We start from the raw sequence: 57,387 nt of genomic DNA, 5'->3' as shown, positions 1-57,387 counted from the left end.
AAGACAGAAGGCAATATCATGACAGCAGATCAACTTAAGGAGCTGCAGGACCGCCTGGCTGGTTTGCGGAGGTATCTTTGACGTCGATAGACGGCTACTCGAAATCGAAGACAAAGAACAGCAAACTATGAATCCCAATTTTTGGGATGACCCCAAGCGGGCTGAAGCGATTCAGAAAGAAATCAAAAGCCACAAAAAGTGGGTGGCGGCTTTTCAGGAGCTAGAGACTACAATCGAAGACCTGGAAGTCGTCTATGAATTTTTAAAGGAAGGGGAGGGGACAGAAGCCGAAGTGGACGACCGCTTCGCCAACGCTACAGCTGCGCTGGAAGACTTGGAGTTCCGGTCTACCCTAAACAAACAAAAAGACGAGCTGAGCGCCATCCTGGAAATCAACGCAGGGGCCGGCGGTACAGAGGCCAACGACTGGGCGGAAATGCTGCAGCGCATGTACATCATGTGGGCCGAGCGCAAAGGATACAAAATCTCCGAGCTCAACCGGCAAGATGGAGATGTCGCCGGCATCAAGTCTTGTGCATTGGAGATTGATGGCGATTTTGCCTATGGCCTGTTGAAAGGGGAGAACGGCGTACACCGGCTGGTAAGGATCAGCCCTTACAACTCACAGGGCAAGCGCATGACCTCCTTCGCATCCGTTTTTGTGCACCCTATGATCGATGACCGCATCGAAGTAGAGGTCAATCCTGCAGACTTGGACTGGGACACCTTCAGATCGAGCGGTGCCGGAGGGCAGCACGTCAATAAAACGGAGTCAGCCGTGCGGGTGCGCCACCTGCCTAGCGGGATTGTGGTCGAGTGTCAGCAGGAACGATCTCAGCACATGAACCGGGAGAAAGCCCTGCAGATGCTCAAAAGCCGCCTGTACGAACGGGAGCTTGAACGTCAGATGGCAGAAAAAGATAAGGTAGAAGCTGGTAAGATGAAGAACGAGTGGGGCGCGCAAATCCGTTCCTATGTGCTTGACGACCGCAGGGTCAAAGATCATCGGACCAATTATCAGACCTCGCAGACAGACGCCGTGCTCGACGGCGACCTGGACGAATTCCTTAAGGCGTTCTTGATGAATGGCCCCGTAGAGGGGAAAGCATAAGCGCTCCAAACATGCGCTAAGCTTCGCTTTGGGGGTGCTCGTGCAGGGCACCCCCAATTTTCGCTCCGCTCTGCCCGCTATATGTGCTGTTCTCACTCGTTCAAACAATACGCAGTGCTCAAGCTCGCGTTATTAAGGGAAAAAGATGCAGCCAAAGCGTTCAACAATAGTATTCAGAATTTTGCAGTGGTCTGCGGCAGCCGTGCTGTTGGGCCGCGCTTGGCAGCATTTGTACTGGGATGCCCCCTACCGGACGCTCTTTTGGGATCAAGAATGGATGGAAGGCCCTGTGCGCTGGCTTTTGGGCGTAGATTGGGCCACTTACGCGACCTCGCCGGCTACTGACCTTTTCGTGCAGTGGGCCGTATGGGGCACTGGGCTATTCTATTTGCTGGGCGCGTTGTCGGCAGCCTTTATCCATAAAGCTGGGGCAGCAGGCCGGTCTGTTTTGTACCTGAGCAGCATCAGCTTGTTATTTTTGGCTGGGCTGTACTGCAAAGAGAAGTTCTTTTTTGCCGGCCAATTTTTTGAGTACACCTTGCAGTTCGCTTCACCAGCCTTATTGGCATGGGCGGCTGCCCGCACAGCACGTTTGGAGGAGGCCCCGATACGTTGGGCGCTGGCTATCGGTATTGCCCTGACTTTTACCTGTCACGGGCTGTACGCCTTCGGGTACTACCCCCGGCCCGGGCAGTTTGTGTTCATGACCATGAGCATTTTGGGGGTAGACGACAATACCGCGGTGCAGTTTTTAATCGTTGCAGGCGCGCTGGATTTTGTGTTGAGCGCTTTCATCTTCCTGCCTGCGAAATGGGCCCGCCCTTTTGTTGGCTATGCAGTGTTGTGGGGCTTGGCTACGACATTGGCCCGGCCGCTAGCTTATGCACAGGTAGCGGCTTGGGATACGGTCTTATTGCAATGGCTGCACGAAGCGGTTATGCGGGCGCCACATTTCCTCCTCCCCCTTGCGCTGTTGTTAATCGTCGGACAGCAATCGCCGAGCTTGCCCCGTCCTTTGCAATTGGCGTTGCGGCCTGACCGGGCCTAGCGCTTTTCGATAGCCCCTAATGAGAATGGAGCCAACCTGATTGCCGTTTTTTTTTTGTCCTGCCCCTGCTGCACAATGTGATGGGGCCTGCCCCTGCCTCGCGGCAGGTGCCGCTATGCTCCGGGGCTCGCTATCCGCTCGGCCCTAACGGGCTTGACACCCCTGCGCAGCGCTAGTCCGGTGCCACCCTGAAGCCCTAGTGTCTCAACCCACAAATCCTTGACACCCCAAGTTTCGTTCTTTTCCGCCTACTCTTCGTTAAAGAACCACCCCTTTAGCTCGGGCTAAAGGAGCGAACCTTCGCCTTGGTTAGCCGGGAAATAACTTCAGCTTAAGTATCAGAGATTTATGACTTAAGGCACTAGTATTTGCCCTTCAATGATGAGGATGCTATTTTGACGTGCTCCGCCTCAGCAAAACAGCCACATTTTCACCTTGCCTGCCGCATAAGCCCGAGCTCCTGACCGGGAGGGCTAAGCACAGCAGCACCTATCTGCTGCCGCCTGTTTTCCCGGAAGGGGCCGCCTTCTGCTCTGGAGCCTCCGGCTTTTCGCTTTTGGGGGCTTCTTCGCCCAAATCCTCATAAATCTTCTTGTTGAACTCAGCACTGAGCACCGCCTCGTCCATCCGCACCTGGCCCAGCATTTCCTCCGGGCTGATCAGGCTGTCATCAAACGAAAAGATGGCGAAATCCGTATCCGGCAAAAAGCGGCGGTAGCTCATCTCGTAAGCCGTGTAGCCTGAGGCCCATTCTTCCGGGTCGGTGCCGCCTTGCAGCTCTACCAACAGCTGATTGGGGATGAGGTAGTCTGGCTGTTGGGCAGCTGCGGGCTCCTTCAGTATCCAGCCATCAGTCAGTGCCAACTGGTCTAGTTGAGTTTCCAGCCATTTCACAGCATTCGGGCGTATCTCCTTGCCTGCTACGGTCTTTTGGCGGCCATTTTCGTGGTAGGTGATGGACACGCTTTGCATATCCGGGATGTGCCCCCGGTAGGTATCCCTATATTGCCAAAGGTTGGCACGCTTGAACTCGCTCAGGAGCTTTTCCATCTCGCCTTTTTCCAGCTTGCGCACATAGGTGCCCAGGCGCTCTGTATGCATTTCCCCCTTATAGCTGGCGATGCCATTGTCGTAAACCGTCAGCGTAAATACCGGGCACCTGCCGTAACAAGGGCCTTTAGACATAGAAATGACAGGCGCTAACTTGCTCAGGCTGACGCTGGCTGGCGACCCGCAGCCCTGAAATGCCAAGGCGAGCGCCATTACTGCCAAGAAGGCCATCAATTTCCCGGGGGGGAGGAAGTGTTGATTTCGCATTAGGATGTAGTTTGGTTAAATGGACAGAGGAATGGCTGCAGGCTGCGCATGGGATTACCGGGCAATAATAAGCTTTTTGAAGAGCATTTTATTCCTATACGATATTTTTATATAACAAATGCCAGCGCTGGCAGGCACTGTTTCTGTGCCCAGCCTTGCTGTGCCACGGCCTCTTTGCCGATGAAGTAAACGGCCGTCAGGGGCGAAAATTGTAATGGCCCACGGCTGATCATCCGGAAAGCTGATTGTACAGCCTGCTGTTGAAGGGTTAGGGTAAACTTGGACACCTGCTGTCCAATTTTCTTCTTGCGTGCTTACCGGGCTGCAATCGGCACCTAGCAGCCCCGGCCGGAAAGCAGCGGCCGAAGCATGCATTTGGCTGGTTTGGCCAGGAGTGAAGAGCGCCAGGCAGGCATCGTCTGTAAAATTCATAAAATTGAGGTAGAGGTCTGCTGTCCCACAGGAGCTTAGGGGGAAGGGGGGGCAGAGCCCTTGGTAAGTATCGGCCTGTAGGGGCGTGTCCACAATGCCGTCATCCTCGTTACAGTCAAAATTATTGGCACCGGGGCCCCAGAGGTGCCTGAGGCCTAGGTAATGCCCCACTTCATGGGTACAGGTCTTGCCCAAGTGATAGGGGGGGGCTACCGTCCCCAAGCGGCCAAAATATTGGGGGGGGATAAACACGCCGTCTTCCAGTGGCTTGTCTGCTGCTTCCCAAGGGAAGGTGGCGCTGCCCAGGGTGCCGTCCCCTCTGCCAGAAACCCAGATATTGAGCACCTGCTCTGGCATGATAGCGTCCTGCCCGCCCAGCTCAGCATAGCAAACCCTCCTTTTCCCGTTTTGGAAAACAGAGGCAATGCCTTCAACAGAGGTATAAGTCCGGGTAATGCCAACCAGGCAAAATTGAATTTGGCTATCGTGGACCAACGGCTGGAAAAACGAAGGGACATCGAAATCTGCTGCAGCCTGCCCGCTGAAGTCTTCATTGAGCACTTCAATCTGGGAATGGATTTGAGCATCGCTGATGTTCTCCTCGGGGGAGTGCCATACCACATGCACTACGACGGGGAGCAGCAGCTCATCTGCTGGCCCCCGGGCTGGCAAAGGATGGGGCAGATGGGCATCTGCCATACAGCGGGCCTGCCCGGCTGCTGTATTGAGGGCAAAAGCCATCCCAATGGCCCCGAGCAGCAAGGCCAGGGGGGCTTTACTCATTGCTCAGGAATTCGTACACTTCATCCAGCTTTGGGGAGATCACAATTTCAGTACGCCGGTTCTGTGCTTTTCCGCTTGCCGTCTGATTGGATGCTACAGGCACGTGCTCGCCCCGGCCCGCAGCGGTAAGCCTTTCGGCCTGAACGCCGTTCTGGGTCAGGATCTGGGTAACGGCTACGGCCCGCTCTGTGCTCAATTTCCAGTTGGCCAGGGCGCCACCGTCGGCATCGGTATGGCCTTCTACGAGGATGTCAATGTCTGGGTTGTTCTTCAGTGCATTGGCTAGTTGGCGGAGGGCCTCCTGCCCCGCTTGGTCAATCCGGGTGCTGCCGCTGGGGAACAAAAGGTCAGCGCTCAGAGAAAGGTACAGTTTGCCGCCCCGCTGTTCCACAGAAAGCCCACGGTTGGAAAACTGATCGACCAAGTCGTTCAGGCTATTGCGGACATTGGCCATGTTGTCGCCTTTTTCGCCCAGCATTTGCTCCAGCTCTGTAATGCGGGCTTCTTTCTGCCGCAAACTGCCTTGCATGCCGGAATAGTCGTACTCCATTGCCGTGAGGCGGTTGGCTTTCTGGTAAAGCTCATATTCGAGCCCTTCGAGCTTCTCCTGGCTCTGGTCCAGGTAGTTCTGTTGGCTGGAGAGCTGCTTCTGCAGATTGGTCTTTTCGTAGGCGGTGGTTTCATCAAGTTCATTGCGCTCTTGCGCCAGCTGGTTGATCTGTTCTACGGCATTTTGGTAGCTGCGGTAAAGGCTTTGGTTGGTCACCACGTACTCCTCCAGCTCTAGGCGGGTGTTCCTCACCTCTATTTCCAGTTGCCGTTTTTCCTCCGCCAGTTTGTTGTATTCGTTTTGGAGTGAATCTACTGCTTGTGCCTCCTGCTCGTAATAGGCTTTGAGGTCTTCCATTTCCTGGAATTCCTTTTTGGTTACACAGCTGGTAAGGGCCACTGCGGGCAATAGGAAAGACAGAAGGTATCGCTTGATCATTGGTGTTAGGATTTTTTGTGGGGCAACAAGCTTTGAATCCGAATGGACAAAGCCCTGCACAAGGTAATAAGTTATTCCTATTTGCGAAAGCAGCAGGGGCTCGCGCGGTCGGCAATTTCGGCAAGGATTCCTACCTTTGGGCAAAAAGTATATGAACCGGATTTTCTTTTGGGCCCTGTTGTTGAACCTAAGTGTGATGTCTTGCCAAGCTGAGCCCTCTGGAGAGGGGAAAAGCGGGGCAGAGGAAAAAGCTGCGCCCGTTGCTGAGGCGCCGGCAGTGGATGAAAACACCCCGGCTGTAGAGTCTTCAGCGTTTTACACCCCGCCTATCAGCAATGCTGTCCTCCAACTGGCTTTCGCCGAAACGGTGGCCAAGGCCGGCGGTACGGTATGTGTAGACCTGAAAGCTACACAGTTCACCCGCCTGCTTTCCATGCAATACACGGTAGCCTGGGACCCCGCAGTGCTTAAGCTCAAAGAGGTGGCCAACTTTGGCCTCCCTTACCTCAGTGGGCAAAATTTTGGCGCAACACGGGCAGCAGAGGGCGTCATGCCTGTAGTCTGGATCGACAATGCCCTAAAAGGGACGACTATCCCCGATGGCAGTACATTGTATGCTGTTTGTTTTGAGGTGATCGGCAAAGCCGGCCAGGTCAGCCCTTTGCAGATTGTAGACAGCCCTACCGCGATAGAAGTGGTCAACCTCGATGAAGAGCTCGTGAGCTTGCAGCCACAGGCCGGGCAGGTAAGCGTAGAATAGCTGCGCATTGAGCGCAAAAGAGGGGGCAAGGCTTTCGCGCTGCCCCCTCTTTTACCCTAAGGCTTCCTAACCCATCTTGAACGAGAGGCTGGCCTAGCACATCTAGGGCTTGGGGTTGTTGTACTCAATGGTGTTGAGGTCTACCACAAAGCCTTTGATTTTGTGTTTCTTTTGGAGGTTCTTGCGGTAATTGCTGGCTGCAGCTTCCGACTCGAATGGGCCGAGCATGATTTTATAGATGGGGATCGTACCGGCATCCTCTATGCTGATGAGGACGTTGTCGAACCACTTGCCCTGCAGGTCTGCTACTTGCTTAAAGACGTTTTCGTAGTTGGTCAGGGACGCCACCTGCACAGCAAAGCCTGTTTGCCCGGGCTGCTCGATAGAAACCTTGTACAAGCCATACTTCTGGTATTCCTTGCCGACAAGCTTGGGGGCGGGGGCTTCCCCTTTGTCTTGGGTATCCGCCGCTATTGCTGTCGCCTTTTTGGCAGGTTTAGCCACTTCAGCGGTAGCTGCTGCTTGGTTTTTAGCGGCAACAGTGGGCTCTTTAGTTTTTTGGCTTTTGTTGGCTACTTCAGTTTTTGGGGCACTGCCCACAATCTCTACTTTGACCTCCGTCAGCCCGTCCCGGATCAGCCCTATTTTTTCGGCGGCAGCCCGGGAAAGGTCAATGATACGCCCCCTTTTGTATGGCCCCTTATCGGTCACTTTTACTACCACAGAGCGGTTGTCATCGAGGCGGGTGACCTTGAGCATGGTGCCGAAAGGGTGCTGCCGGTGTGCGGCAGTCAGCTGTTTTTTGTCGTACTTGACGCCATAAGCGGTCTCATTGCCGTGGAAGCTGTCGTGGTAATAAGAGGCTACGCCAAATTCCTCCTGTGCCAATAGGGTAGAGGCAGTCAGTAGCAGGGCCAGGGTCAAAAATCGGATGGGAAATTTCATATCACTTGCTGTTTTTAGGCAGCCGCCGAGCCGTTAGGGGCAAGGGGCTCCATGAAGAAATGAATGCGCAGTTCAAGAACGAATCTTTTAACAGTGTCATTTCAAATATAGCACAAAATTGTATTCCGGAGGGCGTGTCTGTGCCCTTGTGTGGCATCAAGAGGTACAGCGGCCTGATTTACAGGCCGGATACTTCCGGTCCGGCTAAACTATTCGAAGGCTAAATTTGTACTTTTGTACGGTTAAAGCGGAGCGATGACAAGCGCTCTGCCAAATGTGAAGAATTTACAAACATGAGTAAGCACGGAAGAGTATTGGTGGCCATGAGCGGAGGGATCGACAGCACGGTCACCGCTATGATGATGCACGACATGGGGTATGAGGTGGTAGGCATTACCATGAAAACTTGGGACTACGCCAACTCCGGAGGGTCGAAAAAGGAAACGGGCTGTTGCAGCCTCGATTCCATCAACGATGCCCGGGAGGTAGCCGTGAAGGTCGGTTTCCATCACTTTATCATAGATATCCGGGAGGAGTTCGGTGATTATGTCATCGATAATTTTGTGGACGAATACCTGGCGGGGCGTACCCCCAACCCTTGTGTGCTCTGCAATACGCACATCAAATGGAACGCCCTGCTGAAACGGGCTGATGCGCTCGACTGCGAATTCATAGCCACGGGGCATTACGCCCTCATCAATCAGGGCGGTGGTCGGCATTACATCAGCAAAGCCAAGGATGAGCACAAAGATCAGTCTTACGTGCTTTGGGGGCTCAGTCAGGAATGCCTACAGCGCAGCCGTTTCCCGCTCGGCCCTTACACCAAGCCTGAAGTCCGTCAAATGGCTGCAGACTGGGGGTATACGGAGCTGTCTAAGAAGGCTGAGAGCTATGAAATCTGTTTTGTGCCGGACAATGACTATCGTGGGTTCCTCAAGCGCCGGGTAGATGGCCTGGAGGAGCGGGTCAGCGGTGGGCAATTTGTCAATACGAGCGGGGAGGTCATCGGCACTCACAAAGGTTATCCTTTTTATACGATTGGCCAGCGCAAAGGGCTAGGCGTAGCCTTTGGGCAACCGATGTTCGTGACCGAAATCAAGCCGGAAACGAATACGGTGGTGCTGGGCACTCAAGACGAGCTCATCCGCAATGGCATGCAGGTGGGGCAGGTCAACCACATGAAGTACGAGCGCATTCCCGATGGGCTCGAAGCGGTGACCCGCATCCGCTATAAGGACCAAGGGGCGATGAGCCAGCTTACGAACATGGGCAATAATGTACAGGTCGACTTTTATGCTAATGTGCAGGGGGTCGCGCCCGGGCAGTCAGCTGTTTTTTATGAAGGCGACGATGTGGTGGGTGGTGGTATCATCCACGGCAGCTTCATGGACGGGCTCCGGCAAAACTAACACATAGGTATGTTGCGCCACTTCTTTTTGTTTTTGCCCTTGTGTACCCTGCTCTGTTGCGAAAGCTTGCGGGAAACGGAGGCTGTCAGCCCTGACCTTGGCCTCAGTTATTTCCCGTTGGCAACGGGCAATGTTTGGGAATATCGGGTTGATTCCATTGTGTGGTTCCCGGGGCAGGGGCAGGCCAACCGGGACAGCACCTCGACTTTTATACGGGAAGTGGTGGCCGACTCGCTCGAAAGCCCTTCTGGAGAGGTCCTTTACCGGGTGGAGCGCTACCAAAGAGCAGCAGATACTTTGCCCTGGGCGCCTATTTCTTCTTTTTTGCTTTCACAAAATGAGCAACAAGCCTTGCGCACCGAAGGCAACCTCAGGATGCTGGAACTCACCTTCCCGCCTCGGCCAGGTGCCCGCTGGCCCTTCCATCTCTACTTCGATGAGTATACCTTAGTGGATGTAGCAGGGGAGGCGCTGCCTTTGTTCGTGGGGCTGGAACTACAGGTTGTAGATGATCAACGGGCTTATGCACTGCCAGATACGGTGCTGCAGGAGGTAGTCGCAGTGGAGGAGGCCGCCTTGGACGTATCCGACCGGGAGCTGAGGCAGTACCGGGCTCAATATGCAAGAGGGATCGGGCTGGTACAGCGGGAAGTGGCTATGCTTTTCAGCACTTGCGTAACTTGCTGCGATACCGATGGCAACAATACCTATGATATCAACGATGATGTAGATTGCGGGGCATTGCCCTGGCCGGAGCGCGCAGAGCGTGGGTTTACGTTCCGGCAGCAGTTGTTAAAATTCGAGCAATGAGCCAGGGAGGAACAGAGTTTGTAAAGGTCGGCCGGTTTGGGAAGACCCACGGGCACGAAGGTGGGATACGGGTACAGGTAGCGGAAGCTTACGAGCAAGCACTGCTCAATGCGACCGTGCTTTTTGCTACCGTTGGGGGCCACCCTGCGCCCTTTTTCCTAGAGAAGACGCTGCTCTCGAACCCTTTGGTCCTTAAGTTTGAAGACATAGGGAAAAAAGAAGAAGCCCAGCCACTGATCGGGCAGGACATCCTGATGCGGAGTACAGATCTCGAACTAGAGGAGGCCGAAGATTTCCACCTGCTGGAAGGGTTCATACTGGATGAAGCAAGCACTGGCGAAATTGGGCCCATCATCAGGATAGAGGAGTACCCGCAGCAGATTATGGCCACGGTCAGGTATGGGGAGCGCGAAGTCCTTGTCCCGCTGCATGAAGCTTTCATCGAAGCCATTGACCCAGAAGGTAAGCGGGTGCTTATGGACCTGCCCGAAGGCTTGCTTGAGCTATAGCTTCTTGGGCGTAGGCCAAAATGTCGCTGGCGATTATGTTTTTCGGGCTTTAGCTTGGCATTGGCCTAGTGCCTCAAGCCATAAATCCTTGCCACCCCAAGTTTCGTTCTTTTCCGCCTACTCTTCGTTAAAGAACCGCTCCTTTAGCTCGGGCTAAAGGAGCGAACCTTAGCCTTGATTAGCCGGAAAATAACTTCAACTTAAGTATCAGAGGTTTATGACTTAAGGCACTAGCGCTGCGCAGGGGTGGCAAGCCCGACAGGGCCGAGCGGATAGCGAGCCCCGGAGCATAGCGGCACCTGCCCGCTGGCAGGGGCAGGCCCCATATTAACGGCAAAAAACGGGAATCTGGTTTGCGCCCTATAGCTTTACCACCTTGGTGCTCCATAGGGCTTTCCCTTCTTCCAAGAATTTGACATAGTACACCCCGCTTGGCAGCTGCTGCAGGTTGATTTGCGTCGTGTTCTCCCCCCGGTTTAAGTTTTGGTCTTGTTCAAATACCGGTCGCCCACGGACATCAAACACCCCGATCCGTGTTTTACCTTTGTAGTTGCTCTTTACCCTGACCGCGCAGATGTGCTGCCCAGGGGGCTGTAGGAGCTCAAATTGAAGCACAGGGCGCAGCAGGCGGGTTGTACACGGCGGGCTCATCTCTACTCCGCCCTCTGTGTCCAACAGTTTAACCCGGTAGCGGAGCTCCTCTTCTGGGAAAACATCTTGGTCAAGGAAGAGGTAGGAAGCGGCTTCCTTGCCTTTGCCAATGGGGGCAAGGCTTTTGATTTTTTGGTAGGGCCCTCCATTGATCGACCGCTCTACTTCATACCCTAGTACTTTGCGCTCGTACGCAACCTCCCAAGTCAGCTCTACCCGGTTGGTGTAAGGCTCCGTAGTCAGTTTTACCCTGCTGGGCACTACCTTGGGCGTACGCCCTTGTACCCAAATGCCATAGGATTTGGGCGGCACCTGTATGTGTACCCGCTCGTAGGTGCCGTTTGCGCTGTCTGCCGGCTCGATGGTAAGCCGGGGAGCGAGGGCGAGCCCTGTCACGTCCTCAAAAAAATCTCCTGGCTGGGCATGTGCCGCATTGATGTGCTGCCAGAGGTCCAAAGTATCTGCCCCAAAATTGATAGCGACAACCACATCTTTGCTGCCCTTGGGGTATTTGCTTTTCCCCGCCGGGGTAGCAGCCCCATCAAGCTGGAAAACCAAGGCTCGGGTGGAGTCGCCCTGCAGATACGCTGAGCGTCGGCCAGATGCCCGGGCATTGAGGTACTCTACGGAAGTGGCGTTGAAGATGTACTGCTGATGAATACTGATCAATTGGTTGATGTGCTGCTGCAGTGCAGGCTTATCGAGGAATTCTGCCAGCTCTGCATCTGCGCCGTAGTAATCGCCGTAGTAAATGCTGGGCAAGCCAATTTGGTTATTGGTGAGCAGGTAGGCATAGGCAAGCAGAGGGTCTTGCATAAGGTCGTCTGCATCGCCCATTTTCCCGTTCTGGTTTTTATAGATAGGATGGTTGGCGAGGGTGACCACATGATAACCAGAAAGGGCGTGCGCATCGCGCAGGCTGCGCTCGAAAACCAGCCTTGCGTCGAAAGTGCTGTCGGCTGAAGCCCGGCGGAGGGCCTCCCGCAGTTCATAATCATAGACCCTGGGCGAAACGGTAGAAGCACTGTCGCGCAGTTCGGCCAGAGTGCTGATGAGCCATTTAGGCAGGTTTCTGCTGCCGGAGGGCTGTCCGGCTTCAACGATCAACAGCCCTGGCGTGAGGGCTTGGCGTTCTAGCTCGCGGGCCAGGCTGGCAAATGCTGAGGGGGAAGGCCGGGCGGCCCCAAATGTAAAATCGGTTACGCCAAGGCTATCCCGGAAGGCTGTCAGGTAGCTGGCCAGGCGGGATAGGGAATCGGAAGGGGGTTTGGCTTGTGCTACTGGCAGTAGCCCCTGCTGTTCCAGGCTGCGCAGAAAACTCTTGACCTCAGGAGGGGAAGAGGGGGCAAGGTTGGGGAGCCAGATGGCAGTGAAGCCGGCGTGCGTCAGCTCTGGCGCCTGATTGGCCATCTTGTCCAGCCAGAAACTGAGCGTGGCTGAATCCGGCAAGCTGCCGGGCTCATCCTCCGGACAGTTCCAATAGCAGCCCTGCAGCAGGAAGTCTTGGGCCTGCAGGCCAGTGTGGGCAGCCAGGGCAAGCAATAAAAGAAGGAGGCGTGGTGTTTTCATGATGACCGGTTGTTGCTGGCTTTTTGCCAGGCCAGCTTCTGCTCAAAAGCGTTTTGGATGATGGGCTTGCTAAGTACCGCCCGAGGCTTAGGGCATGGCCTTCCCCTTTGCCTGGGCTGGATATAAGTTTTTTGAGGAAGGCAGGCAGCCGCACTGTGTTTTTTTGGCCAGCTTGCTGGGCTTCAGTAGCCTGGTATAAGCGAAAAAGTGTCCCGCTGTCTAGCGGGATAGACCGATTGCTAAAGTCCCAATACGCTCTTAAAGTTAAGGGCTATGCCCGGAGCTGGCAAGTTTAATCCTGTGGGAATTCTAAAGGATTGCCTAATTTTCGAAGATGGAGAAGGAAGCATGGCAGAAAGGCATCAGCGTGCTGGTGCCGGTTTACAATTATGACGTCCGTACTTTTTTGTGCGGGCTGCGCGATCAGGCAACATCTTGCCCTTTCCCTGTGGAGGTTTTTGCGCTGGATGACGGCTCTGGCGAACACTGGAAAGCCATCAACAGCGATATGCGGGCTGAAAAGGGCATCCGCTGGGAGGAGCTGCCTGCCAATGTGGGCCGTTCCCGTATCCGCAACATCATGGCGCAGCGGGCCAGCTGCCCTTACCTATTGTTCCTGGATGGGGATGGGGGGCTTGCCCGTACCGACTTCCTGCAGTGCTATGCTGCCCACCTCCAACCGGCAGCTGTCCTTTACGGCGGCCGGGTTTATGAGCGCGAGCCACCTGCAGACCCGGCGCTGCTCTTCCACTGGCGCTATGGGGCAGAGCGGGAGTCTATGTCAGTGGCGGCCCGCAAAGCCCGGCCATACCATGCATTTATGACCAATAATTTTCTCATCCCCAGGGATATAGCCCTGCGCTTCCCATTTGATGAGTCTCTTGAGGGCTATGGCCATGAGGATACGCGTTTTGGGGCACAGCTCAGAGACGCAGGGATAGCGGTCATTCACCTCGACAACCCCGTGGCCCATTTGGGGCTTGAGCCGGCAGCGGTGTTCTTGGAGAAGACCAGGCAGGGGGTGGCTAACCTTAGAAAGCTCATTGGCCGGGGAGAGCGGGTGTCTACCCGTTTGTCCAACCTGGGGGCAAAGGTAGAAAGCTGGGGCGCTGGCCGCCTTTCAGCAGCCGTGCTAAAAATATTGGAGCCTTCGCTTGAGCGGTGGCTGTGCACCGGCAGGGCCCCGATGTGGGCATTTGATCTGTACAAGCTTGGCCTTTGGCTCAATACCCGCTTTTGAGCAGGGCTATTCTACAAACCCGGAGATGAAGAGCAGTTCTGCCTTCCGCTGCCGGCTGAAGTAGACTTTTATCTTTTTGCGGAAGTAGCCAACATCCCTGGCATCATAAGTAATGCGTATTGAGCCCTCTCCCCCCGGAGGGATAGCTGCCGCTGCCCATTCCGGGGAAGTACAGCCGCAGGAGGGGCGGACATTGTCGATGCGCAGGGTATCGGTAGAGGTATTGGTGAAATAGAAGTCGTGAGTGGCTGGTTGCAAGTGCAGGATATCGCCCAAGTCGGCCTCGGTGGTATCCCTCCAGGCGACAACCTGTGCCTCAACTGGGGTAGAGCGGGCGGTAGCCAATAGCGACAGGAAACAAAAGGCAAAGAGCGCTTTCATAGGCAGTATTTAACCTTCATCATGCATACGGAGCACATCCCAAGTGTGGTCGGCCAGCATTTCCACCGTAGCGATGAAGCGGTAAGGAGGGTTAGGCCCCCATTCTTCCGGGCTGACCATGGAAAGGACATATTCTTCTGCCCCTTTTCGCTCATAAAGGTGGTAGGTGAAGCCAATGAGCGGCTCGAAGTTCATCTGGGCATTATAAATCTGCTCCGATACCACGATGCGGTCCTGAATCTTCTGGGCTTGCTCGGCCAGCAGCTCAATCTGCTTTTTGATCTGGCCGAGCTGCATATCGGTCTGCTTGTACATAGCCTTGACCGCCCGCCCTTTGACCTTGCCTTTGTCTATGGGCCTGATTTCTACCCCGCCAACTGTATGTGCATACGGCAGGTTGTGAGGGGATGCTGCGATCTTATCTGGGTCGATGGGGTTGATGATAGATTCCCGGGCCTGTTTTTCCTTATCCATAAATCAAATGTGACGAATTTTGTGCGGCATCAGGTACAGAGGGGGTTGTGGTTGGGCGGCCTGTACTCGTGCCAGCTCATATACCTCAATGAATAGCCACAGGGCCGGAATTGTTCAATGGTTGGAAAAGTAAAAGCCGGTGCCTTTCAAAAGAGAGGCACCGGCTTTCATCACGATTTTAGTAGTTGCTGTACTGCACTATTTCAGCTGAATGGAGGTCGCTCCAGCAAGATGGCCTTTGTTGTACACTTCGATTTCGTAATTGCCTTCTTGGAACGCCTGGCTTGGTGCCCATACCATGCAGATGCGCTGCTCGTCCTGGTCATAATCAACATCCTTTGCCATAGTGAAGCGGATTTGGTCGCCGCTGGCGTTGTTGACGAATACGCCAGAGCCCATAGACTCGACCGCTAGGGTTTCACCAAGCGGGTTCAGGATACGGATAAGGAACTCTTCTGTCCCGGGCTCTGCTACCTGATTGGCTGTAGTGGTAAAGCAAACCTGCAGTTGATCTACGCTTTTTGCACTTTTACGGGAAGTCGTCTTCCCGTTATTGCGGATTTTCAGCCCTTCCGCTTCTACGTTAGCGACTTTCACCACAGAGGCGATGTTTACCTTGCGGGCCAATCGGGCACGGTCGGCCTCAAGGGCTTCTTTCTCGCTCACCAGGGCAGCGCGGGCAGAAGAAAGCTCCATATTGCGGCTGCGTGCAGAGTCCAGGTTGTTGTAAAGTTGGTTGTTCTCCTCGCTCAGCTGTGTAGTGCGCACGGTCAGCTCTTCGTTTTCCTGCCGCAGCTGATTGATCTCTGCCAGGTATTGCTCAACCTGTGCGGTGAGCCCTTTGATCTCCTTTCGGGCTTTGCCAAGGTTGCGGCTGTCGCGCAGGAGCACATCAATACGGTCTTTGGATTCCTTGAGCTCATTTTTCTGTGCATCTATGAGGGCATTCAGCTCTTCGTTGCTGCCGCGCAGCTCTTCCAGCTCAGAAAGCGCTTCGTAATACTGCTTTTCAACTTCCGCCTTGAGCTGTTCGGATTCATCCAGCTGATAAGTCAGGCTGTCGTTGGTTTTATTTTTATTGACCAGGTTGATCACCAATACAATGCAGACGATTGACAAAATGGCGATAGTGGCAATAGCTGCGATTTTCAGTTTCTGCTGGCCATCGTCCTTTTTTGCTGGCCCAGGGTTCTGTCCAGGGGTTGGTCCTGAAGGAGTAGGGTTGGAAGGAGTGGTTGCCATGTTTGAGTGGTTTGGTTAGTAGTGTTTAGTAAGGATGCCTTTTGGCGCCCATTGCTGATTGGGCCGAGATGGGGCACAAAGCTGTAGGCTGCAGAAAAGACACGGCAATAACGGATGCTTTGTCGCGGGTATTGCACAGGCCCGGTTTATTTTTTTGATAGCGCAGCTGTTCGGCATGGGGCTGCTGCAAGCTGAGCACCAACAGGTGCTTTTTTGCGCTCGTACTTGTGGATAAGCCATGCATACCAGGCAACCCCTATCACGTACAGCCCAACTGTGATGAGGAAAATACTGACGTATCTGAAATCCATTTGGCGCAGCCAGCCGAATAGCTTCATAGAAATAAACCAAGACCCTGACCAGATAGAGGCATTTAGGGCGCTCATGATCTCTTGGTTTTTGGGCCCTACATAATACATGGTCAGCTCTGAAGTCATAGGCGCTGCAGCGCTCATCAACGGCTGCCTGATGATGTAAGCAGCGATGGCCACCCCAAGTGCGCCCTGCCAGCCTGCGTAGTATTCGGTAGTAGCGAGTATGGCCAGTGCCAGGATAGAGGCGGTCTGAAAACCTGTGATGGCGATGCGGTAGCCAAAGGTACGCTTGATGTAGGGCATTAGGGTGACGACTATGGCTACGAGCAGGAAGGTGCCTGCGCCGACCAGAGAAAAAGCCCTGGAGGGCAGGTCGTGGATGTTCAGGAAAAACAAATTGATGACTGGAATAGTGAACCCTGCCCCGATGGCAATGATCAAGGTGGGGGCGAGGGCTCCTGCGATGGCCTTCCAGTCATAGCCTTGCCAAATTTTCCGGAATGGGATTTTTGGTGTCACCTCTTCCGGGGTCTTTACCCGGAAAACAAACCATGCCCCAACTAAGGCGAAGGTAGAGACGAGTTGGAGCACGCGCTGCTCGGTGAAGAAATCAGGTGCTATGCGGTTGAGCGCAAAGTTGAGGAAGCCGACCAGGCAAATGGTTGCTGAAAAGGAGAGGAAGGAGAGGGAGATGGCTTCAGAGTGGGCTTTAGGGGGCGCATTGAGCAGCAGATAGGGCAATACTGTCACCTGCATGCAGGTGAAAGCCAGCCCCCATGCCATGGCTGAAAGGTTGAGCAAGGTGCCCCAGCCCTCTGCTATAGACCACAACATAAGGTGTGATGTGATCGGCGTAAGCAGGGTGGCCGCAAGGAAAAATGGTTTAAGCTTGCGCCCTTTGATGAAAAGCCCGATCGGGAAGGCGAGCAGAAAGACAGCCAGGAAACGGTAAGACAGCACATCCGCTACTTCAAAGTCTGCAAAACCTTCCCGTGCCATGTAGTAATTGAGGAGGAGGAAAAAAGCGGTATTGACCCCCTGCACAAAGAATTGGGCAGTAATGATTGAAATAATTGGACGGGGGACGTTCCGGTACCCCGAAACGACCTGTCGAAGTGGGCTCATAAAATCAATTTGAAAATGGCAACTGGCGGGCAATATTTCATACATCCCAACGCAAAAGCCTGGTGGAAGTTTAACTGCGGCGGCAGGATGTCTTGGCTGGGCTAAGGCTTCAGCCAAGGGCGCAAACAGAGGGCCGTTTTTTGGGCCTGCCCCCTCCGCAAGGATAGGGGCCTGCCCCTGCCCGATGGCAGGTGCCGCTATGCTTCGGGGCTCGCTATCCGCTCGGCCCTAACGGGCTTGACACCCCTGCGCAGCGCTAGGCCAATGCCAGGCTAGTGCCTTAAGCCATAAATCTCTGATACTTAAGTTGAAGTTATTTTCCGGTTAATCAAGGCGAAGGTTCGCGACTTTAGCCCGAGCTAAAGGAGCGGTTCTTTAACGAAGAGTAGGCGGAAAAGAACGAAGCTCGGGGTGGCAAGGATTTATGGCTTGAGGCACTAGAGCCCGAAGAGCATAAACGCCTGCGATGTTCTGGTTTACGCCCTCCGCCAATGGCTCCAGGGCAGTGGCTCGGGCAGAGGGGCATCGTATTTGGGGGGAGGGCAGCCGGGGTGCTGCCTGTCCCAGCCGCTTGCTCCCTGAGCGTCTGCCGGCAGCAGCAGATGGGCTTCTTTTTCGTCTATGGTAAGCAGGCTCAGCTGATGGAGCAACAAACTCCCTGCAGGCCCTTTATCCAGCTGCTGGATGACAGATGTGCTGCCGCCTTTGAACACGAACCGCCTGCCCCGGTTAGAGGGCTGCCCGTTTTTATCCCAAGCAAGCGCTTGTACCTGGCCTTCTTTATGGAAAGGCTGATGGATAGACAGGCCCTCTTCAGCCGCCATGCTGATGAACTGCAGCGCTACTTCCCAATCATCTGGGCCGATCAGCTTCCAATGCCCATCCCTGCGGAACCAGGTCATCTGCCTTTTGGCGTACCTGCGGCTGTTCCTCTTGACAAGCTCAACGGCTGTGCTCAGGTCGTGCCGCCCGCCAAAGTAATCGAATAGCTCCTGATAGCCCACCGTCTGCAGAGCGGTATGGTGCCTGTGGGCAAAAAGCGAGCGGGCCTCCATCTCAAGCCCTTCTTCGAGCATCTGCTCTACCCGCTGATCTATGCGGCTGTACAATTCCTCCCTAGGCCGCTGCAGCTGCAGGTAAATGGGGGTAAACGGCCTTTGGCTTTTTTGCTTTTTCCGAAAGGAGGAAAAAGGCTGCCCACTGCTCCTAATGATGGAAAGTGCCCGGATGAGCCGGTGCGGGTTGGAGCGGTCTACTTCCTGATAGTAGGCTGGGTCGAGCTCTTGCAGCTCTTGTTGCAAAGGGGCTAGCCCTTCGGACTCAAAAACGGCTTGCAGGGCTTCTTGTACACCTGCACTGACCGGAGGGAAGTGGTCGAGCCCCTGGCAAACGGCATTGATGTAAAGCCCTGACCCGCCGACGAGCACGGCGTAGTCATGATGGGCAAAAATCAACTGTAGTGCACGTAGGGCATCTGCTTCGTACTGCCCCACACTATAGCCCTCCGATATGCTGTGGCTCCCGATGAGGTAGTGTGGGGCTTGGGCCAGCTCTTCGGCAGTAGGCCTGGCTGTCCCGATGCGCATCTCTTGGAAAAGCTGCCTGCTGTCGGCAGAGACGATAGCGGTATTGAAATGCTTCGCTAGGCGTATGGCCAGCCCGGTCTTGCCGCTTGCCGTTGGCCCGCCAATTACGAGGAGGAATTTGGACATGCATTCAACTTTGCTGCGAAGGTAAGGATTTCAGCCTGTACTGCCGGCTGCTGCGGTGCCCCACCATTTCATCAGGGCTTGCCTTGGGGCCCCTGTTTTGAAAAACCAAGATGCTGCGCTCAGGTGGGTCCCCTTTTCTTCCCTGGCAATTTGGAGGGGAGCCCCTTTGGGCCAGCACTTTGCAAAAGACATTGCGCTGGCAAGGGGCACCATGCCATCGTGTGTGCCGTGCACGAGCAGTCCGCTCAGGTGTTGCCCGCTGTCCTTTTGTGCCCAAAAGGCGGGGTTGGCTTCCCGGAAAGCGTGCTCCCCTCTGGGCCCGGCGAGGCTCCGGATGATAAAATTGTCTGGCATCAGCTCGAGGTCGAGTGGTGCGCCAAGCACAGCAAACCTTCGGAAAGCTTGGGCCGGAAGCCCCGCTTCCGCCCTCAATTGGGGGTCTAGCGCAATCATGGCCGCTAGGTGCCCCCCGGCTGACATCCCGCCCAGCTCGGTGCCGGGCAGGCTTTCAAAGCCCATCTTGAGCGCTCCAGCCAGATGGCGGAGCATGGCTGCAAGGTCCTCCCGTATCGCTGCATAATTAGCCTCCGGCGTAGGGCGATAGGTGGGAAGGGCGACCGTATAGCCCAACTGGTTGAGCACAGCGGCATGGGCAAGGAAAAACTCAGGCTTGCCCCAGCGCCAGCTCCCGCCGTGGAGGTAGACCAAAAGCGGGGCTTTGGCCGCTGCTGCGGAGGGTTTGGCCAGGAGGTAATACTGCCTGCGCCCGGGCCCATAAAACAACCGCTCCGCCCGGGCCCGCGGCAGGTTGCTGCCTACCGACTGTGCCCAGAAGAAGGGTAGGGAAAGGATTTCGTGGAGTAGAGAGCCTTTTATCAAAGCGCGAAGGTGTTTTCCCACTCCATCCAGCGCCCGCGGGTGAAGTCTGGGAAGGCCATGGGCTGGCTGCCCCCCGCAATAGATTGCTCTGACAATGGCGTAATAGCGAGCCACGATGCAGCATCGTATACATCGATAGGGGGGCGGGTGCCTTCTCTTGCACTGATGACAAAATCGTTGATCAGGAACCAGTCCATGCCTCCGTGGCCTGCGCCCTCAGCATCAGAAGCGTATTTTTTCCACAGCGGGTGGTCATAGCGGTCAAGATAGGGCTGGGCATTCTCCCAACGGTGAGCAGGGCTTGCCCCCTCGAGGTGTATGCTGTCGTTGAGGTCCATCCATAGCCCTTTTGTGCCTTGCACACGGAACCCCAGGGAGTAGGGGCGTGGCAGGTTGGTGTCATGGCTGATGATGATGCTCTCGCCCTTAGCCGTTTTCACCACAGTGGTGATGATGTCGCCCAATTCAAATTCCACCTTGGCATTGGGGTGGTTTTGGCCTCCTTTGGGATGGTTGACGATGTAGTCGTGCAGCCCTCTAGATTTGGTGGCGGTGGAGGTCAGGTAGGTCATGCGGTTGCCCCGGTTGAGGTTGATGTACTGGGCTACGGGGCCTATGCCGTGGGTAGGGTAGAGGTCTCCGTTGCGGTGCACCGAGTGGCGGGTCCGCCAGCGGGCTTCGCTGAAAGCCTTCTCCCCAAATTCAGCCCCACTGTTGTAAGGCGTTTCCCCGTCATTGAATTTCACGCCCCTCAAGTCGTGCTGATAGCCGCATTCTAAATGGACGAGCTCTCCGAACAAGCCTGCTCTGACCATCTGAAGTACCGCCATGACATCCCGCCGGTAGCAGACATTTTCCAGGAAAAACAATGGGGTGCCGGTAGCTTCATGTGTATTGACCAGCTGCCAGCATTCGTCTATGGAAAAAGCCCCGCTTACTTCCATGCCTACATATTTGCCGGCTTGCATAGCGGCAACAGCCTGTTGGGTATGCCAGCGCCAGGGCGTGGCGATCAGGACCGCATCGATATCTGGGCGCTGTACGAGCTCAAGGTAGGCATATTCCCCCTTGTATACCTCAGGTGCTTTGGCATTGTGCTTTTGGGCTATCTCAAGGCTGCGGGCGATCATGCGCTCGTCAATATCGCAAATGGCGGTGACGATGCTGTCTTTGCGCCGCAGCAGCAAGTCGAGGTGGCCTTGCCCGCGCAGCCCACTGCCGATAATGCCCACCCGGAGTGGGTCCCCTTCTTTTTTGGAAAGCGGGGCATCGCTTGCGGCGATGGCAGCAAAAGGTAGCCCGGTAAGGCTTGCTCCTGCAAGGGTGGATTTCTGGAGGAAACTCCTTCGGTTCAGTTTGTCGCTCATTGGTTTTCCGTTTTGGAGGAAATTAGGGAAAAATGGCAATAGAGGGGGCAGGAGAGGAGCATAAAAGGGGATTTTTTTCTCGCAATAGCTTTGGCAGAAGGGCGCCGAAAACTTGCCATTCAGCGCCCATCTGCGGTTCTAATGCGCCACGACAACCTGCTGGGCGCTGTAGTGGTGCCCGTCGGTGAGCTGTACCCAATAAGTGCCTGCTGGCAAAGCCTGTAAAGGGATGGCTAAGCTGCCTTGGGCAGTAGCGTGAGCGGAGCGCCAAACACTCCGCCCTTGCAGGTCGAGCAGCCTGGCCTCTAGCTGGAGGGCTGGGCCTTTCCCAAACTGAATGAAGAGCTGGCCATTTGCGGGGTTGGGGGAGAGGGTGTAAGATAAGGGGAAATGGTGCAGGTGCCCTTCCGAATGGGTAAGGACGAGGTTGCTGGCCACCGCTTCACCGATGTGGATGGGCTCTGCCAGTTCGGCTGCGGTAGCCACTACGGCTTTCACACAATTGGACATGAAGGCAAAATTGAGGGTGCCGATGGTGTCAGAAGGCTCATGGTAATGCGGGTTGCGGAAGTCTGCGCCATCGGTCAGCATAAGGGCAGGTAGGCCAGCCCCCCAGAATGGGGCATGATCGCTCCGGGCGAGGTCAGGGGGCACCAGGCCATCGGGGGCTTGGAGGGAGATGACCCGGAGCTCCGGCACATAAGCTGCTGCAGCGGCATCAAAAGCTTGGCGGAGCGGCTCGCTAGATTGTATGGCGACATTGGTCAGGAAGTTGCCCCGGTTTTGCTGAGCAGCCACTTCTGCGCTGGCTTGTGGGAACAGTAGGGCGAACCCATCTGGCAGGGTTTGGCTGTTGGGCGCATCGCTGAAGTAGCCGATCATTTCCATGTTCAGCACCCCAAGGATATCTTCAGCTTCTGGGCGGTTGCCAACATAATGGATGCTGCCCCGTAGGCCTGCTTCCTCCAGGTCAAAGCCAATGAAGCGCAAGTTGTTGCGGAAGTGGTAGGCGGACAGGATGCGGGCGGCCTCGAGCATGCCTGCTACAGCGGAGCCGTTGTCATCTGCCCCGGGTGCATCAGATACGGTATCGTAGTGGCCATCAATGATCACTGTGGAATGGCCGTTGATATCCCCCCAATGGTCTGCAATGAGGTTTTGCCCGATAGTATTGGCGTAGGGGAAATTTTGGCGGTAGGCCGAGAGCCCGTAAGCCTGGAAGGCATTCATGATCGTATCCCGGCAGAGGTTAAGTGTGGCAGGGGCTGCAGCGAAGTGGCGGGGCCCGTCAATTTGTTGGAGCCGGGCCCTGAGCAATTGGGAGTCTACCTGGGCCACCATTTCGCTGATGGGGATTTCGTAGCGGTCGTCGGCAATGATTTTGAGGTCTAGGGCAGTGGCCTCGGCCAGTTCCCCGGCGTACGCCCAAGTTAGCTGAAGGCCATCGCCGGGGGCGACGGGGAACCCGATGTTGCCACTGACCTGAGCGGGGATGATATTGAACCGGGCACTGCCCGTTGGGGCTGCGCGAAGGTAGACGTCTAGCGCTTCATCATCTGGGTCAGAAAGGTTGAAGGTCAGGGTGACGGTCTGATTTTGCGGGTCGGTAGCCATGCCGGTGATGGCCACTTGTGGCGGCTGGTTTTGGGCGTAGAGGCTTAGCTGAAGGGCGGTGGCCAAAGCTAGGGCGAAAAATGGGCGCATAAGGATTGGGTTTTTGTTGAGCATGTTCTTTCCTAAAAATAAGCTAATGATCAGAAATCAATATGCTTTGTGGCAAGAAACTGTGTGGCGATTGCGTTATGCAGTCCATCAACGAAGAGCCGCGCAAAGGAAAATGCCGCGAGTTTTTAGCCTTTACGGGCTTTTTGATGGCCTAGCGCTGCGGAGGGGTGGAAGCCCGATAGGGCCGAGCGGACAGCGAGCCCCGCAGCATAGCGGCACCTGCCGTTAGGCAGGGGCAGGCCCCAAGGCCTACAGGAATAGCAATTTGGTTTTCAACTATTAAAAACGAACGACATGAGCCATTATCGATTGATCATCCTAGCCGCCCTTTTTCTGTGCGCTGCTCCAGATGTGGAGGCCCAGGTTTTTGGGCGTAAGGCTAGCCAGGAGGAGGCAGGCAGGGGAGAGGAGGCAGAGCAGGGTACGCTGCGGGCCTGGCTAAAGGGGAATAAGGCGGAGCGCAAAGACTTGAGGGAGGGCCACAGGGACGCCCGGGGCACCCACCGCTCTGCCCGCAAGGAGCGCAAAGCTGCGGAGGCGCGGGAAAAAGCAGCCAAGGCGCGGAAAAAAGCCATCCGTGCCGACCGCAAAGCTGCCCGGGCGGAGAAACGGGCCGTAAAGAAGACGGAGAAAGCCCGGAAAGCAAAGGGGGGCGGGCTAGGCCGGCTGTTTTCAAAAAAAGATTGACGGCTGAGGCAGGGGGCTTTAGCCGCTTTGGTCCAATGGGATTTCAAAGAAGAAGGTTGTCCCCTTGCCCTCTGTGCTCTCAAAGCTAATCTGCCCATTGAGCAGCTCGAGGTAGCGGTGCACGATATTGAGGCCCAGCCCAGTGCCCTGGATATTGACCGCGTTTTCAGCCCGGAAAAACCGGCTGAACAGGTGTTTTTGGTCGCTTTCTGGTATGCCAATGCCTTCATCTTTGATGTGGGCGGTCAACTTCCCGCCTTCCAGGCTGGCTTTGAGCTGTATGGCCGAGCCGGGAGGGGAGTATTTGATGGCGTTCGACAACAGGTTGATGAAGATGTTTTTTAGGATTTTTTGGTCTAACCGTATCTCCTGCCTTACCCCCACGAGCACCTTTTCTAGTTTCTGCCCGGTTTTGAGCAGGGTGTGCATGTCGTCTTCAATTTCAGCCAGCAGGTTTTCAAGGACAAAAGCAGTAGGGGCATTGTGTATTTTGCCCTCTTCGAGCTTGCTGAGGGAAAGAAAATCGCCCAAGATGCCGGTGAGGTTGGTCACTGCAGACCGGATGCGCTTGAGGTGCTTCTCCCTTTTTTCCTGCTGATCGCCGGAAGTGTACAGGCCAATGAGCTCCGAAGAGGAGGCGATAGTGGTCAGGGGGGTGCGGAACTCATGGGAAGCCATGGAAACAAACCTAGACTTGAGCTCGCTGAGCTCCTTTTCCCTTTCGAGGGCCTTGCGGAGCTCTTCTTCGTTGGCCCTTAAGGCATCTTCGGCAGCCTTCCGCTCCTTGATTTCCTGTTCGAGCTGCAGGTTAGACTGCAGGAGTTTATTGACGACCTCTGTCAGTTTTTCCGTTCTTTCTTCTACCTTTTGCTCTAGCTCCCGATTTAGGCTGATGATTTTTTCTTCTGCTATTTTCTCTTCGGTCAGGTCATGGATGACCCCCGTGAAGAGCAAACCTTCTTCGGTTTCGATTTTGGAGACGCCAAGCCGGAAGGGGAAGTAGGTGCCGTCTTTCTTTTTGCCTTTCACCTCTCTACCTATACCAATGATCTGGCCGACGCCGGTATTGTGGTAATTCTGGATATAGCCGTCATGCTTACTGCGGTGCGGCTCAGGCATGAGCATTCGGATGTTCTGCCCGATCATTTCCTCCTCTTGGTAGCCAAACAGGCGGGTGGTGGCCTCGTTAGTCATTTGGATGAGGCCTTTGGAGTCGATAATGATGATGCCATCTACTGCATTGGAAATGATGGCCTGCAGGGTGTTTTTGCTCCGTTGTAGCTCCTGAGCGCCCTCCCGCTGTGCCGTGATGTCGTTGAGGAGGACAATCTGATGGGTTTCTTCGAAAGCTGGGAGGGGGGCCGGTGCACATTGCAGGCAGATGGAACGCCGGGCCGGGTGAGGGGTTTGGATTTCGAAGGGCGCGTTAAGGCCCCCTGCCATCAAAGCATCGCGGAGGGGGTTGCCTTTGTCAGGGGAAAGCGGCCCGTGTGAAAGGAAGTGCTCCCGGCTGTTGCTGCCGAACATGCGGACCAAGGCGTCGTTGGCGCCAATGACAGCCTGCTGCAGCTGGCTGAAGATGAGGATGGGCACGGGGACCCACTCCAGCATGGCATTATAAAAAGCCAGGCTGTCCTGTGCATCATTGTCGGTATAGAGGGCGACAAACCAATACCTGGCCCCTTCCCCTTTTGCGGGGAAGAGCGCGCAGCGGGCATTGAGGCCAGAGGGGAGGGTTACATTGCAGATATCGGGCCGGCCGGCCCAATCTGAGATGGCGGGCAGCCCGCTGATAAAGCCGAAAATATTTTGGCCATAGAGGGCAGCAGGGTTTGTGGAGAGCAAGGTTTGGGCCCTCTCGTCTGCAAGGGTTACCGAGCCGTCTTCAGCAACAGCGAGCAGTGCCGCCTGGTGTTGGCTGATGAGGTCTGCAGGGTTGGAAAACAGAGGAGTGCGGTTGTCCTTGTCAGGCATTGAGTCAGGCTTTTGAGCATTGGTTGCCCGGTAAAGATAATGGCATACAGCACATCCTGCCAAATGAGAGCTGTAGAAACCTATTGATAAAGTTCAAAGCAATTTTTGACGAATGTCATGTGGGTTGGGTTAGGATAGCCCCACCTTGCAGGTACAATAAAGCCCGATGAACGATGAAAACGATACAGGTACTTGGCTTAGGGAATAATAGGCACCGGCAGCTCACCCACCTTTTGGAGCAGGAATTGGAGCGGATGGGCTTGGCCATACCGGTAGAGCAGGTTATGGATATTGAGGTGATACTAGCCTCCGGTGTAGATGCCATCCCTGCTGTGCTTGTAGGTGGGCAGGTCGTTTATGATGGGCGTGCCCTTCCTACGCGGGCAGAAGTACAGGGCTGGCTCACGGCTATTTTACAACCTGGGCATGCTGCCTAGCCCGCCTGTCAACTGCGCTCCCTGCTCAAGATCCCCTTTAAGTCTGCTGCTTCATAATTAATGGATTTCAGGGTCTTGTCGTCCCCTTTTCGGTACACCAGAAACTTCCCATCTTTTTCGACAGTATAGCTGTCAAACCCTTTAGTGGCCTTGTAGTGGGCCATAGTTTGCTCTGCTTCTGCTCTAGAGTTGCAGGCTTTGCTCATATTGGAGCGCTGCACTTCATCGAAGAGGGCTTTGAAAGATGCTCCCAGCCCAAATTCCAGGATAGCGCCAGAAAGGACGTACTGCAGGTCGCAGAGGGCATCTGCAATTTCGGTCAGGTCTTGGTCGGCTATGGCCTGTTCAAGCTCTTTGAGCTCTTCGGCGAGCAGGGCCACCCGGAGTTGGCAGCGCTTGGCAGATGGGATGCAGGGGTGGTCTTCTATAGGATGTTGGAAAGTACGGTGGAAGGCTGCGACGAGTTCGAGCGTATTGGGCTGTTCCATAAAGATGCGGTTTGGTTTGCGGGCGCAAAGTAAGGCCCTTGAGGGGGAAAACCAAGGTGGCGGCTGTACTGAACAATTTAATGTGCCTCTTCCTTTTGTGTATGGAATAATGCGCCTACTTTTGCGCGTTTTTTGGGCTAATCCCTATCTTGTCTGGGCAATGGCGGAACAAAAGCCAAGAGGCTTTCATTATCCACCTGGTATGATCGGTGCGCTGGCAAAAGAGCCTGCTTATTGATGCCCGGCTGCTGTGCTGTACAGGCAGCGTCATTGATTCATCCATTCATCTAAACTACTGGTACATTGGCTGCAACGAACCGCTATTTCGACCTGATCGACCAAACTTTTTACTTCCCTCAGGACGGCTTCGACATTGAACAGGGCTATCTGGTGTTCAATGGGGTGCCTCTGAGTTATCTGATAAAAAAGTACGGTACGCCTTTGAAGCTGACCTACCTGCCTAAAATAGGCTCTCAGATCAAGAAGGCGCGCAATATGTTTACCCGTGCTATGAAAGCTATGGGGTATAGGGGGAAATACTACTATTGCTATTGCACCAAAAGCTGCCATTTTAGCTATGTGCTGAACGAGGTCACCCGGCATGAAGTACAAATAGAAACTTCGTCGGCTTTTGACATCGACCTGGTCCGGCGGCTCTATCAGCAGGGCAACCTCAAGAAAGAGACGATCATCGTTTGCAATGGCTTCAAAACGCAGGGTTACCTAGAGCGTATCGTTGCCCTGATCAACGATGGGTTTGAAAATGTGATCCCGGTCTGCGACAATATGCGGGAGCTTGATTATTACGAAGCGAACGTCAAAGGGCGCTGTAATATCGGGCTGCGCGTGGCCACCGAAGAAGAGCCTAATTTTGAGTTTTACACCTCCCGCCTTGGCATCCGTCATGCAGACGTCCTCCGCTTTTTCCAGGAGCGCATCAAGGACAACGACAAGTTCAGGCTCAGGATGCTCCACTTCTTTGTGGATACTGGCATCAAAGATTCTCTCTACTACTGGGGGGAGCTCAAAAAAGCCATTAAGCTGTATTGTGAGCTCAAGCGCGATAGCGAAGACCTGCATGCTATCAATATAGGCGGCGGGATGCCTATCCGGAATTCCCTGGGCTTTGAGTTCGATTATAAATACATGGTCAAGGAGATTGTCAGCTTGATCTCTCAAGCTTGCGAGGAGGAAGAAATCCCAGAGCCGGATATTTTCACAGAGTTCGGCAAATATACGGTGGGCGAAAGCGGGGCGACTATCTTTTCGGTGCTCGACCAAAAGCTGCAGAACGATTCAGAAATGTGGTACATGATCGACAATTCTCTGATGACCACGCTGCCGGACACCTGGGGCATAGGGGAGCGTTTCATACTGCTGCCTATCAATAAGTGGTACAACGATTACCGCCGGGTCAATATCGGTGGCCTCAGCTGCGATAATTCGGATTATTACAACTCGGAAGTGCACGAGAGCCAAGTGTACCTGCCTGCCTTTTCTGCCTCAGATGAAGAGCCCCTTTACTTGGGCTTCTTCCACACGGGCGCTTATCAGGACTCTATCAGTGGTTATGGCGGTATCAAGCACTGCCTCATCCCTTCTCCAAAGCATATCTTGGTGTACAAAGATGCTCAAGGCAATCTAGTTGATGAGCTGTACCAGGAGGAGCAGTCTGCAGAAGAGATGCTCCGTATCCTCGGCTATTAGTAGCAGCAGCGCTAGTGGGCTGTTGAGCGCTGTTGGGGCTTTAGCAGGCAGCCTGTACTGCTGGGCGCGTGTTTAGGGCTTGTTCCTATTGCAAACCAATGCTTTATGGACATGGCTCCCTCACGGGCGCAAACCAGATTGTCGTTTTTTTGCCTGCCTAGTGGTCTGTCAAGTGTTAATTTATGGGTTGAGTGGGAGCGAATTTTGAGGCTAATCAAGGCGGATGTTCCCGCGCATAGCAGCGCTACGTAAGGGGTTGTCCAACGAAGAGTAGCCTCAAAAGTCGCCGCAGGCAACCCCTAGTTTTAGCCTTGACAGACCACTAGCCTGCTTTGTGGGATGGGCCTGCCCCTGCCTGCGGGCAGGTGCCGCTATGCTACGGGGCTCGCTGTCCGCTCGGCCCCTCGCCCTACAGGCGTCGGGTCTGGCCTTCGGCCACCCCTGCGCAGCGCTAGTCCATTGCCAGGCTAAAGCCCGAAAAGCATAAACACCTGCGGCATTTTGGCTCACCCCCTTCCTCACTATGTTCCCATCTTGCCTGCTGCACTCCGTAGCGCTTTCGCTAGAACCCTACCGGCCAGGCGGGCATGAATCCTTGATTGTCATGATGAAACCGCTACAGGCAAGCGCTAAGTTTGGCTGAGCGGTCTGTGCTGTTGTCGCTGCTCTGGGCTTGGGCTGCAGGGCAGGCACAGCAGGGGGCTTTGAAAGGACGAGGCATTCAAGGCGGTGTTGCTGGCCATTCATTGGGCAATAGCAGAAAGGGTTGATAATCAGGGCTGTTTAGAAAAGAGGAATACTGTGTCTTGTCTAAAAAATTGATTTACAAGCTGTTGTATATTTTGGTTGTTGGGCGGGCGATAAAAATAGGCCTTTTTGGAACCTTCGCGGGGCAGTTAGGGTTTGATTTTTTGTTAATCAAACATTAATTCTGTTTTATTTCATGCAAGCCGTAGGGCGTATGGTTTGCATATTTTTTATTTTTATCAAAAATCAGCCATGGCAACAAAATGGAGAAAGCTTAACGGCGAGCGCATCGACCTTCCCATCAAGGAGGCAGTAGAGCAGACCATCTTAAGGGAAAAAGCCAGCGGTCACCGGCTGAAGGTGTGTATTGGCTCCGACTCTCAGGTCAGGGGCGCCCACATCGAGTTTGCAACGGTCATCGTCTTCCTGCGCGAGAAAAAAGGCGGGTTCATGTACATCCACAATTCTAGGGAACGGAAGGGGATGGGGCTGAAGGAGCGCATGATCACAGAGGTAGCTAAGTCGGTGGAGACGGCTTATGCCCTTTGCGATCTGCTCGATAAGCACAACGTTGAGCTAGAAGTCCACGCCGACATCAATACCGACCCTGAGTTCCAGTCTAATGTAGCTTTGAAGGAGGCGATGGGGTATATCTTGAGCATGGGCTTTGTTTTCAAGGCTAAGCCCAATGCGTTCGCCAGTTCTTCTTGTGCAGACAAGGTGGTCTGATCTGTTTGCCGGCTCTGGCCCTTGGCTGAAATATCTCACCGCTATTATGGTAGTTTTGGCCTAGCGCTGCGGAGGGGTGTGAAGCCCGATAGGGCCGAGCGGACAGCGAGCCCCGTAGCATAGCGGCTCCTGCCGTGAGGCAGGGGCAGGCCCCTCTTCCTTACGTCAGGGGCAGGCCTATCACGAGAAGCAAGCTGGGCAGGCTCAAAAAGGAGGATATGGGTTGCGCTATGGGCTCTGGGGTAGAGGTTGTAAAGGAAAAAAGTGCCTGTGGTGACGTTTGTCCCCCCAGGCACTTCTGATTGATCGAGCACCGTGTTAATCCCAAATGCGGCTCAGCTCCCAAAATTCGCCTTCTGCCTTAACCCTGCCGCCCTGTGCAAGTATACGGAAGGAGGTGAAGGGCTGGCTTGGGAAAAACAAGTTCGTCATTGCCGTCAGCCCATCTGTGGTAAAGGCTTCGCAGGAGGCCCGGTCGTAGAACAGCCTGAGCCTAGCCTCCCCCGGAGCAGACAGCAATGGAGCTTTGGCGCCCCGGGCAAATTGCTCAGAGAAGCCATTTGGCCCAGCATTGGAGCGGTCTGCAAAGAGCAGGGCTTCATTTGGGGCAACCCCGATATCGAAGTGTTCGCCTGCTTCATTTTCTGCACGGATAATGACCTGAGCAGGAGGCTGAGCGGTATCCCAAGACAAGCGGATGTCCAATTCGAGCCCTGGGGCAGCTGAGGGGATGGCAGCAAGGCTAAGCGGTTCTTCGCCCGTTTCGAGCGCAAAGCGCTGCGCTTGTTGGCGCAAGTGTTGCAGGGCATCGGCCGGCCTGCTGCCCAATCGGAGCCCATCGGGGCTTTCTGCCAGGAACAAAGCCCGTGGCAGGGTCATGGCACTTCGCCAGCGTTGGGTAGGCACCTGTTGTGCGTAGTCCCAATTGCTCATCCACCCCATGAAGAGCCGTTCTTGGCGGTTGCCTGCGCCCGACCAAGTCACCCCAGCGTAATTGTCCCGCCCATAGTCTATCCAGTATGGGTTGCCCGAAAGGGTATCCGCAGCGACGGCTGCCATGAATTGGGGGAAGGGGGAGAAGGTGGTGCCATCGAAATCCCCCAGGAAGTACTGTGTAGCGGAGCCGCCATTGGGGCCGCCTGGATTGATGCTGACGAGCAGCGCCCAGACGGTGCTGTCTTTTCCGGGCAGGTCGAGGGAGATAAGGTCTGGGCATTCCCATACGCCCCCCTGTGCGCCCAGCCCCTGGCCGAACTCGCTGAGGTAGGCCCACTGCAAGAGGTTGGGAGAGCTGTAGAATTGGATGCGGTCTTGGACGGCAAGGGCCATGACCCACTGCTCAGAAGGCTGATGCCAGAACACTTTGGGGTCGCGGAAGTCTTTGATGCCTGGGTTGGGCAGCACCGGATTGCCTGCGTACTTGGACCACGACTGGCCCTCATCGAGGCTATAAGCGAGGCTTTGGTACTGGAAAGCATCACTGCCAGCTTTCGCGAGGGGGTCATTGTGGTGGGTGAATATAGCGATGAGCGGTCCTTTGCCGTTTTGGCCCAGGCCGGAGGTGTTGTTGGCATCGTGTACAGCGCTGCCGGAGAAGATCCAGCCGAGGCTGTCGGGATAGAGGCCAATAGGCAGGTGCTCCCAGCTCAGGAGGTCTTGGCTGATGGCGTGGCCCCAGTGCATGGGCCCCCAAACGTTGCTGTCGGGGTAGTACTGGTAGAAGAGGTGGTAGGCTCCGTTGTGGAAGACCATGCCATTGGGGTCGTTCATCCACATGCTGTCTGGCGAAAAGTGGAACTGAGGGCGGTAGGGCTCCTGATAGTAAGCAGAAGGTGCGGCCTCGGGGCCTGTCGGCTGCTGTTGGCAGCCCAGTGTCAGCCCTGCCAGGGCTGTCCAGGCCAGCAAAATTAGTTTTTTCATACGTTGGTTGGTTTCAGAAATGTCCAATGTGCCAAATATAGGCTGCTTCTGGCAAGGCAAGGGCTATGGCTTGGTGTTTTTGCTTATCGCTCAGGGCGGCAGGCCTTCCTCAGGGTGCGCCTGAGCTTCCGCATGCGAGCGCCTAGCCAGCGTTTTTGGACATTCCCGCTGGCATCGAGGAGGACAAAGAAGGGGATGCCGGGGTAGCCGAGCGCATCGGCCCATGCCTGATTGCGGCCTGCTTCCCAGCTGTGCCTCAGGGGCGCTGACACCCCCTTTCGGTTAGCGATCTTTAGCCAGTCCTTCTGTTCGGTATCGAGGTGGAGGGCCCAGACGCTGAGCTGTTCTGGGCAAGACTGCTCGGCAGCCCTAAGCGGTTCGTAGGCGGCCCAGCAGGGGGCGCACCAAGTATGGGTGAAGAAGAGCAGGGTAGCGGGGCGGCCTTGCCACAGGGAGTCGGGCAGGGCGTTTTGCCCAAAGAGCATTGGGGCGGACAGGAGGGCGGACAGGAGGAAGGTGTAGCGCATGATTATTCAACGGGGAATGGGGAAGGGGATTGTGTTGCTGTATTGCCCTATCCTTCTTACGTTTTGCCGGCAGGCCGCTAAACCCCTGGCACAGCCTTATCATGAGGATGTGCCAGGGGGGCATTTGCCTACGGCAGCCAGAACTTGCGGCTGTACTGCTGTTGCCCGGCTTGCAAGCTCAGAATGTACAAGCCTTTTGGCGCTTCATCCATCGCTACGCGAACGGCAGCGCCGCCTTTGGGCAGCCGGCCCCGATACAGCGCCTGGCCCGCGAGGTTGAGCACGCTATAGGTGCCCTCAATGGGCAGCTCGGCGGTAAAATGCAGCCCGCCATTTTCAGGGTTGATGATACGGAGCAGCCCGGGGTTGTGCTTCACTGTGCTGCTCAGGACGCTCGCCGTCACCATGATGTTGTCTAGCTGCCAAAGTTTAGCTTGCAGGACATTGCTGGATACGTACTTGAAGGCTAGGTAAGCCGTTCCTTCGAACCCAGACAGGTTGATCTCGCCTGAGCTGACGTACTCGTACCCGCCTCCTGAAAAGGCCACTTGATCAGAGAGGTCAGTCCAATCGGCTGTATTGGGGTCGCTTTCCCCATCGTAGTTGGTGGATACGAGGACCTCCAAGTCCGGGCCGTTGAAGTTGGCTGCATTCTCAAAAGTAAGGACTTCGTCGGCGTACTGATCCATGTTAAGGGCAGGGGAGATGAGCCAGTCTTCGTTATCCTGCACGCCATCGTCAAAACCGTTCATTTGGGCAAACTGCCGGTCGCCGAAGGAGCGGGCTGCCCAAAACTGATCGTCGCCCTCAGCGCTGAACTCGGTGAAAACGCCAAGGGTGCCGTCATCAAAGGTTTCATTGAGCAGGACGTCTTGTGCATTCAGGGCAGAAAAAGCCAAGCAAGCCGCAGGGAGTAGTAAAGTTTTTTTCATGTTTTTGATGCTTTTATGGTTTCGTTTACGAAAGTAAAGGAGGGAGCGGTAAAGCTGCAGGGTCAAGGGGTTAATTTTGCGTTAACTCATAGGCACAGCCAACGCCTAACGGGAACAAAATGCGGTCATAAGGTGTCCTTGTTATTTTAGCTTAAAAAATACAAGTATGACTATTGGGTTTGATTGCAAAGCCACTGCGGCTAACATCTCTCTACTGTTGTTGTTCGTGTTTGCTTCAGCTTGTGAAGACAGCAACAGTGCTGCTTCCTCAATGAGCGGAACAGACACCGTTTCTGAGTTTCTTCTTCACAGCAATGGGCTGGCCATAACCCTGCTGACAGATGATGCGGAGGACGAGACCTATTACTTCGATTCCTACACTTTTAATTTTAGCGATAGCGGCACGGTCAGCGCAGCCAATGCAGACCGCACTGTGGAGGGCACCTACGCTGTGTTCCGGGACGATGGCCGTGTAGAGCTCCGCATGTCTTTTCCGAATACGGCTAATTTTGCTGAGCTCAATGATGACTGGTACTTTATTTCCATTGATCAGGGCATCATCAAATTTGATGATGAGGGAGACAGGCTGTGGCTGGAGCGGCTGTAGTTGGTACTCTTTGAGGGCAAAACAGGAGCGGGCGTGTTGGCTGTAGGGCAAAGGCAGCACGCCTGTTTGTTTTTCAGGGATGCGGGGTTTGCCAAAGCCGTCAAAAATGGCCAACTTAGCATCAATACATCTTCAACCAACACCAATGCCTACACCCATGCGCTCGCCTATCTTTTTGCTGCTGCTGTCCGTTCCGTTCTCCGCCTTGCGCGCGCAAGACATCGTCACTGACGACCTTGCCTACTTTTGGGAAGCTTACGATGCCATCCGGCAGGAGCCCGATACCAATGCCCATCTCCCCCTTTTCCAGGAGCTGCTACAGGATAGGGGGACTCCTGGGCTGAAGGCTATACAACAAGCCCGCCGCTATACCGCTGAAGACTATGTGGCTGCAATACGCAACTACCCTGCGTATTGGGAAAGCATCCGTAGGAACGAGGCGAGGGCCTTGGCTTATATCCCTGAGATAGCAGCCGGGCTGCAGCGCTTCCGGCAGCTGTACCCGGATGGGGCCTCAGCTGCCATTTATTTTGAGCCCGGGGTGTTCCGTACACCGGGCACAGCGGTAGACGGCGTGGTCGTCATCGGGGCAGAATTGTCTTTTGCAGATACGGCCACGGTTTGTTGGGAGCTGCCAGCCTCAATGGATTATGTTCGGGCTTATGCCCAACAGAACCCGATCGATGGGCTGGTATTTTTGGCTGTGCATGAATATGTGCACACCCAACAGTCTGCAGCCTATGCATACGACCTGCTCTCGCAGTCCCTTTTTGAGGGCATACCTGAATTCTTGGCCAGCCTTTCTACTGGGCAGGCTTCCGTGCAGCCCGCTTTCGCTTATGGCGCTCTGCACCGGGAGGAGGTCTTGGCGCGTTTTGCGGAAGAAATGCACAACCCTTTTTATTATCACTGGCTGTATAACAGCTCAGACAATGAGTTTGGGGTGAGGGACCTCGGGTATTTTGTAGGGTATACCCTCGCAGAAGCCTATTACGAAAAGCAGAAAGACAAGACAAAGGCCATAAAGGCTCTGGTAGAGCTGGACTTCGAGTCGCCCGCTGCCGTCGCCGCTCTGGTAGAAGCAACCGGGGTGTTCCCTGAGCCGCTCTCCGTTTACCAAGCAGCTTTTGATGCCCGCCGCCCGGTAGTGGAAGCCGTAGAAGGGCTGGGGGATAATCTCGAGTCCGTCCCTTACGGGAAAGCCGCGATGGCAGTCCGTTTTTCAGAGCCCATGGACAGGAGGTTTTGGTCTACCGGGTACGGGGAGGCAGGGGAAAGCGCTTTCCCTGCCATCACAGCATTGACCTTTTCAGAGGATGGGCGGACTATGGTTTATGAGATGGACTTAGAACCGGGCAAGGCCTATGATTTTGTCATCAATTCCGGCTACCGTACGGCAGACCTTCGGCCCTTGCAGCCAAAGGTGGTCCGGTTCAAGACTCAGCCCCGTTGAGCATAAATGAGCAGAAAATGTTTTTCATTTTATCGCGTTACCCCTTGTCTTCCTGCTACTTTTGCGGGGCAGCAGGCCCGGAGACAGTCGTGGAGCTTCAGCTGAAACCAGAAGCGGTAAAGCGTTACCGCATGGATGAGCAGTTGTCCTTTAAAGGCACGCTGCTTCTCAATGTCAATGATTTGGACCATTGCAATTATATTTTAAAAGGCGCAGAATTTCACCAACAATGAGAATTTTACCCATCTGTTTTTTATGGCTGGCGGCCGTTGCTTGTAGCTCTGGGGAAAAAGCCAACCCGCTGCTCGAAGAGGCAGCTAGCCTTTATGAACAAGCCCTGAGCGAGGAGGAAGCGCTTCAGCCTTTGCTCAACAGCTTAGAGCAGCAGTACAACCGCTTGAGCGTTCAGGGCCGGGCGCTGACATCAGCGGAGCAGTCCTTTTTGGAGAATGTGAGCACGCTGCAGGTCCGCTACGCGCAGTGGAGGGAAGATCGCATCGAGGTCCCCGGGTTCGGGCATGCACATCACCATCATGATGGGCATGAGCATGAGCATACGCATGGGAAAAAAATGCCGGAAGCCACCCCTGAGCACATGCTCAATATTCAGCGGGAGAGCTTGGAAGGGGTTTTGGCGATGAAGGCGGAGGCAGAAGCGTTGCTTAAACCTTAAGCTAAAGGCCGTTTAGTTCACTATAGCTTTACCACTCCACCCGCCACCCCATTGTTAACCCTATAGCTTCCGGGCGGAAAAGGCTACCCTGCACCAACCCTTCCTGCTGACTCAGGGAACGGCGGTAGCCACCCCGAAGAAACAAGCGCCCAAACCGTACAGGCGGCAATAACAGCTGCCCCTCTAGGCGTAGGGCCCATCCGGTTTGGTATCGGTTGCTGGCGCTTGCCACCGTATACCCCTCGGTCAAATAACCGCCCGAACGCCAGGAAGACAAGTTGAAGTCGAATCCGGCTTTACCTTCCAGTTGCCAGCCGGCTGCAGCCCAGGCCCTGCCAATCAGTACAGGTATCGACCAGGAGCGGAAGGTGCTGTGCTGCTGTATATTGACCTGCCTGATGCCGGGTATGGAATCAGTGGTGGAAGTAAATTCTTCTCCGGTGATGGTATTCCGGAAAATGGTATCTACGGTATTGGGTTGGTATAGCTGAATGGGGAAAGCTTCCTGCAAACGCTCCCGCTGCACCAGTTCTTCCATTTCGATGCCGCCCCAAAGGGTGTAAGGGCGTTGCGGAAGTGCGTACCCTATCCGAAGGCTTGCGGCAAGCCCGCTTAGTGGGTCGATGGTGGTATTGGGCAATTTCGCACTGTAAATATCCGGGCTCAGGTTGAAGGCCAGCCCAATCCCGGCTTCCACAATCCAGGGGTCGCGAACAGCCTGCATTTTCTGCACTTCCGGATATGGGGTAGTTGAATCGAGGCTGACCACCGGTCCCGGTGCCAACGCTTCAATTTGATTTAGCAGGTCTAAACCGACCAGTTTATCCTGTGCCTTATCAGCTGACACAGCCTGACTTTCTTTAAGTTCGTTTAAAGGATTTGTTGGTGTTGAGGCCGCCTTTGAGGTTGATGGCACTGAAGCTTTTCTCTCCGCAGGGTTGGACGAAGCAACCAGTCCATTCGGACCGCCTTTTGCTTTCGGGCCATCCGGTGAGATGGCAATGCCCGCCTTATTAGCTCCCTTTATTTCTTCAGGCATCTCCGTTGCAGTTTTAGCTATAGCTGGAGTTGTACCTACGGGTTGCCCGGGCACCGGGAAATAACCCAATCTGGCACGCTCACCGAAGAAGCTGAAGTAGCCAACAATAGCCAAGGCAACGGATAAGCCAACCGGCAGCCACCACCAGAACCGCCGCCTCCGGCGTTTAGGCTTCAGCCCTGCTCTGATCCCCGGGCCCATCTGCCCCCAGCTCAGGCCAGCAGGGATGTCTTTTGCCTGATGCCGGCCCAGCTTGCCGTCGAGCCCGCCTCGTTGATCAAATGATTCCATAACGGCCTTCTGTTTTTTGTGCTTCCAGCGCTTCCCTTAGGAGTTTTTTTGCGCGCGATAATTGCGACCGAGACCCAACCGGGCTGATGTCCAGCATCTTCCCGATCTCCTCATGGGTATACCCGTCCACCACATAAAGGTTGAATACGGTACGGGCGCCCACAGGCAATTGCGCGATGAGCTCCAACAGGTACTCCGCCTCAAAAAAGGACAGGTCGATACTTGTCGTAAGCGCTGCCTGTTCGCCAGCCAGGAGCTCCTCCGCCCTGAGGCGCTGCAGCTTTCGCTGGAAAGCAATAGTTTTATGAATCGCCAACCCTCGGATCCATTGGTGCAAATCCCCTTTTTTGGGGTTGAACCGGTCTAGGCCCTGAAATACCGCGATAAAAATGTCTTGGACGAGGTCCCGCTCTTCAGAGGGGCTGATGCCAAACCGCCGTACAATGGCCAGTACATAAGGCAGGTATTGCTCATAAAGCCACTGCTGTGAACGGGCATTGCCCTTAAGGCATTTTTGGATGAGGGTAGCGGTATCCATTGGGCGCTGCTTATTCGCAGTCTTCGTATGACAGGCTGAAGGAGGCCGTATACTCATCAACGTAAACGAAACCGCCACAGGGCAGGTCATTGCCTACCGGCCCATCCATCCTGAAAAAATCGCCGGTGAATGTCCCGCTGATCTCGGTTTCAGTAATCGCGTTGATCGTCACCGCTGCGGTTTGCTCCTGGCAGCCGCTGCCGGGGGGCACTAGGCTGAACAAAACCGTAGGCTGCCCATCTACTTCCGTGGTGATGCCGGCCTGAGTGACGTAGTGCTCCCCCTCGAATTCGTAAAATTCAAGCACGAAAAAGTTTTCTCCGGTGTAGCTCGTGCTGTAAGCGCTGCCCCCTTCGCAAATGATGGCCCCTGAGGATATGGCGTAGGAGGTAAAGCCGCCTGCCCCAGTTATCCGTTTGGCGGTGCCTTCGGCAATGAAGACATCCCCTTCCTGTGCCTTTAGGGCAAATCCTTGTTGGTATTCAATAGTGGTAGGAGGGGCCGCTTCGGGGGCCTCCGTAATCTCGAGGAAGTTCTCCCGTTCGCAGCTGACTAGCGCGATATAGACGATGGCCCATAAACAGATTGTAATTCGTTGCATGATGGTAGTTTTTGCTTATCTATTGTGCATTTGTGGGCCAAACGTTGCAGCGGCACCGTTTTTTCTTTAAAAAAACATAAAGCTTGCAGAAAGCGAGAGGCAGCAGCAGCCATAGCCTACTGCTGCCATACAACACAATGAAAATGAGTGCTTTTTGTTTCGGGCTGCTGCTAAACCGGTTCCTTGCCGCTTAGCCGAGACGAAAGCAAGCAGCTGCGCGAACAGCTACAATGGCTGAAGTAGCTGCCGGATGTCACCCCCAAACCTGACTTGGCCAGCTAAATGAGTTGTGGTGATGTTTTGCCAGGGCAATAAAGTAGGCGCATGCCCTCTTGGGCTGCTGCCCCTGAGCAATAGGCCGCTGCATTTCAGGAAATTGAGTAAATTGTACAGGCGGGCCGTTCTGCCTGCAAAGTGCAAAACACAAATTCGGGCTTGTTCTCAACCTAATACGGACGGAAAATGAAGCAGAAAGACCTTGCTGCCTGCTCTGATGAAGAGCTGCTGAAACTAGCGAAAGAAATGGAGCGCACTCCGGTTTATGATGCGGTCATTGTCGGGCTGCTCGCCGGGGTAGCCATTTATAGCGCGGCAAACAACGGTATAGGCATCCTTACGTTCCTGCCTTTGGTTTACTTTCCTATAGCTGGGAGGAACCGGGCTAAGAAAAAAGAGGTTGACGCCTTGCTGGAGGAGCGGGGGCTAGTGCCTTAAGTCATAAATCTCTGATACTTAAGCTGAAGTTGTTTTCTGGCTAATCGAGGCGAAGGTTCGCGACTTTAGCCCGAGCTAAAGGAGCGGTTCTTTAACGAAGAGTAGGCGGAAAAGAACGAAACTTGGGTTGTCAAGGATTTGTGGCTTGAGGCACTAGGCTAGCTGTGGTGCAAACGGCCTTGCAGCAATAGCGCTGCTGCCCACGCTGTGCCCGGGCCAGCGATGCGGAGGGGTGCAAGCCCGGCAGGGCCGAGCGGATAGCGAGCCCCGTAGCGTAGCGCCCCCTGCCATTGGGCAGGGGAGGCCCCACAACCCTTTTCAGGGGCAAGGAACTGGGCTGGGCCGAATGGGCAAAAAAGGGGGCTGTGTTCAACAAACCGGAGCTTTTGCCGTCTTTACTATCGGTAAAAAGCAAAAACGGTATGAAATACTGGTTTTCATTTTTTTGGGCATTGCTCCCCCTGCTGGCGGGCGCACAGCTGTGCGAGGGCATCCCGGGAGCTGCCGCATTTACAGAGTCTTTTGGGCAGGGCTCCAACTTCGGGCCGCCTTTGCCGGCGGGCGTCACGACCTACAGTTACAACAACACTTCTCCGGCAGGGGGCACTTATATGGTCACCAATAGGACACAGCTCAACGGTGCAAGCTGGCACCCTGGCCTGGATAACACGCCCGATGACGGGTTTGGCTATATGCTGTTGTTTGACGCGACAGATGCGCCGGGGGAGTTCTTCAATCTGGTCTTAGACGGCCTTTGCCCGGGCACCCGCTATGAGTTCAGTGCGTACCTGGCCAATGTGGTGACGCCTTCTGCCTGTGGCGGGCAAAGCATATTGCCGAATGTGCGTTTTGAGCTGCGCGACCCCTCTACGGACGCCCTGCTGAGCAGTATTCAGACCGGGCCGATACCCACGGGGGCATTTCTGCGGTGGGAGCAATATGGCATGGCGTTCACCCTGCCCCCCGATCAGGATGCGGTGCGCCTGCTCCTGATCAATACTGCGGCAGGAGGCTGTGGCAATGATGTGGCCATAGATGATATCAGCCTGAGCATTTGCAACCCGGTGCGGTCACAAACGGCTACACGCTGCGGCAGTGGGCCGGTAGTGATTGATGGGCGGGAGTATGCGGCCCCTGGCTTGTACCGGGATACTTTGCCGGGCGCACAGTTCTGCAACGACAGCATTCTGCTTACGGAGATATTGGATGGGGCAGGGGAAGAAGTGGCGATCGATACTTTTATCTGCGAGGGCAGTACCTTCTCGGTGGGGGGCAAGGCGTATGCCGAGCCTGGGTTTTATGTAGATACCCTGCTCAGCTCGCTGGGGTGTGACAGCATCGTGCGCGCACAGCTCTCGCCGGCCTCCCTGACGGCTTGGCTCACAGCTTCCCAAGATACGGTTTATGCTGGGGAGGCAGTACGCTTGGCGGGCAGTGCCGAGGGGGACGGGCCCTTGATTTGGTCTTGGCAGCCCGAGGGCAGCGTAGACTGCCCCGATTGCCCGGAGACGGATGCCAGGCCGGTTCAGACGACCAACTATGAGCTTACGGTGCGCGACAGCATTACCGGCTGTCAGGTCAGGCTGCAGCAGCTGATAGAAGTAGTGCCCTGCCAAGCCGTCTACATCCCCACCGCATTCTCTCCGAATGGGGATGGGCGCAACGATACCTTCCAGCTTTTTTATGGCCCTTGTGTAGCGCAGGTACTACAGCTGCAGGTGTACCACCGCTGGGGCGGGCTGGTGTTTCAGTCGCAAAGCGGAGAAGAGGCCTGGGACGGGCGTTCTGCCGGGCAGGATTGTGAGGCCGGGCTCTATATTTGCCAAGCCGTGCTGCTGCTGAAGAGTGGGGCGCAACAAATTTGGCGGGGCGAAGTGCAGCTCCTGCGCTGAGCACGCGAAATGGCTACAGCCCTGCCGGCCGTACTGGGACAGCAGGCTGGCATTAGCCTTTGATTTTCGTTGCGAAAACGCTATAAGCAAGCGCTTGGGCACAGCCTGGGCCGGGCAGGGCAATGTTTTTAGGGGGCTACCCCCGCCTAAGGGCGCGGGTCGCTACGCTGCGGGGCTCGCTGCCCGCTCGGCCCTAACGGGCTTCCACCCCTTCGCATCGCTAGCCCGGTGGCAGGGCCTCCGCATGTCTTTGCCGGATGCCCACTGCCGGGCAAGAGCGCAACTCGTTGGGGGGCGTATAGTGGCGAGTTGTGTGCCAGGTCTATTTGAATCGAATAGTTTATCAAATGGCATCATAACAGCGGAATAGTTGTATTTGGCCTAGCCCCTATAAACCCGCCGTGCTGCCTGCCTGGGCACAGCCAACGGCTCCCTGCTGTTGGTTTGCGCCTGCTAGAAGTAAACATGGCAGCCGGGCAGCAACCTTCGGATGCGCGCTTGTTCTTCAGCCGGGATAGGGTTGCCTTTCAGGATGAGGGTGCGCAGCCCTGTCATACGCCCGAGGCGCTCCGGCATCCGGCGGATTTGATTGCCGCTCAGGACGAGCAGCTCCAGGTTGCTTAGGCGGGTGATCTGTTCCGGCAGCTCCTGTAGTTGGTTGCCCGTCAGTATGAGGGTTTTCAGGGCGTTCAGCTTTTTGATCTCCGGTGGCAAGCGGCGTATGAAATTGAATTCTAGGTTGAGCTCTTGCAGGTTCACCAACCTGCACCAAGCGGCTTCCATTGCGCGCAGCTGATTATAGCCGGCGTTGAGCCTTTTCAGCTGTCTGAGCCGTTCTAGGCTTTGCGGCAGTTGGCTGAGCTCGTTGCCTTGCACTTCCAATACTTCAAGGCGGTTGCAGTTCCCGATTTCCGTTGCAAGTTGTACTAAGTTGTTCAGCGGCAGGTGTAGGTAACGCAGCTGCCGTAAGTTGCCAATAGCAGGGGGCAGCAGCGCGATTTTGTTTTTCCCAAGGTCTAGCCGTTGCAGCTGCTGCAGGCTTTCAACCGAAGGAGGAATTTCCCTGAGCTGGTTTTCGTATAGGTTGAGCACCTCTAGTGCTTGCAGCTGGAAAAGGTCAGTGTCCCAAATTTCCAGGTTATTGCGCATAAGGCTGAGGTAGCGCAGCTCAGTGAGCGTTACGATTTGGCTGTCCAGCGAAAAAAGCCGTTGGTCTCTCAGGTTGAGCTGCAGGGCAGGGGGCGCTGCAGTCAGTGCGGCGTGCAGGCCGTCATAAACAGGCAGGTCCTGATTGGCGTACTGAGCTTGTGCCCGTAGCGCGCAAAGGAACAAAAAAATAGATGCCAAATACTTCATAGCAGTATGGTGTGAAATGAATTGCCTTCAGGAAAGGAAAGCCTGAGCCCGCAATTGCAGGCCCAGGCTGTTTCCTTTGGTTGGGGTCCGCTGCTTAGCGGGCGACCTGTATCAGCCGGTCGATGACCTGGCCGTCAACTGTGATTTTCAGTACAAGCATCTGATTGCCGCCTACCTGTCCGGTAAGGTCTAGCGTCCAGATGTCGGTGCCCTGCACAGCGGTGGTATAGCCGTAGTCGGCGAGGGCCCTTCCCATGAGGTCGAGCACTTGAATCTGCACCTGCTCGCTGCCGTTGAGGTCCATTCTGATGCTGACTTTGCCCGATGTGGGGTTGGGGAAGACGCTCAGGTTGAAATCTGTTGGCTCAGCGGAGGTGCTTGTCATTGGGGTGACAACGATGTAATCTTCCTTGGCTTCTAGGTTGCCACTTCCCGCAGCGTTAGAAGTCAACAGGGAAACATCGTATACCCCTTCTTCATTGTAAGTCACGGTTGGGCTCTCTTCGGAAGAGGTGGCCGGAGTGCCGCCTTCAAAAGTCCATTCCCAGCCCGAAGGCGCATTGGCGCTCATGTCGAAGAATGTCACAGGGCTGCCTGCCATTACCGTCTGCACATCTGAAGCGAAGTCGGAGACAGGGAGCTGTAGCCCCAGGTTTTCAGACCTGGAAATAATGATGGTGGCGGAAGCGTCAAAGGCTACTTCATTGCCTGTTGCATCGGTTTGTGGGGTATTGCCGCTGCTTGGGTGCTGCACGGAGAGGAACCCGAAGCGGTAGTCGGGGGAGAAGGTCAGCCCGGTCGGCTCAGACCCGATTGGCATGGAACTGAAGAGCTCTACCTTAGGAGCGGCCTGAGTGTGGTCAGGGCGCACTACCCAAATGTAATTCCGGCCGCCATCCTGCAAGACCCACAGGTTGCCCTGATCATCAAAGGTAAGGTTGTCGTTGCCGCCGCCCCAGGGCTCAGTAAATACGCCTTCCTCGGTGTTCAGGACATAAGGCTGCCCTCCGACAAAAGTCTCAAACCCACTTACGGTCAGGTCTTCATTGGTGAAGCGGTAAACGCGGTCGTTGCCTTTGGCGGTGAAGTAGAGCTGCCCGGTAAGCGGGTGCACCTCGATGTCTTCTACGCCGTTGAAGTTGGTGGCGCCCAAGGCGATAGCCAGGGAGCGGGTATTGTTGCGGTCTTCCTGGGTCTCGTTCGGGATTGGGATCCAAGTGCCGGTAGTGCCGGTCGGCTCTCCGCCTGCGAGAGGGGCATCGAGCTGCAAAGCATAAAGGGCGCCACTGCTCAGGTCGGCCGGATTGTCGGCAATGAATTTGAAAACAGCACTAGAGCCGCCGTCCTCACCGGTGAACAGTGTCACCTGGTCGTCAAGCACAACTGCGTTTTCGTGAGAGATGCGGCCGATCGCCCAAAGTTTCTCCTGTTTGCCATTGCCATATTCCATCACTTGTGCGGTAACGGGGTCAATTTCTACCAGCCAGCCAACATCGGTATAGCCGTCATTGTTGGCATCCCCGTTGTTATAGGTTTCTTCTGCGGTAAGGATGGTGCCCCAAGGGGTAATCCCGCCGGAACAGTTCCGGGTGGTAGTCACCAGGTCGTCATTGTAAAAATCTACAGCCTGGGAAGAATCGACGGCCCAAAGGTGGCTATCGGCATCGTAATGCAGGCCGAGCATAGACACACCGCCCGGAGTGTTTTCGTGGTTGATAGAGAGGTAGCCCCGCTCGCTGCTGCCGTCGATGGGGACGTAGCCGGTGAAGTCGTGATTGCCTGGCACATTGCCTCCGCCTATAGAATAGGGGGAGCCCTGCTTGTGTATCTGCTGAAAGCGGTGGGAGCTTTCCGGGATGAGCAGGTTGCTGGTCTGTGCAGTAGGGGCAATGCTGGTGAAACAAGCGATGTGGTTGTCGTTGCCGTCGCTACAGCCTAGAGCAGGCGGGTTGGTGACCGGTGCTTCCCGCAGGTAAAGGTCGAAGGAGAGGTCTGAGCTGAACACGTCCCGGTTGTGCACTTCCACAGCTATGGTGTTGACACCTTGACGGAAATCGGAGGGCAGAAGCCTAGAGGTGAAATAGACGTCTTCATCGCTTCCTGCGATGGTTTCCACAGCAGTGGTCAGGTAGTCTACAGGCCCTTCAGGCAGGTTGTCCCGCCTTACTTCTACGCCATTGAGATAGACGATGGCGCCGTCATCGCGCAACAGCCCAAGCTCGAGGGTATCCGGGAGAGTGGCCAAGTCGATATTGATCTCCTTACGGAAATAGTAGGTCGTGTACTTATTGTCGGGGTCGGGCCCAAAAGAGATTTCAGTGGACACGGGGTCTCCGTAGCCCAAGATGCCAAAGCCCCACGCCCATTGGTCGTCTGTTTCAGCAAAAGCGGTATCCTGCCAGGCGATGCCGTCGAGGCTTGAGCCATCGTCCAAGTAGTGCCAGGCGGAGTTTTGTTCGAGGGGAAATGCAGAGGGGGAAAGCGGCGGCAGTGTAAAGCCTACTTCCAGGTCAAAGCTCAGGTCGGAGCTGCTTGCGCTGGCCTGGTGCAGCTCAACGGCGATGAGGTTCAGCCCATCTTGCAGAAGGTTGGCAGTTTTTACTGTTGTGAAAGCGTCCTCATCGGCTCCGCCAATGGCGCCAAGGGCAAGCGTATTGTACCCGATGGGCCCTTCTGGCATATTGAGGCGGTAGGCTTCCGTACCGTTGACATAGACCACCACGCCATCGTCATAGCGAGTATTGAACAGCAGGGAGTCGTATTGTGCGGCGTTGTCTACCTCAAAAGTATGGCGGAGGTAAGTGGCCGGGTATTTGTTGTCTGCATCCTCTCCGAAGCTGAGCAGGGTAGCTTCATTCCCGTTGCCATAGCCGAGGATGGCATTGCCAAAATCCCAAGTGGTATCGTCATAGCCCAAACTGTTCCAGTTTTCGCTGTGCAAATCGGTGCCAGTGTCCTCATACTTCCAGGAAGCGCCTGCAGCTATGGGGAATGCGCCATTTTGGTATTCAGCTGGCGGGTAGTAGGCCACTACAAGGCGTGGGGCCTTGGCTGGGTCGTTATCGTGGGAGCGGGCAACGCGCTTAGAGGTATTGCCGGTGTAGCCCGGCACGCTTAGCACAGCGGGGTCTATCATGGCCAAGAGCAGGGCATTGCCGGTGCTCCAGCCTTCCTGGCTGATGACTTCCTGCAATTGTGCAGCCAAATTGGGGGATTGCTGTGCAGCGGCAGAGGCGTCTACTTCGTCCCAATCGGGCAGGTTGTCCCAAATAATGGGGTCATTGTAATTGCGGTTGATGGGGTTGGTGGCGTCTGTAATGACCGCAGCATTGCCGGTATCTTCAAAAGCCATAAGCACATCAACGTCTGAGCCTGTATTTGTTTCATCTACCGTAAACGCTACATAAGCGTTTTGTACGATGGAGCCGGCCGGGATGCTTACGCCCGCGTAGCGCAGGGCAATCAGCTGCATGCTCGAGCCATCGGTGGTCAGCTCTAAGTCAGAGCTGCCATAATCAATGCTTGCATTGGCCACATCCACTTCTACATCGTCAGAAGAAGACTGTAGGGTGAAGGTTTGCGTGACCAACTCCGTGTATTCAATAACCAGGACAGGGGCAGAGCCGGCGTCCCCATCGTAGGCTTCTGCTACGCGCTCGCCTGTGCCCGTGAGGATGAAGCTGATCGCATTCCCTTCAGCCCATCCGCTGCGGTTGACTACCGCTTGGACCAGTGCAGACAAATCGGGCGTCCGCTGATCTTCTCCGGCTTCTCCTACGGTGCTCCATACGGGTATGTTGCCCCAGGCGATGGTGTCGTTCAGCACGGTACGGGAGGAGATATTCCCGTCTGTGTCATTGAAGGTGGGAGGGTTGTCTGCATCTTCTACCTGTATGAAAACGGTGCCGGGCAGGTCGTCGTCTTCATCTACCGTAAATTGGATGTACGCGTTTTGTATCAGCGATCCCGAAGGGATGCTGATGCCTGTAAAGCGTAAGCCGACGAACTGATCGCCGTCTCCGCCATCACGGACGAGTTCAACATCAGAGCTGGTCAGGTCCATCGTTCCAGGGTCTTCACTGTTTAGCCCTTTTTCTTCCGCATCGTCGGAAGATGCACTGATCTGGACTTGGAGCATCTGGCTCTGGCTGTAAGCCATGCCAGCCATCCCAATCAGGAGTGCGGTCAGCAGTAGTGTAATGGTTTTGTTCATTAGGCCAATTTTTAGTTTTTTGTCTGGCCCAAAAGTATCTTGTGAATCTTACCTGCTTGTTAAGCGGCATGGCCTCAGTATTAAGTCTACAGGCAGACTCGCACCGCAAAAGGAGGGCATTTAATCAATACTTAACATCGGTCAGCGATTTCAGGAATGCGACTATCGCGCCCTTCTCTTTTGGCGAAAGCCCAAGCGCATCGGGGGGCAAGGTTTGGTTGGGGACGTCGAGCCCAAGGCCAGCACCGCCGCCGTGGTTGTAAAACTCTAGGGCCATTTCCAGGGTAGGGTAAGCGCCATTGTGGAAGTAAGGGGCAGTTTTTTCCACGTTGCGCAGCCCTGGTGTGCGGAAAGATTGGCCGTAGATCCAGACATCCTCGTAGTGGAGCCCGTTGTTTTGCCGGCCGGGGTCAGGGTCAGCTTTTTTTTGCAGGCTGTAAGGGCTTTGGAGCACGCCCAGGATCTCGCTTTCATTTTTGGTGTAATACGGGGGCATTAAGCCAGAGAAAGTGGGCGGGAAGTGGCAGGTGCCACAGGCTGCTTTGCCCATAAAAAGGTTGAACCCTAGCTTGGCCTCATCGCTGAGGGCTGTTGTTTCGCCCCTGACATACTGATCGAAGGGGCTGTCAAAAGATTGCAAGGACAGTACATAAGAGGACAGCGCCTTAGCGAACCGGTCGCGGTTGATGCGGCCCCGCCCAAAAATTGCTTTGAACTGACGGGCATAGCCCTTGTCCTTGTTGAGGAAACTAAGGATGGCCTCATACTCGGTATTGAACTCATCCGTATTGTAGATGACATGCTCTGCCTGCTGCTCTAGCGTAAAAGCCCGCATATCATAAAAAAAGCGGTCGGCATAGACGGCATTGAGCAGGGTGGGGGCATTGCGCAGCACCGTCTCGCCTTTCACATTGCTATCGGATTTGGGCTGCCCATCGGTGAAAGCCAGCTCTGGCTTATGGCAGGTAGCACAGCTTATATCTCCTGAGCGGCTCAGGCGCTCATCGTAAAACAGTTGCCTGCCCAGAGTTCTAAGGCTCGCATTGTCTTCCTGCCGTTGTAGTTCCGTATAGAAGTAGGGGTCCAGAAAATCAGGGGCGAAAAGATTGGCGCTTTGGGCATTGCGGCCGGTCGGGAAGGGCACGGCCGCTTCCAGGCCAAGATCGCTTTGCAAATGGCCCAGCTGCTGGTACAGCGGGTTGATGTACGCTTTCAGAAAAGCGAGGCGGTCGAAGGTGTCGAAATCAGGGCTAGCTAGAAGCTGTTGCCTTGCGCTTTCCAACAGGGGGGCAATCCGGTCGGCGTACCGGGTGCCCTGTAGTATGGCCTGGCCATCGAGCACCGTTTTCATGGCATCGATGGCGCTTGCCGCTTCGGGTAGGGCATTTGCAGAGCCGGGGGTGTCGAAGCCGGCTATGCCCATGCTGAAAAGGCGGATGAGCTCCATACGGCAGGCTTCCACTACTTCTTCCAACAGAAAAGTTTTGCGGTTGAGTTCGGGCTGCAGCTCCCGGCATTTATTGGCGAGCTCCCGGCAGAGGATAGCGATCTCTGAGCGCTGTTGTGCGGCGTCTTCTGCAAAGATCATTTCGTCAAGTACCTGCAGCCCTTTTGGCGGCTTGACTAGCGAGTGGGTGCTGTACTTTTCAGCATGCAGCAGTGGGGCGCCGTTGAGGTGCGCTTCTGTAAAAGCAGGATAGTAGTACTCGAGCAGGAAGGAGATCTGCTTGTAGGCCAACCGGGTTTCCGAGAGCGCTTTTTTGAGGCTGCTCTGGCTGTTTTGCAGCTTTTGGTAAGCTTCGCTAACCACCAGGAGGGTATCAGCTTCTGCGGCAAAGGAAGCGTACAGCGCCTGTGCATCAATCCGGGCAGTTGCTGACGGGCGATTGTAGCTGGAAAAGCTAAGGAGGAAAAGGGCCAGGGCTGTGACCGCCAAAAGGGGCTTTTGTCTGAGCATACAGCAGGTAGGGTAGGCCGCGCAGGTAGCGGGCGGGCAATGAAAAACCCAAAAATAGCGGGCCCGGCACAGAATAAGCTGAGCTGGGCTTTATCTGTATATTAATTCTTACGCTGCCTGCCGGCCAGCCAAAAATTGCATTTACGGTTTAATTGGATTAGCTTTGGCCCGTAAGTTTTAAAAAGCACAATTGCGACAGCCATGTACCGCATTGGGATTATCAGCTGGGCTTTGTTTTGCAGCTTCGCCATTGCCCTTTTTGGGGCGGCTGAAGGGCAGACTGCCTATGCGCATACCTCGGCGGCATCCTTTTCAGTAGGAGAGGATGTCCATTTGGCTAAGTTGCTAAGCCCGGCTGCAGCTTCCTCTGCCGATTGGTTTGCTGATCTCGAGGTAAAAGAAGAGGTTGACGAAGAAGAGGGCGGCCTTATCGGCTTCCAGCCCGCTTTGTGGCCTTCTGCTGCCCAATGCCTGAGCAGCGTTGCCGCGCTGCCTAATCCCCCACAGGCTAAAAAAGTCAAGCTTTTCATCCTTTTCCATTCCTGGAAATCTTTCTTGCACGGCATCATAGCCTGATCGGGACTTGTTCTGTGGGCTTGATGCGTCGGTTCCGTATAGTGGGGAAAATGAGCTTTTTTCAACCACATGCCGGCTTTTTTCAGAAGCTTACCCCAAGCTTAGTAGCTGGAAAAAGGCATAGCGTGGATGGGGAAGCACTCCTTTAAACGCTGCAATGCCCCCCCAATGTATGCCGTCTTGTAAGCCTGCCCAGGCTGCATGCCCCTTTGGTGCTGCACTGGCTTTTGGCTCAGCACCCTGTCCGCTTTCCTTGTCCCGCTTCAGGTTCTCTTTGGCATCCTGCCAAACGCTGATTCCCACTTTCTTTACCTGCCTGCTCTTGCCAGCGGGCGATCTACTATCAATTTAAATCAGATGAACTTTAAATACGGTTTACTGTGCCTAGCGGCCGCTTGCTTTTTAGCCAGCTGCCAGCACAGCGAAAGCCCGACGGCCCATGACAGCCACGGGGAAAAAGAACACCATTCAGCATCTCACAGCGGTGGGCATCATACAGGCGTGCTTGAAGTGACCCGCCCTATACAGCAAGACACCCTGTACTACAATGAGTATGTCTCTCAAATCCAGGCCTTCCACCATATCGAGCTCAAAGCTTTGGAAAAGGGGTATTTGCAAAAGGTATTGGTAGACGAAGGGCAGGTGGTCCAAAAAGGGCAGCTGCTGTTCGAAATACAGCCCACCATCTATCTGGCGGAGATTCAAAAAGCTCAGGCAGAGCTGGCGCAGGCAGAAGCCGAGCGCGAAAAAGCTCGTGTAGAGTACGATAACATCAAAGCACTGGCCGACAGCAACATCGTTTCGGTCAATGAGCTGGCCTTGGCCAGGGCCGAGCTCCAAAAAGCGGCAGCTAACGTGGACAACGCCAAGGCGGAGGTGAGCTTGATGGAAGCCCACTTTCAGTTTACACAGATCCGGGCCCCTTTCAGTGGGATTGTCGGCCGGTTTGAGGATATCCGGTTGGGCTCTCTCTTAGACGAGGGCGAAGAACTGACCACGCTTACCGATAACAGCCAAATGTGGGTCTACTTCAATGTGCCTGAAACGGTGTACTTGAATTATGCAGAGCACCCCTCTGACGCCAGCAGCCTGATGCTGCGCTTGGCCAATGGGAAACTATTTGATTACAAAGGCAAGGTCACTGCCGTGGAAGCAGAGTTTGACAATACCACCGGCACCATCCCCTTCCGGGCTACTTTCCATAACCCAGGCCGGCTGCTCCGCCACGGGCAGACGGGCAACATCCTCTGGCCTGTACAATTGGCGCAAGCTATGCTGATCCCGCAGAAGGCAGTCTACGAGGTGCTGGATAAGCGGTTCGTCTTCGTCGTCGGAGCGGAGGGCCGGGTGGCCTCCCGGGAAATCCAGATCGCTGCAGAATTGGACAACCTCTACGTGGTTTCCGAGGGGCTTGGCCTAGAAGATCAATTCCTGTTGGAGGGGCTGCGCAAAGTAAAAAATGGCGATCAGATTGAGTACGAGTACAAAGCGCCAGAGGAAGTATACAGCCAGCTTGGGCTGCACGCAGAATAGTCCATCACCCAAAATTGCAAACCATGTTTCAGAATATATTGAAAAGGCCGGTGATGGCGATAGTCATCTCCATCGTTTTGGTCTTTGTAGGGCTGTTGGCTATTTCCCAGCTGCCCATTTCTCAGTTCCCTTCTATCGCCCCGACCACGGTCAATATTTTTGTGGCTTATCCAGGATCGAGCGCCGATGTGCTCACCAAGTCGACCATCATCCCCTTGGAGACCGCCATCAATGGGGTACAGGGCATGCGGTACATCGCTTCTGATGCGACTAGCGCGGGGGAAGGGACCATCCGGGTAATTTTCGAGCCGGGCACAGATCCCAATCAGGCGGTGGTGCAGGTAAAAACCCGTGTAGACCAAGTAATGCCCAACCTGCCGCCCCTGGTACAGCGGGAGGGCGTTCAGATCACACCCATCCAACCGAGTATGCTGCTGTACGTCAACTTGGCAGCTGAAGAAAACGGCAAGGTGGACGAAAAATTCTTATACAACTATGCCTATACCAAGGTTGTCCCTGAGCTTCAGCGCATCAAGGGCATCGCCCGGGCCGATATCTTGGGCGCCCGCAAGTATGCGATGCGGATTTGGCTTAAGCCCGATCGGATGCGCGCCTACAAAATTTCTGCCGAAGAGGTCATGGAGGCGCTGGAGGAGCAGAGCCTGATCGGGCGCCCCGGGCGTTTGGGCAGAAGCTCTGGCATGACCGCCCAGGCCAAAGAGTTTGTGCTGACTTACGCTGGCCGCTACAATACCGCCGAGCAGTACAAGGGCATCATCCTGAAAAGCACGGAGGAAGGGCAGCAGGTCAAGCTGGGCCAAGTAGCTGAAGTAGAGCTGGGCAGCGAGTTCTTTGACATCTACTCCAACCTGGACGGCAGGCCATCCTCTTCTATTGTGCTCAAACAGACTCTAGGCAGCAACGGCAGCAAGGTCATCGAGGCAGTGAAAGATAAAATGAAGGAACTGGAGCAGGATTTCCCTGCAGGCATCACCTACCAGTACAGCTACGATGTCTCGAAATTCCTCGACGCCTCCATCGAACAGGTTACCCATACCATCCGCGATGCTTTCATCTTGGTGGCCCTAGTGGTATTCCTTTTCCTAGGCGACTGGCGTGCGACGCTCATCCCTATCTTGGCGGTGCCGGTTTCTTTGGTGGGGGCATTCTTTTTCATCCGCCTTTTCGGGATGTCCATCAACCTAATCACCCTTTTTGCATTGGTGCTGGCTATTGGCATCGTGGTGGACAACGCCATCGTGGTGGTGGAGGCCGTCTATGCCAAAATGGAAGAAGACGCGCGTTTGACTCCGTATCAGGCCACTAAGGCTGCAATGGGGGAGCTCAGCGGAGCCATCATCGCCATTACTTTGGTCATGGCCTCCGTATTTATCCCGGTAGCCTTCATGACGGGCCCGGTTGGTGTTTTTTACCGGCAGTTTTCCATCACCATGGCGAGCGCTATCATTATCTCGGGCCTCGTCGCACTGACGCTGACGCCCGTGCTCTGCGCCATGCTCCTCAAGAACCATCATGGCAAGGCCCGGAAGTCTTGGGCTGACCGGCTGATCGACCGTTTCAACCAGCAGTTTGAAAAACTGACCGGCGGGTATGTAAGGGTACTGAACAAAATAGTCGCCCGCCGGGTAGTCACCTTTGGCGTGCTGGCTTTATTCGTCGCCGGGTTGGTTTACACCAACAATATCCTGCCTGCCGGGTTTGTGCCCAACGAAGATCAGGGTACCATTTATGCTATTGTACAGACCCCCCCGGGCTCTACCTTGGAACAGACGAACGAGGTGGCCCGGCAGCTTCAGAAGATTGCTGAAGAGGTTGAGGGCGTGGAGTCTGTGACCTCTTTGGCAGGATACGAGATCATGACGGAGGGGCGGGGCTCCAATGCGGGTACTTGCCTCATCAACCTGAAGCCTTGGTCGGAGCGCAGCAGGGATGTACACGAAGTGATGGAGGAACTGGAAGAGGAAACCCGTGACCTTGGCGCCATCATTGAGTATTTCGAACCGCCAGCAGTCCCGGGCTTTGGCTCTTCCGGCGGCTTCTCTTTCCGGATGCTGGACAAAACCGATGCTACGGACTACCAAGAGTTTGACAAAATCAACCAGAATTTCCTAGACGCTTTGCGGGAAAGAGAGGAGCTCACCGGCCTGTTCACTTTTTACGCGGCCAACTACCCGCAGTTCGAGCTGGAGTTCGATAATCAGGCGGCTATGCAGAAAGGGGTGTCCATAGGCGCGGCTATGGAAAACTTGAACATCCTCATCGGGAGCACTTACGAACAGGGCTTCATCCGTTTCGGGCGGTTCTTCAAGGTTTACACACAGGCTGCCCCAGAGTACCGGCGGTATATTTCCGACCTTGATGAGTATTTTGTAAAGAACGAGGAAGGAGAGATGGTTCCCTATTCGGCTTTCATGAAATTCAAAAAAACGCAGGGCCCCAACGAGATCACCCGTTACAACTTGTACAACTCAGCGGCCATCAGAGGGCTTCCTGCGCGGGGGTACACCACAGGGGATGCTGTTGCTGCCATTCAGGAAGTGGCGGCGGCCAACCTGCCGAGAGGCTTCGATATTGCCTGGGAAGGGTTGTCTTATGATGAAGCTGGACGGGGCAACGAGTCGGTTTACATTTTTATGGTGGTGGTCTTCTTTGTCTATCTGGTGCTTGCTGCTCAATACGAGAGCTTCGTTCTGCCGCTTGCCGTCCTGTTGTCCCTGCCTATTGGGATATTTGGCACCTTCCTGCTGCTGAAAGCGATGGGGCTGGCCAATGATGTTTACGCTCAGATCGGCATGATCATGCTGGTGGGGCTTTTGGGCAAAAACGCAGTCCTGATCGTCGAGTTTGCAGTCCAAAAGCACAATGAGGGCTCGAGCATCCTGGAGGCTGCCGTAGAAGGCGCGAGGGTCCGTTTCCGGCCTATCCTGATGACCTCCTTCGCATTCATCGCTGGCCTCATCCCACTGGTATTGGCCCATGGCGCAGGCGCTATCGGCAACCGTACCATCGGTGCTGCTTCCCTGGGCGGCATGCTTATTGGCACCCTTTTCGGCGTCTTGCTCATCCCAGGGCTGTACTACACCCTGGCTAAGCTGGTGGAAGGCCGGGATTTGCTGCAGGGGGAGTCGCATACTACTGCTTCAGAGTCTTTTGCCCGGGAGCCGACAAGGGCTTCTCTGTTGAAGAAGATTTCTAAACTAGATGTTTTGCTCAAGATGCGAAACCGCAAAAAAGATTAACATGGCCCAAACGATAAAATATATCATTTCAATAGCCCTGCTCGCCTTTTTGATGGCCTTTGCGGGCTGCAATGCCCCTGAGGCTGTATTGAAGGCACCGCGTCAGGATATACCGGAGCGATTCAGCCCCAAGGCCGTGGGCGATACCTCTAGCTTGGCTGAAATAGACTGGCGGAGCTATTTTCAGGACGAGCAGCTGGCCTCCCTCATCGATACCGCCCTTGCACACAATCAGGAGCTGAATATCGTGCTGCAGGAACTGGTGGTGAGCCAGAACGAGGTCTTGGACAAATCGGGGGAATACCTGCCGTTTGTGCAGGGGGTAGCTGCTGCTGGGGCGGAAAAGCCCGGCCGGTTCACCCGCGATGGCGCGGTGGAGCATAATCTGGAAATCGATGAAGGGCGGGCGTTCCCCGAGCCGCTCGGCGATTTCATGATCGGTGCTCAGGCCAGCTGGGAGGTCGATATCTGGCGTAGGCTGCGCAACGCAAAAGATGCCGCACAGCTGCGTTACCTGGCCGTTACGGAGGGGCGCAACTTCTTGGTTTCTAGCTTGGTAGCGGAAATAGCTGATGCGTATTACGAACTGATCGCACTGGACCACCTGCTGGAGATTGTCAGTAACAACGCAGCTATTCAGGCGGAAGCCTTGCGCAAGGTGAAAATCCAAAAAGAACGTGCCAAAGCCAATCAGCTGGCCGTGAACCGCTTTGAAGCACAGTTGCTGAAGACCCAGAACCTACAGTATGGCATCCGGCAGCAGATCACGGAAGCTGAGAACCGCCTCCGCTTTCTTTCCGGGCGCTACCCTGAGCGGATGGAGCGCGATACTGCGGGCTTTATGGGCTTATCGCCCGATAGCTTGCAGGCTGGCATCCCCGCTCAGCTTATGCACAACCGGCCAGATATCCGGCAGGCTGAGTATCAGCTCAAAGCGGCCAACCTGGACGTACAGGTGGCCCGGGCTGGCTTTTTTCCAAGGCTCGACATCTCCCTTGGCGTTGGGTTCCAGGCTTTCGATCCTACCTTGTTGCTCTCCCCAGAGTCGCTGTTGTTCAACCTCGCAGGCGACTTGGCTGCTCCGCTTGTCAATAAAAAGGCGATACGCGCCCGATTCAATATCGCTTCGGCCCAGCAGGTGCAGGCGGTGTGCCTGTACGAGCAAGCCGTGCTGAATGCCTATACTGATGTGCTGAACCAGCTGGCCAAGCTGGAGAACTATACGAACAGCTACAACACCAAAAAGCGGGAAGTAGCCTTGCTAAGCGAATCTGTGAACATTGCCAACAGCTTGTTCCGGTACGCCAGGGCCGATTATGTCGAGGTGCTGCTCACACAGGAAGAAGTGCTGGATGCCAAAATGGAGCTGGTGGAGACTAAGCTCGGGCAGCTGCAGGCCAAGGTCGGCATCTACCGGGCACTGGGCGGCGGCTGGAACTAACCGGCTATAGCTGGGAAGAGCTGCTGAAATTTGATTTGCTTTTGTAGGGGCGCCCGGGTTTGGCTGGGCAGCCCCTTTTTATTTGGGCTTGATGCAGCAGGGGGCTCCGGCAGGCGCCTACAGGGGGCTGATCCAGCTCGCGCCCATTTCTCCGGGCGTGGACCAAGATGCCGCTCGCGTTTATGCTCTTCCGTGCTCTTGGCTGGCATTGGCCTAGCGCTGCGCAGGGGGTAAGCCCGATAGGGCCGAGCGGACAGCGAGCCCCGGAGCATAGCGGCACCTGCCATCGGGCAGGGGCAGGCCCCACCCCAAAAAAAACACAATCTGGCTCGCGCCTATTACTCTTCTCCCTTTCCGCAGCGGGCCAAGGCGCTGAGCCGCTGCCATTACTTTTTTTTGCCACCTGCCGCCCTTTATCGCTTGGCAATAGGTTGGCTTTGCCGTACTTTCGGCTCTGCAAACCTGTGCCGATATGAACCGACTCCGACCCTTATTTTTTCTGTTGCCCCTGCTCCTCAGCGGCTGCAAAGTGACCAAACCCGTGCGCCCCATGGAAAGCTATGAAGACCCCTTTGAAGAACAGGTCTCCGTTATCAACCTCCCTATCGATATCCCGGTCGATGAGCTGCAGGCCCTGCTCAACCAACAACTCTATGGGACCCTCTACGAAGACAACAACCTCCGCGATGGGGACAAAATGATGGTCCGGGCTGTCAAACAAGGGGATATAGAAATTGGCATCGACTCCCAGTCCATCACCTATAGCGTGCCGCTCGACCTTTGGATCCGCTATGACCTCGGCATCAGCACGGCGGAAGCTACCGGGCAGATCACCCTGGACTTCAAGACCGGCTTTGACATCGGGGCCGATTGGGAAATCCGCACCCAAACAGCGGTAGCCGGGTACGAATGGCAGCAAAAGCCAAGGGTCAAAATGGGCTTCATTGACCTCCCCGTGGGCTTCATCGCCGATCTTGTGCTGCGCAACAGCAAATGGCGCATTGCCACAGCCATAGATGATGTGGTGCGCGAACAGTTCAACCTGCGCAAGACTGTGGAAGAAGCCTGGAAGGAAATGTTCAACCCCATTTTGGTCTCGGAAGACTACAACACCTGGCTGACCGTCAACCCGCAGTTCATTGGCATGAGCCCGGTGCAAATGGGCAACAACCGCATCCAAGCCACGATCTACGTAGAGACCCGCCCTTCTGTGAAAATAGGGCAGCGCCCCGACCCTGCCTTTCCCCGCCCCCTCCCGCCGCTGCGGATCAGCGAAGTTGAAGGCCTGGACTTTACCCTCCACCTCAACACCAAAGTGTCTTACGACGAAGCCGAGCGCATCGCCAAGCAAGAGCTGATTGGCGAGTCCTTCTCCTACGGGAGGCGGTCGGTCACAATAGAAGACCTCGAGTTCTTTGGGCAAGGGAACAACATCGTCATCAACACCACCCTCAGCGGCACCTACAACGGCAGCATATACCTCCTCGGCACCCCCGTTTACAACACCCTGTCCAACAAGCTGGAAATCAAGAACATCACCTATACCTTGGATACCAAAAACTTCCTGTTCCGCTCAGCCGGCTGGCTGATGAAGAGCACGATAAAAAACAAAATCGCCGAGAACGTCAATTTCCTGCTCGACTACAACCTCAAGGACCTGCAGGAGCAGTTTCAGGAGCAGCTGAGGGAGTACGAGGTAGCTACCGGGGTTATCCTGAACGGGGCATTGGAGGCAGTCGACATCAGGAACGCCTACCTGACTGCCGATGGCATGATGGTAGACCTTGCCCTCAAAGGGAACCTCGACGTGCGCATCCGGGGGCTGAGCAGCGCACAGGATTGAGCCGCCCAGGGCCTGCCTCCTGTGCTCAAGCACCCCGCGCCATAGTATGGGACAGTGGCGGTTGGTATAAAGTGAGCTTTACCGCATTGCTCTGGCACAGGCAGCGCCAGGCGGGGCATTGTTTTTAGGGGGCTACCCCCGCCCAAGGGCGCGGGTCGCTACGCTACGGGGCTCGCTGCCCGCTCGGCCCTAACGGGCTGCCACCCCTTCGCATCGCTAGCCCGGTATCAGCCCGAGGAGCCGGCGCCCCAGCATTTCCCTTCCGGACAGCCTTGATGGCCTTAATTATCAGAGATGTACGACAAGGCACTAGTTTTCCCTTATTGCCATGCAGGCGGCATTGTGATTTTTTGTATTTTGTATCATGGTCTGGGGTATAGTGTGGCGCGCTGGGTGCGGTAGGGGCTAGGCATCGCCTGGAAAAAGCGCAACAAATGGGGGGAAGTGCGTATATTACTGAT

At 55.2% G+C, this 57,387-nt stretch carries 46 protein-coding genes; 22 read left to right on the top strand and 24 right to left on the bottom strand.

Features of this window, described 5'->3' with window-relative positions; translation table 11 throughout:
- Positions 1-18 precede the first annotated feature (18 nt).
- Both prfB and FRY97_RS02025 read left to right on the top strand, forming a co-directional pair.
- Positions 19-1,111 (top strand): peptide chain release factor 2 gene (gene prfB, locus FRY97_RS02030; protein ID WP_147165753.1). Its coding sequence is split into 2 segments (ribosomal slippage): positions 19-78 and positions 80-1,111, totalling 1,092 coding nucleotides; the frame shifts between segments, so codons are not numbered across the junction.
- A gap of 181 nt (positions 1,112-1,292) precedes the next feature.
- On the top strand, positions 1,293-2,159 hold the full coding sequence (locus tag FRY97_RS02025; protein ID WP_147165752.1) for a hypothetical protein: 867 nt from the start codon (positions 1,293-1,295) through the stop codon (positions 2,157-2,159).
- Between the two features lie 489 nt (positions 2,160-2,648).
- Here the strand turns inward: FRY97_RS02025 and FRY97_RS02020 are convergent, their stop codons facing one another.
- Genes FRY97_RS02020 through FRY97_RS02010 form a run of 3 tightly spaced genes read right to left on the bottom strand, consistent with a single transcriptional unit; the run spans position 2,649 to position 5,679 of the window.
- Entirely contained in the window at positions 2,649-3,476 is an 828-nt protein-coding gene (locus FRY97_RS02020; RefSeq protein WP_147165751.1) for a DUF6438 domain-containing protein, read from the bottom strand.
- 54 nt (positions 3,477-3,530) lie between these two features.
- Positions 3,531-4,691, bottom strand: a complete 1,161-nt coding sequence (locus FRY97_RS02015) for a zinc-dependent metalloprotease (RefSeq protein ID WP_147165750.1) — start codon at positions 4,689-4,691, stop codon at positions 3,531-3,533.
- Positions 4,684-5,679, bottom strand: coding sequence for an OmpA family protein (locus tag FRY97_RS02010; protein ID WP_147165749.1), 996 nt, complete (start codon positions 5,677-5,679; stop codon positions 4,684-4,686). Before FRY97_RS02010 ends, FRY97_RS02015 begins: the two co-directional genes overlap by 8 nt.
- 151 nt (positions 5,680-5,830) lie before the next feature.
- On the opposite strand from FRY97_RS02010, the gene FRY97_RS02005 reads away from it, so the two are divergent.
- The gene (locus tag FRY97_RS02005; RefSeq protein WP_147165748.1) at positions 5,831-6,439 is read left to right on the top strand and encodes a cohesin domain-containing protein; all 609 of its coding nucleotides are present in this window, start codon (positions 5,831-5,833) and stop codon (positions 6,437-6,439) included.
- Positions 6,440-6,541: 102 nt separating this feature from the next.
- Here the strand turns inward: FRY97_RS02005 and FRY97_RS02000 are convergent, their stop codons facing one another.
- Positions 6,542-7,384: a septal ring lytic transglycosylase RlpA family protein gene (locus FRY97_RS02000; protein ID WP_147165747.1), complete on the bottom strand. Its 843-nt coding sequence runs from the start codon at positions 7,382-7,384 to the stop codon at positions 6,542-6,544.
- Between the two features lie 293 nt (positions 7,385-7,677).
- Here FRY97_RS02000 and mnmA point away from each other — a divergent pair, with 293 nt between their 5' ends.
- Genes mnmA through rimM form a run of 3 tightly spaced genes read left to right on the top strand, consistent with a single transcriptional unit; the run spans position 7,678 to position 10,112 of the window.
- Positions 7,678-8,793 carry a tRNA 2-thiouridine(34) synthase MnmA gene (gene mnmA / locus FRY97_RS01995; RefSeq protein WP_147165746.1) on the top strand — a complete coding sequence of 372 codons (1,116 nt, stop codon included), beginning with the start codon at positions 7,678-7,680 and terminating at the stop codon, positions 8,791-8,793.
- Between the two features lie 9 nt (positions 8,794-8,802).
- Positions 8,803-9,603, top strand: a complete 801-nt coding sequence (locus FRY97_RS01990; RefSeq protein WP_147165745.1) for a hypothetical protein — start codon at positions 8,803-8,805, stop codon at positions 9,601-9,603.
- Positions 9,600-10,112, top strand: a complete 513-nt coding sequence (gene rimM / locus FRY97_RS01985; RefSeq protein WP_147165744.1) for a ribosome maturation factor RimM — start codon at positions 9,600-9,602, stop codon at positions 10,110-10,112. Before FRY97_RS01990 ends, rimM begins: the two co-directional genes overlap by 4 nt.
- A gap of 360 nt (positions 10,113-10,472) precedes the next feature.
- Here the strand turns inward: rimM and FRY97_RS01980 are convergent, their stop codons facing one another.
- Positions 10,473-12,332 (bottom strand): T9SS type A sorting domain-containing protein, encoded by a 1,860-nt coding sequence (locus tag FRY97_RS01980; protein ID WP_147165743.1) that lies wholly within the window; start codon positions 12,330-12,332, stop codon positions 10,473-10,475.
- Between the two features lie 334 nt (positions 12,333-12,666).
- On the opposite strand from FRY97_RS01980, the gene FRY97_RS01975 reads away from it, so the two are divergent.
- Positions 12,667-13,572 (top strand): glycosyltransferase family 2 protein, encoded by a 906-nt coding sequence (locus FRY97_RS01975; RefSeq protein WP_147165742.1) that lies wholly within the window; start codon positions 12,667-12,669, stop codon positions 13,570-13,572.
- A 6-nt stretch (positions 13,573-13,578) separates the two neighbouring features.
- Here the strand turns inward: FRY97_RS01975 and FRY97_RS01970 are convergent, their stop codons facing one another.
- The 8 genes from FRY97_RS01970 to FRY97_RS01935 form a co-directional block, all read right to left on the bottom strand.
- Positions 13,579-13,953: a DUF1573 domain-containing protein gene (locus FRY97_RS01970; RefSeq protein WP_147165741.1), complete on the bottom strand. Its 375-nt coding sequence runs from the start codon at positions 13,951-13,953 to the stop codon at positions 13,579-13,581.
- 9 nt (positions 13,954-13,962) lie between these two features.
- Entirely contained in the window at positions 13,963-14,427 is a 465-nt protein-coding gene (locus tag FRY97_RS01965; protein ID WP_147165740.1) for a DUF2452 domain-containing protein, read from the bottom strand.
- Positions 14,428-14,625: 198 nt separating this feature from the next.
- Positions 14,626-15,669: a hypothetical protein gene (locus FRY97_RS01960; protein WP_147165739.1), complete on the bottom strand. Its 1,044-nt coding sequence runs from the start codon at positions 15,667-15,669 to the stop codon at positions 14,626-14,628.
- A gap of 146 nt (positions 15,670-15,815) precedes the next feature.
- Complete coding sequence (locus FRY97_RS01955) at positions 15,816-17,108, bottom strand: MFS transporter (protein ID WP_147165738.1); 1,293 nt, start codon at positions 17,106-17,108, stop codon at positions 15,816-15,818.
- A gap of 476 nt (positions 17,109-17,584) precedes the next feature.
- On the bottom strand, positions 17,585-18,820 hold the full coding sequence (miaA, locus tag FRY97_RS01950; protein WP_147165737.1) for a tRNA (adenosine(37)-N6)-dimethylallyltransferase MiaA: 1,236 nt from the start codon (positions 18,818-18,820) through the stop codon (positions 17,585-17,587).
- A gap of 30 nt (positions 18,821-18,850) precedes the next feature.
- The gene (locus FRY97_RS01945; RefSeq protein ID WP_170254459.1) at positions 18,851-19,699 is read right to left on the bottom strand and encodes an alpha/beta hydrolase; all 849 of its coding nucleotides are present in this window, start codon (positions 19,697-19,699) and stop codon (positions 18,851-18,853) included.
- Entirely contained in the window at positions 19,696-21,066 is a 1,371-nt protein-coding gene (locus FRY97_RS01940) for a Gfo/Idh/MocA family protein (protein WP_147165735.1), read from the bottom strand. The genes FRY97_RS01945 and FRY97_RS01940 overlap by 4 nt, the downstream gene beginning before the upstream one ends.
- A gap of 138 nt (positions 21,067-21,204) precedes the next feature.
- Positions 21,205-22,770: a M28 family peptidase gene (locus FRY97_RS01935; protein ID WP_170254458.1), complete on the bottom strand. Its 1,566-nt coding sequence runs from the start codon at positions 22,768-22,770 to the stop codon at positions 21,205-21,207.
- 315 nt (positions 22,771-23,085) lie between these two features.
- Between FRY97_RS01935 and FRY97_RS01930 the strand changes: the two genes are divergently transcribed.
- A complete protein-coding gene (locus FRY97_RS01930; protein ID WP_147165733.1) occupies positions 23,086-23,478 on the top strand; it encodes a hypothetical protein in 393 nt (130 codons plus the stop codon).
- An 18-nt stretch (positions 23,479-23,496) separates the two neighbouring features.
- Here FRY97_RS01930 and FRY97_RS01925 read toward each other — a convergent pair whose 3' ends face one another.
- Positions 23,497-25,452 carry a sensor histidine kinase gene (locus tag FRY97_RS01925; protein WP_147165732.1) on the bottom strand — a complete coding sequence of 652 codons (1,956 nt, stop codon included), beginning with the start codon at positions 25,450-25,452 and terminating at the stop codon, positions 23,497-23,499.
- 173 nt (positions 25,453-25,625) lie between these two features.
- Between FRY97_RS01925 and FRY97_RS01920 the strand changes: the two genes are divergently transcribed.
- Complete coding sequence (locus tag FRY97_RS01920) at positions 25,626-25,889, top strand: thioredoxin family protein (protein WP_147165731.1); 264 nt, start codon at positions 25,626-25,628, stop codon at positions 25,887-25,889.
- Between the two features lie 8 nt (positions 25,890-25,897).
- Here the strand turns inward: FRY97_RS01920 and FRY97_RS01915 are convergent, their stop codons facing one another.
- Entirely contained in the window at positions 25,898-26,377 is a 480-nt protein-coding gene (locus FRY97_RS01915; protein WP_147165730.1) for a pyrophosphohydrolase domain-containing protein, read from the bottom strand.
- 303 nt (positions 26,378-26,680) lie between these two features.
- On the opposite strand from FRY97_RS01915, the gene FRY97_RS01905 reads away from it, so the two are divergent.
- Positions 26,681-28,084 (top strand): type III PLP-dependent enzyme domain-containing protein, encoded by a 1,404-nt coding sequence (locus tag FRY97_RS01905; RefSeq protein WP_147165728.1) that lies wholly within the window; start codon positions 26,681-26,683, stop codon positions 28,082-28,084.
- 999 nt (positions 28,085-29,083) lie between these two features.
- The gene (locus FRY97_RS01900) at positions 29,084-29,560 is read left to right on the top strand and encodes a ribonuclease H-like YkuK family protein (protein ID WP_147165727.1); all 477 of its coding nucleotides are present in this window, start codon (positions 29,084-29,086) and stop codon (positions 29,558-29,560) included.
- Between the two features lie 318 nt (positions 29,561-29,878).
- Here FRY97_RS01900 and FRY97_RS01895 read toward each other — a convergent pair whose 3' ends face one another.
- The 3 genes from FRY97_RS01895 to FRY97_RS01885 all read right to left on the bottom strand — a co-directional run bounded on the left by FRY97_RS01895 (position 29,879) and on the right by FRY97_RS01885 (position 32,939).
- Positions 29,879-31,480: a glycoside hydrolase family 32 protein gene (locus tag FRY97_RS01895; protein WP_147165726.1), complete on the bottom strand. Its 1,602-nt coding sequence runs from the start codon at positions 31,478-31,480 to the stop codon at positions 29,879-29,881.
- 83 nt (positions 31,481-31,563) lie between these two features.
- Positions 31,564-32,007 carry a TlpA family protein disulfide reductase gene (locus FRY97_RS01890; RefSeq protein WP_147165725.1) on the bottom strand — a complete coding sequence of 148 codons (444 nt, stop codon included), beginning with the start codon at positions 32,005-32,007 and terminating at the stop codon, positions 31,564-31,566.
- A 128-nt stretch (positions 32,008-32,135) separates the two neighbouring features.
- Positions 32,136-32,939, bottom strand: a complete 804-nt coding sequence (locus FRY97_RS01885) for a T9SS-dependent choice-of-anchor J family protein (protein WP_147165724.1) — start codon at positions 32,937-32,939, stop codon at positions 32,136-32,138.
- A 166-nt stretch (positions 32,940-33,105) separates the two neighbouring features.
- On the opposite strand from FRY97_RS01885, the gene FRY97_RS01880 reads away from it, so the two are divergent.
- The 4 genes from FRY97_RS01880 (at position 33,106) to FRY97_RS01865 (ending at position 35,672) form a co-directional block, all read left to right on the top strand.
- A complete protein-coding gene (locus FRY97_RS01880) occupies positions 33,106-33,546 on the top strand; it encodes a hypothetical protein (RefSeq protein WP_147165723.1) in 441 nt (146 codons plus the stop codon).
- A gap of 145 nt (positions 33,547-33,691) precedes the next feature.
- The gene (locus FRY97_RS01875) at positions 33,692-34,999 is read left to right on the top strand and encodes a hypothetical protein (RefSeq protein ID WP_147165722.1); all 1,308 of its coding nucleotides are present in this window, start codon (positions 33,692-33,694) and stop codon (positions 34,997-34,999) included.
- A gap of 17 nt (positions 35,000-35,016) precedes the next feature.
- Positions 35,017-35,232 (top strand): hypothetical protein, encoded by a 216-nt coding sequence (locus FRY97_RS01870; protein WP_147165721.1) that lies wholly within the window; start codon positions 35,017-35,019, stop codon positions 35,230-35,232.
- Positions 35,229-35,672 (top strand): hypothetical protein, encoded by a 444-nt coding sequence (locus tag FRY97_RS01865; RefSeq protein WP_147165720.1) that lies wholly within the window; start codon positions 35,229-35,231, stop codon positions 35,670-35,672. The genes FRY97_RS01870 and FRY97_RS01865 overlap by 4 nt, the downstream gene beginning before the upstream one ends.
- 28 nt (positions 35,673-35,700) lie before the next feature.
- Here FRY97_RS01865 and FRY97_RS01860 read toward each other — a convergent pair whose 3' ends face one another.
- From FRY97_RS01860 to FRY97_RS01850, 3 genes are read right to left on the bottom strand one after another with little or no spacing between them, the layout of a single operon-like run.
- Positions 35,701-37,002: a hypothetical protein gene (locus FRY97_RS01860; RefSeq protein ID WP_147165719.1), complete on the bottom strand. Its 1,302-nt coding sequence runs from the start codon at positions 37,000-37,002 to the stop codon at positions 35,701-35,703.
- Positions 36,989-37,540 (bottom strand): RNA polymerase sigma factor, encoded by a 552-nt coding sequence (locus FRY97_RS01855; protein WP_170254457.1) that lies wholly within the window; start codon positions 37,538-37,540, stop codon positions 36,989-36,991. The genes FRY97_RS01860 and FRY97_RS01855 overlap by 14 nt, the downstream gene beginning before the upstream one ends.
- 10 nt (positions 37,541-37,550) lie before the next feature.
- Entirely contained in the window at positions 37,551-38,141 is a 591-nt protein-coding gene (locus FRY97_RS01850) for a hypothetical protein (protein ID WP_147165717.1), read from the bottom strand.
- 462 nt (positions 38,142-38,603) lie between these two features.
- On the opposite strand from FRY97_RS01850, the gene FRY97_RS01845 reads away from it, so the two are divergent.
- Complete coding sequence (locus tag FRY97_RS01845; protein ID WP_147165716.1) at positions 38,604-38,855, top strand: FUSC family protein; 252 nt, start codon at positions 38,604-38,606, stop codon at positions 38,853-38,855.
- A 422-nt stretch (positions 38,856-39,277) separates the two neighbouring features.
- Positions 39,278-40,747, top strand: a complete 1,470-nt coding sequence (locus FRY97_RS01840) for a T9SS type B sorting domain-containing protein (protein WP_147165715.1) — start codon at positions 39,278-39,280, stop codon at positions 40,745-40,747.
- Between the two features lie 453 nt (positions 40,748-41,200).
- Here FRY97_RS01840 and FRY97_RS01835 read toward each other — a convergent pair whose 3' ends face one another.
- From FRY97_RS01835 to FRY97_RS01825, 3 genes are all read right to left on the bottom strand, one after another.
- Entirely contained in the window at positions 41,201-42,103 is a 903-nt protein-coding gene (locus FRY97_RS01835) for a leucine-rich repeat domain-containing protein (protein ID WP_147165714.1), read from the bottom strand.
- Positions 42,104-42,197: 94 nt separating this feature from the next.
- Entirely contained in the window at positions 42,198-46,316 is a 4,119-nt protein-coding gene (locus tag FRY97_RS01830) for an alkaline phosphatase PhoX (protein WP_147165713.1), read from the bottom strand.
- 124 nt (positions 46,317-46,440) lie between these two features.
- Entirely contained in the window at positions 46,441-48,273 is a 1,833-nt protein-coding gene (locus tag FRY97_RS01825) for a cytochrome-c peroxidase (RefSeq protein ID WP_147165712.1), read from the bottom strand.
- Positions 48,274-48,474: 201 nt separating this feature from the next.
- Between FRY97_RS01825 and FRY97_RS01820 the strand changes: the two genes are divergently transcribed.
- The 5 genes from FRY97_RS01820 to FRY97_RS01800 all read left to right on the top strand — a co-directional run bounded on the left by FRY97_RS01820 (position 48,475) and on the right by FRY97_RS01800 (position 56,926).
- Positions 48,475-48,849 carry a hypothetical protein gene (locus FRY97_RS01820; protein ID WP_147165711.1) on the top strand — a complete coding sequence of 125 codons (375 nt, stop codon included), beginning with the start codon at positions 48,475-48,477 and terminating at the stop codon, positions 48,847-48,849.
- 357 nt (positions 48,850-49,206) lie between these two features.
- Complete coding sequence (locus FRY97_RS01815; protein ID WP_170254456.1) at positions 49,207-50,382, top strand: efflux RND transporter periplasmic adaptor subunit; 1,176 nt, start codon at positions 49,207-49,209, stop codon at positions 50,380-50,382.
- 23 nt (positions 50,383-50,405) lie between these two features.
- Positions 50,406-53,642 (top strand): efflux RND transporter permease subunit, encoded by a 3,237-nt coding sequence (locus FRY97_RS01810; protein ID WP_147165709.1) that lies wholly within the window; start codon positions 50,406-50,408, stop codon positions 53,640-53,642.
- A gap of 1 nt (position 53,643) precedes the next feature.
- On the top strand, positions 53,644-55,083 hold the full coding sequence (locus FRY97_RS01805; protein ID WP_147165708.1) for a TolC family protein: 1,440 nt from the start codon (positions 53,644-53,646) through the stop codon (positions 55,081-55,083).
- A 472-nt stretch (positions 55,084-55,555) separates the two neighbouring features.
- Entirely contained in the window at positions 55,556-56,926 is a 1,371-nt protein-coding gene (locus FRY97_RS01800; RefSeq protein ID WP_147165707.1) for a DUF4403 family protein, read from the top strand.
- Positions 56,927-57,387 lie beyond the last annotated feature (461 nt).

The sequence above is a fragment of the Phaeodactylibacter luteus genome, assembly GCF_007993045.1.
GTDB lineage: Bacteria > Bacteroidota > Bacteroidia > Chitinophagales > Saprospiraceae > Phaeodactylibacter > Phaeodactylibacter luteus.
Note: the sequence above shows the minus strand (reverse complement) of the source record. Positions and strands in the feature narration are given on the sequence as shown.

Excerpts from the sequence above, each read along its gene's own strand:
- FRY97_RS01955 (WP_147165738.1), bottom strand. The coding sequence starts at position 17,108 with ATGAGCCCACTTCGACAGGTCGTTTCGGGGTACCGGAACGTCCCCCGT.
- FRY97_RS01845 (WP_147165716.1), top strand. The coding sequence starts at position 38,604 with ATGAAGCAGAAAGACCTTGCTGCCTGCTCTGATGAAGAGCTGCTGAAA.
- FRY97_RS01885 (WP_147165724.1), bottom strand. The coding sequence starts at position 32,939 with ATGAAAAAAACTTTACTACTCCCTGCGGCTTGCTTGGCTTTTTCTGCC.
- FRY97_RS01800 (WP_147165707.1), top strand. The coding sequence starts at position 55,556 with ATGAACCGACTCCGACCCTTATTTTTTCTGTTGCCCCTGCTCCTCAGC.
- FRY97_RS01880 (WP_147165723.1), top strand. The coding sequence starts at position 33,106 with ATGACTATTGGGTTTGATTGCAAAGCCACTGCGGCTAACATCTCTCTA.
- FRY97_RS01900 (WP_147165727.1), top strand. The coding sequence starts at position 29,084 with ATGGCAACAAAATGGAGAAAGCTTAACGGCGAGCGCATCGACCTTCCC.
- FRY97_RS01915 (WP_147165730.1), bottom strand. The coding sequence starts at position 26,377 with ATGGAACAGCCCAATACGCTCGAACTCGTCGCAGCCTTCCACCGTACT.
- FRY97_RS01815 (WP_170254456.1), top strand. The coding sequence starts at position 49,207 with ATGAACTTTAAATACGGTTTACTGTGCCTAGCGGCCGCTTGCTTTTTA.
- FRY97_RS01925 (WP_147165732.1), bottom strand. The coding sequence starts at position 25,452 with ATGCCTGACAAGGACAACCGCACTCCTCTGTTTTCCAACCCTGCAGAC.
- FRY97_RS02000 (WP_147165747.1), bottom strand. The coding sequence starts at position 7,384 with ATGAAATTTCCCATCCGATTTTTGACCCTGGCCCTGCTACTGACTGCC.
- FRY97_RS01975 (WP_147165742.1), top strand. The coding sequence starts at position 12,667 with ATGGAGAAGGAAGCATGGCAGAAAGGCATCAGCGTGCTGGTGCCGGTT.
- FRY97_RS02010 (WP_147165749.1), bottom strand. The coding sequence starts at position 5,679 with ATGATCAAGCGATACCTTCTGTCTTTCCTATTGCCCGCAGTGGCCCTT.
- FRY97_RS01870 (WP_147165721.1), top strand. The coding sequence starts at position 35,017 with ATGTTTTTCATTTTATCGCGTTACCCCTTGTCTTCCTGCTACTTTTGC.
- FRY97_RS01865 (WP_147165720.1), top strand. The coding sequence starts at position 35,229 with ATGAGAATTTTACCCATCTGTTTTTTATGGCTGGCGGCCGTTGCTTGT.
- FRY97_RS01860 (WP_147165719.1), bottom strand. The coding sequence starts at position 37,002 with ATGGAATCATTTGATCAACGAGGCGGGCTCGACGGCAAGCTGGGCCGG.
- FRY97_RS02005 (WP_147165748.1), top strand. The coding sequence starts at position 5,831 with ATGAACCGGATTTTCTTTTGGGCCCTGTTGTTGAACCTAAGTGTGATG.
- FRY97_RS01825 (WP_147165712.1), bottom strand. The coding sequence starts at position 48,273 with ATGCTCAGACAAAAGCCCCTTTTGGCGGTCACAGCCCTGGCCCTTTTC.
- FRY97_RS02020 (WP_147165751.1), bottom strand. The coding sequence starts at position 3,476 with ATGCGAAATCAACACTTCCTCCCCCCCGGGAAATTGATGGCCTTCTTG.
- FRY97_RS01820 (WP_147165711.1), top strand. The coding sequence starts at position 48,475 with ATGTACCGCATTGGGATTATCAGCTGGGCTTTGTTTTGCAGCTTCGCC.
- FRY97_RS01805 (WP_147165708.1), top strand. The coding sequence starts at position 53,644 with ATGGCCCAAACGATAAAATATATCATTTCAATAGCCCTGCTCGCCTTT.
- mnmA (WP_147165746.1), top strand. The coding sequence starts at position 7,678 with ATGAGTAAGCACGGAAGAGTATTGGTGGCCATGAGCGGAGGGATCGAC.
- FRY97_RS01960 (WP_147165739.1), bottom strand. The coding sequence starts at position 15,669 with ATGGCAACCACTCCTTCCAACCCTACTCCTTCAGGACCAACCCCTGGA.
- FRY97_RS01835 (WP_147165714.1), bottom strand. The coding sequence starts at position 42,103 with ATGAAGTATTTGGCATCTATTTTTTTGTTCCTTTGCGCGCTACGGGCA.
- FRY97_RS01920 (WP_147165731.1), top strand. The coding sequence starts at position 25,626 with ATGAAAACGATACAGGTACTTGGCTTAGGGAATAATAGGCACCGGCAG.
- FRY97_RS01930 (WP_147165733.1), top strand. The coding sequence starts at position 23,086 with ATGAGCCATTATCGATTGATCATCCTAGCCGCCCTTTTTCTGTGCGCT.
- FRY97_RS01965 (WP_147165740.1), bottom strand. The coding sequence starts at position 14,427 with ATGGATAAGGAAAAACAGGCCCGGGAATCTATCATCAACCCCATCGAC.
- FRY97_RS01980 (WP_147165743.1), bottom strand. The coding sequence starts at position 12,332 with ATGAAAACACCACGCCTCCTTCTTTTATTGCTTGCCCTGGCTGCCCAC.
- FRY97_RS01890 (WP_147165725.1), bottom strand. The coding sequence starts at position 32,007 with ATGCGCTACACCTTCCTCCTGTCCGCCCTCCTGTCCGCCCCAATGCTC.
- FRY97_RS01940 (WP_147165735.1), bottom strand. The coding sequence starts at position 21,066 with ATGAGCGACAAACTGAACCGAAGGAGTTTCCTCCAGAAATCCACCCTT.
- FRY97_RS01840 (WP_147165715.1), top strand. The coding sequence starts at position 39,278 with ATGAAATACTGGTTTTCATTTTTTTGGGCATTGCTCCCCCTGCTGGCG.
- FRY97_RS01990 (WP_147165745.1), top strand. The coding sequence starts at position 8,803 with ATGTTGCGCCACTTCTTTTTGTTTTTGCCCTTGTGTACCCTGCTCTGT.
- FRY97_RS01830 (WP_147165713.1), bottom strand. The coding sequence starts at position 46,316 with ATGAACAAAACCATTACACTACTGCTGACCGCACTCCTGATTGGGATG.
- FRY97_RS02015 (WP_147165750.1), bottom strand. The coding sequence starts at position 4,691 with ATGAGTAAAGCCCCCCTGGCCTTGCTGCTCGGGGCCATTGGGATGGCT.
- FRY97_RS01895 (WP_147165726.1), bottom strand. The coding sequence starts at position 31,480 with ATGAAAAAACTAATTTTGCTGGCCTGGACAGCCCTGGCAGGGCTGACA.
- FRY97_RS01850 (WP_147165717.1), bottom strand. The coding sequence starts at position 38,141 with ATGCAACGAATTACAATCTGTTTATGGGCCATCGTCTATATCGCGCTA.
- FRY97_RS01970 (WP_147165741.1), bottom strand. The coding sequence starts at position 13,953 with ATGAAAGCGCTCTTTGCCTTTTGTTTCCTGTCGCTATTGGCTACCGCC.
- FRY97_RS01935 (WP_170254458.1), bottom strand. The coding sequence starts at position 22,770 with ATGCGCCCATTTTTCGCCCTAGCTTTGGCCACCGCCCTTCAGCTAAGC.
- FRY97_RS01855 (WP_170254457.1), bottom strand. The coding sequence starts at position 37,540 with ATGGATACCGCTACCCTCATCCAAAAATGCCTTAAGGGCAATGCCCGT.
- FRY97_RS01810 (WP_147165709.1), top strand. The coding sequence starts at position 50,406 with ATGTTTCAGAATATATTGAAAAGGCCGGTGATGGCGATAGTCATCTCC.
- miaA (WP_147165737.1), bottom strand. The coding sequence starts at position 18,820 with ATGTCCAAATTCCTCCTCGTAATTGGCGGGCCAACGGCAAGCGGCAAG.
- FRY97_RS01875 (WP_147165722.1), top strand. The coding sequence starts at position 33,692 with ATGCCTACACCCATGCGCTCGCCTATCTTTTTGCTGCTGCTGTCCGTT.
- rimM (WP_147165744.1), top strand. The coding sequence starts at position 9,600 with ATGAGCCAGGGAGGAACAGAGTTTGTAAAGGTCGGCCGGTTTGGGAAG.